This is a genomic window from Mycobacterium avium subsp. avium (assembly GCF_009741445.1).
GTDB lineage: Bacteria > Actinomycetota > Actinomycetes > Mycobacteriales > Mycobacteriaceae > Mycobacterium > Mycobacterium avium.
In genome coordinates this window covers 3,887,167-3,944,837 of record NZ_CP046507.1, presented here as the reverse complement: position 1 = coordinate 3,944,837, position 57,671 = coordinate 3,887,167, and the positions used below count along the sequence as shown (strand labels likewise).

The 57,671-nt window shown below is 70.5% G+C and carries 52 protein-coding genes and 1 pseudogene (2 of these 53 only partly in view); 38 read left to right on the top strand and 15 right to left on the bottom strand.

Annotated elements, in window-relative coordinates; all coding sequences use genetic code 11:
- Window positions 1–58, bottom strand: the 5' end (the start) of a protein-coding gene (locus MAA44156_RS18360; protein WP_003874529.1) for a GtrA family protein. 608 nt of this gene lie to the left of the window's left edge; 58 of the gene's 666 nt are visible here — the first part of the coding sequence; its start codon is at window positions 56–58; its stop codon lies off the left edge, out of view.
- A gap of 120 nt (window positions 59–178) precedes the next feature.
- Here MAA44156_RS18360 and MAA44156_RS18355 point away from each other — a divergent pair, with 120 nt between their 5' ends.
- The 4 genes and pseudogenes from MAA44156_RS18355 to MAA44156_RS18340 all read left to right on the top strand — a co-directional run bounded on the left by MAA44156_RS18355 (window position 179) and on the right by MAA44156_RS18340 (window position 4,584).
- Entirely contained in the window at window positions 179–1,462 is a 1,284-nt protein-coding gene (locus tag MAA44156_RS18355) for a 5-(carboxyamino)imidazole ribonucleotide synthase (RefSeq protein WP_023879513.1), read from the top strand.
- Window positions 1,459–1,980, top strand: coding sequence for a 5-(carboxyamino)imidazole ribonucleotide mutase (purE, locus tag MAA44156_RS18350; protein WP_029248586.1), 522 nt, complete (start codon window positions 1,459–1,461; stop codon window positions 1,978–1,980). Before MAA44156_RS18355 ends, purE begins: the two co-directional genes overlap by 4 nt.
- An 18-nt stretch (window positions 1,981–1,998) precedes the next feature.
- Window positions 1,999–3,168, top strand: coding sequence for an acyl-CoA dehydrogenase (locus MAA44156_RS18345; RefSeq protein WP_003878960.1), 1,170 nt, complete (start codon window positions 1,999–2,001; stop codon window positions 3,166–3,168).
- Window positions 3,169–3,422: 254 nt separating this feature from the next.
- Window positions 3,423–4,584, top strand: a pseudogene (locus MAA44156_RS18340) (PP2C family protein-serine/threonine phosphatase).
- 18 nt (window positions 4,585–4,602) lie between these two features.
- Here the strand turns inward: MAA44156_RS18340 and MAA44156_RS18335 are convergent.
- Window positions 4,603–5,808 (bottom strand): IS110-like element IS901 family transposase, encoded by a 1,206-nt coding sequence (locus MAA44156_RS18335; protein WP_009974923.1) that lies wholly within the window; start codon window positions 5,806–5,808, stop codon window positions 4,603–4,605.
- 229 nt (window positions 5,809–6,037) lie between these two features.
- Between MAA44156_RS18335 and MAA44156_RS18330 the strand changes: the two genes are divergently transcribed.
- The 4 genes from MAA44156_RS18330 (at window position 6,038) to MAA44156_RS18315 (ending at window position 11,339) form a co-directional block, all read left to right on the top strand.
- Complete coding sequence (locus MAA44156_RS18330) at window positions 6,038–7,645, top strand: sensor histidine kinase (protein ID WP_009978773.1); 1,608 nt, start codon at window positions 6,038–6,040, stop codon at window positions 7,643–7,645.
- The gene (locus MAA44156_RS18325; RefSeq protein WP_003874535.1) at window positions 7,642–8,082 is read left to right on the top strand and encodes a response regulator; all 441 of its coding nucleotides are present in this window, start codon (window positions 7,642–7,644) and stop codon (window positions 8,080–8,082) included. Before MAA44156_RS18330 ends, MAA44156_RS18325 begins: the two co-directional genes overlap by 4 nt.
- A gap of 134 nt (window positions 8,083–8,216) precedes the next feature.
- Window positions 8,217–9,317, top strand: coding sequence for a phosphate ABC transporter substrate-binding protein PstS (gene pstS, locus MAA44156_RS18320; RefSeq protein WP_003874536.1), 1,101 nt, complete (start codon window positions 8,217–8,219; stop codon window positions 9,315–9,317).
- A gap of 51 nt (window positions 9,318–9,368) precedes the next feature.
- Window positions 9,369–11,339, top strand: a complete 1,971-nt coding sequence (locus MAA44156_RS18315; RefSeq protein WP_009978771.1) for a serine/threonine-protein kinase PknD — start codon at window positions 9,369–9,371, stop codon at window positions 11,337–11,339.
- 3 nt (window positions 11,340–11,342) lie between these two features.
- Here the strand turns inward: MAA44156_RS18315 and MAA44156_RS18310 are convergent, their stop codons facing one another.
- The 6 genes from MAA44156_RS18310 to MAA44156_RS18285 all read right to left on the bottom strand — a co-directional run bounded on the left by MAA44156_RS18310 (window position 11,343) and on the right by MAA44156_RS18285 (window position 18,372).
- Window positions 11,343–12,563 carry a CaiB/BaiF CoA transferase family protein gene (locus tag MAA44156_RS18310; protein WP_011725962.1) on the bottom strand — a complete coding sequence of 407 codons (1,221 nt, stop codon included), beginning with the start codon at window positions 12,561–12,563 and terminating at the stop codon, window positions 11,343–11,345.
- 11 nt (window positions 12,564–12,574) lie between these two features.
- The gene (locus MAA44156_RS18305; protein WP_009978767.1) at window positions 12,575–13,489 is read right to left on the bottom strand and encodes a class I SAM-dependent methyltransferase; all 915 of its coding nucleotides are present in this window, start codon (window positions 13,487–13,489) and stop codon (window positions 12,575–12,577) included.
- A gap of 157 nt (window positions 13,490–13,646) precedes the next feature.
- On the bottom strand, window positions 13,647–15,785 hold the full coding sequence (ctpC, locus tag MAA44156_RS18300) for a manganese-exporting P-type ATPase CtpC (protein ID WP_023879518.1): 2,139 nt from the start codon (window positions 15,783–15,785) through the stop codon (window positions 13,647–13,649).
- A gap of 10 nt (window positions 15,786–15,795) precedes the next feature.
- Window positions 15,796–16,077: a DUF1490 family protein gene (locus MAA44156_RS18295; protein WP_009978763.1), complete on the bottom strand. Its 282-nt coding sequence runs from the start codon at window positions 16,075–16,077 to the stop codon at window positions 15,796–15,798.
- A gap of 103 nt (window positions 16,078–16,180) precedes the next feature.
- Window positions 16,181–16,894: a TIGR03089 family protein gene (locus MAA44156_RS18290; protein WP_023879519.1), complete on the bottom strand. Its 714-nt coding sequence runs from the start codon at window positions 16,892–16,894 to the stop codon at window positions 16,181–16,183.
- 5 nt (window positions 16,895–16,899) lie between these two features.
- A complete protein-coding gene (locus tag MAA44156_RS18285) occupies window positions 16,900–18,372 on the bottom strand; it encodes an LCP family protein (RefSeq protein WP_003874544.1) in 1,473 nt (490 codons plus the stop codon).
- Between the two features lie 98 nt (window positions 18,373–18,470).
- Here MAA44156_RS18285 and rfbD point away from each other — a divergent pair, with 98 nt between their 5' ends.
- From rfbD to manB, 3 genes are read left to right on the top strand one after another with little or no spacing between them, the layout of a single operon-like run.
- Entirely contained in the window at window positions 18,471–19,394 is a 924-nt protein-coding gene (gene rfbD, locus MAA44156_RS18280; RefSeq protein ID WP_029248585.1) for a dTDP-4-dehydrorhamnose reductase, read from the top strand.
- A gap of 10 nt (window positions 19,395–19,404) precedes the next feature.
- Window positions 19,405–20,271 (top strand): glycosyltransferase family 2 protein, encoded by an 867-nt coding sequence (locus tag MAA44156_RS18275; protein WP_085988272.1) that lies wholly within the window; start codon window positions 19,405–19,407, stop codon window positions 20,269–20,271.
- A gap of 1 nt (window position 20,272) precedes the next feature.
- Window positions 20,273–21,349: a mannose-1-phosphate guanylyltransferase gene (gene manB, locus MAA44156_RS18270; protein ID WP_009978755.1), complete on the top strand. Its 1,077-nt coding sequence runs from the start codon at window positions 20,273–20,275 to the stop codon at window positions 21,347–21,349.
- An 81-nt stretch (window positions 21,350–21,430) separates the two neighbouring features.
- Here the strand turns inward: manB and MAA44156_RS18265 are convergent, their stop codons facing one another.
- Genes MAA44156_RS18265 through cofD form a run of 4 tightly spaced genes read right to left on the bottom strand, consistent with a single transcriptional unit; the run spans window position 21,431 to window position 25,920 of the window.
- Complete coding sequence (locus MAA44156_RS18265; protein ID WP_009978754.1) at window positions 21,431–21,973, bottom strand: NUDIX hydrolase; 543 nt, start codon at window positions 21,971–21,973, stop codon at window positions 21,431–21,433.
- Complete coding sequence (locus MAA44156_RS18260; RefSeq protein ID WP_009978753.1) at window positions 21,970–23,550, bottom strand: Eco57I restriction-modification methylase domain-containing protein; 1,581 nt, start codon at window positions 23,548–23,550, stop codon at window positions 21,970–21,972. Before MAA44156_RS18260 ends, MAA44156_RS18265 begins: the two co-directional genes overlap by 4 nt.
- A gap of 10 nt (window positions 23,551–23,560) precedes the next feature.
- Window positions 23,561–24,910, bottom strand: coding sequence for a coenzyme F420-0:L-glutamate ligase (locus tag MAA44156_RS18255; protein WP_009978752.1), 1,350 nt, complete (start codon window positions 24,908–24,910; stop codon window positions 23,561–23,563).
- Entirely contained in the window at window positions 24,907–25,920 is a 1,014-nt protein-coding gene (cofD, locus tag MAA44156_RS18250; RefSeq protein ID WP_009978751.1) for a 2-phospho-L-lactate transferase, read from the bottom strand. Before cofD ends, MAA44156_RS18255 begins: the two co-directional genes overlap by 4 nt.
- 397 nt (window positions 25,921–26,317) lie before the next feature.
- Between cofD and MAA44156_RS18245 the strand changes: the two genes are divergently transcribed.
- Window positions 26,318–26,656, top strand: a complete 339-nt coding sequence (locus MAA44156_RS18245; protein WP_011725952.1) for a WhiB family transcriptional regulator — start codon at window positions 26,318–26,320, stop codon at window positions 26,654–26,656.
- 23 nt (window positions 26,657–26,679) lie between these two features.
- Here the strand turns inward: MAA44156_RS18245 and MAA44156_RS18240 are convergent, their stop codons facing one another.
- A complete protein-coding gene (locus MAA44156_RS18240) occupies window positions 26,680–27,102 on the bottom strand; it encodes a metallopeptidase family protein (RefSeq protein ID WP_009978749.1) in 423 nt (140 codons plus the stop codon).
- A 186-nt stretch (window positions 27,103–27,288) separates the two neighbouring features.
- On the opposite strand from MAA44156_RS18240, the gene MAA44156_RS18235 reads away from it, so the two are divergent.
- The 4 genes from MAA44156_RS18235 to manA all read left to right on the top strand — a co-directional run bounded on the left by MAA44156_RS18235 (window position 27,289) and on the right by manA (window position 31,595).
- Window positions 27,289–27,735, top strand: coding sequence for a DUF3499 domain-containing protein (locus tag MAA44156_RS18235; RefSeq protein WP_080555763.1), 447 nt, complete (start codon window positions 27,289–27,291; stop codon window positions 27,733–27,735).
- Between the two features lie 112 nt (window positions 27,736–27,847).
- The gene (locus MAA44156_RS18230; protein ID WP_009978747.1) at window positions 27,848–29,263 is read left to right on the top strand and encodes a phosphomannomutase/phosphoglucomutase; all 1,416 of its coding nucleotides are present in this window, start codon (window positions 27,848–27,850) and stop codon (window positions 29,261–29,263) included.
- A complete protein-coding gene (locus MAA44156_RS18225; RefSeq protein WP_003878948.1) occupies window positions 29,260–30,360 on the top strand; it encodes a hypothetical protein in 1,101 nt (366 codons plus the stop codon). The genes MAA44156_RS18230 and MAA44156_RS18225 overlap by 4 nt, the downstream gene beginning before the upstream one ends.
- 8 nt (window positions 30,361–30,368) lie before the next feature.
- Entirely contained in the window at window positions 30,369–31,595 is a 1,227-nt protein-coding gene (gene manA / locus MAA44156_RS18220; protein ID WP_009978746.1) for a mannose-6-phosphate isomerase, class I, read from the top strand.
- On the opposite strand, the gene MAA44156_RS18215 is transcribed toward manA, so the two are convergent.
- On the bottom strand, window positions 31,573–32,982 hold the full coding sequence (locus tag MAA44156_RS18215) for an FAD-dependent oxidoreductase (RefSeq protein ID WP_009978745.1): 1,410 nt from the start codon (window positions 32,980–32,982) through the stop codon (window positions 31,573–31,575). The two genes, manA and MAA44156_RS18215, sit on opposite strands and share 23 nt — an antisense overlap.
- A 63-nt stretch (window positions 32,983–33,045) precedes the next feature.
- Here MAA44156_RS18215 and MAA44156_RS18210 point away from each other — a divergent pair, with 63 nt between their 5' ends.
- The 18 genes from MAA44156_RS18210 to MAA44156_RS18125 all read left to right on the top strand — a co-directional run bounded on the left by MAA44156_RS18210 (window position 33,046) and on the right by MAA44156_RS18125 (window position 53,353).
- Window positions 33,046–34,563 carry an amino acid permease gene (locus MAA44156_RS18210; protein ID WP_029248583.1) on the top strand — a complete coding sequence of 506 codons (1,518 nt, stop codon included), beginning with the start codon at window positions 33,046–33,048 and terminating at the stop codon, window positions 34,561–34,563.
- 101 nt (window positions 34,564–34,664) lie between these two features.
- Complete coding sequence (locus MAA44156_RS18205; protein WP_003874560.1) at window positions 34,665–35,912, top strand: alkane 1-monooxygenase; 1,248 nt, start codon at window positions 34,665–34,667, stop codon at window positions 35,910–35,912.
- On the top strand, window positions 35,909–36,082 hold the full coding sequence (locus MAA44156_RS18200; RefSeq protein ID WP_009978743.1) for a rubredoxin: 174 nt from the start codon (window positions 35,909–35,911) through the stop codon (window positions 36,080–36,082). Before MAA44156_RS18205 ends, MAA44156_RS18200 begins: the two co-directional genes overlap by 4 nt.
- A gap of 4 nt (window positions 36,083–36,086) precedes the next feature.
- Window positions 36,087–36,269 (top strand): rubredoxin, encoded by a 183-nt coding sequence (locus MAA44156_RS18195; RefSeq protein WP_009978741.1) that lies wholly within the window; start codon window positions 36,087–36,089, stop codon window positions 36,267–36,269.
- A gap of 15 nt (window positions 36,270–36,284) precedes the next feature.
- Window positions 36,285–36,917, top strand: a complete 633-nt coding sequence (gene alkX / locus MAA44156_RS18190) for a TetR family transcriptional regulator AlkX (protein WP_029248582.1) — start codon at window positions 36,285–36,287, stop codon at window positions 36,915–36,917.
- A gap of 108 nt (window positions 36,918–37,025) precedes the next feature.
- Complete coding sequence (gene ahcY / locus MAA44156_RS18185) at window positions 37,026–38,516, top strand: adenosylhomocysteinase (protein WP_003874564.1); 1,491 nt, start codon at window positions 37,026–37,028, stop codon at window positions 38,514–38,516.
- A gap of 116 nt (window positions 38,517–38,632) precedes the next feature.
- The gene (locus MAA44156_RS18180) at window positions 38,633–39,265 is read left to right on the top strand and encodes a dTMP kinase (protein ID WP_009978739.1); all 633 of its coding nucleotides are present in this window, start codon (window positions 38,633–38,635) and stop codon (window positions 39,263–39,265) included.
- Window positions 39,266–39,345: 80 nt separating this feature from the next.
- Complete coding sequence (gene mtrA / locus MAA44156_RS18175) at window positions 39,346–40,032, top strand: two-component system response regulator MtrA (RefSeq protein ID WP_007168097.1); 687 nt, start codon at window positions 39,346–39,348, stop codon at window positions 40,030–40,032.
- Window positions 40,033–40,090: 58 nt separating this feature from the next.
- On the top strand, window positions 40,091–41,788 hold the full coding sequence (mtrB, locus tag MAA44156_RS18170) for an MtrAB system histidine kinase MtrB (protein WP_003878943.1): 1,698 nt from the start codon (window positions 40,091–40,093) through the stop codon (window positions 41,786–41,788).
- Complete coding sequence (lpqB, locus tag MAA44156_RS18165; RefSeq protein WP_009978734.1) at window positions 41,788–43,545, top strand: MtrAB system accessory lipoprotein LpqB; 1,758 nt, start codon at window positions 41,788–41,790, stop codon at window positions 43,543–43,545. The genes mtrB and lpqB overlap by 1 nt, the downstream gene beginning before the upstream one ends.
- 66 nt (window positions 43,546–43,611) lie before the next feature.
- Window positions 43,612–44,253 carry a ComF family protein gene (locus MAA44156_RS18160; RefSeq protein WP_009978733.1) on the top strand — a complete coding sequence of 214 codons (642 nt, stop codon included), beginning with the start codon at window positions 43,612–43,614 and terminating at the stop codon, window positions 44,251–44,253.
- A gap of 295 nt (window positions 44,254–44,548) precedes the next feature.
- The gene (gene hpf, locus MAA44156_RS18155) at window positions 44,549–45,229 is read left to right on the top strand and encodes a ribosome hibernation-promoting factor, HPF/YfiA family (protein ID WP_009978732.1); all 681 of its coding nucleotides are present in this window, start codon (window positions 44,549–44,551) and stop codon (window positions 45,227–45,229) included.
- A gap of 198 nt (window positions 45,230–45,427) precedes the next feature.
- A complete protein-coding gene (secA, locus tag MAA44156_RS18150) occupies window positions 45,428–48,250 on the top strand; it encodes a preprotein translocase subunit SecA (RefSeq protein ID WP_009978731.1) in 2,823 nt (940 codons plus the stop codon).
- A gap of 270 nt (window positions 48,251–48,520) precedes the next feature.
- On the top strand, window positions 48,521–49,267 hold the full coding sequence (locus MAA44156_RS18145; RefSeq protein WP_065370802.1) for a hypothetical protein: 747 nt from the start codon (window positions 48,521–48,523) through the stop codon (window positions 49,265–49,267).
- Between the two features lie 24 nt (window positions 49,268–49,291).
- Window positions 49,292–50,863 (top strand): HD domain-containing phosphohydrolase, encoded by a 1,572-nt coding sequence (locus MAA44156_RS18140; RefSeq protein ID WP_009978728.1) that lies wholly within the window; start codon window positions 49,292–49,294, stop codon window positions 50,861–50,863.
- A 48-nt stretch (window positions 50,864–50,911) separates the two neighbouring features.
- Window positions 50,912–51,676, top strand: a complete 765-nt coding sequence (gene mddA / locus MAA44156_RS18135) for a methanethiol S-methyltransferase (protein WP_029248581.1) — start codon at window positions 50,912–50,914, stop codon at window positions 51,674–51,676.
- A gap of 41 nt (window positions 51,677–51,717) precedes the next feature.
- Window positions 51,718–52,200, top strand: a complete 483-nt coding sequence (locus MAA44156_RS18130; protein ID WP_003874575.1) for a cation:proton antiporter regulatory subunit — start codon at window positions 51,718–51,720, stop codon at window positions 52,198–52,200.
- Between the two features lie 4 nt (window positions 52,201–52,204).
- A complete protein-coding gene (locus MAA44156_RS18125) occupies window positions 52,205–53,353 on the top strand; it encodes a cation:proton antiporter (protein WP_009978726.1) in 1,149 nt (382 codons plus the stop codon).
- Between the two features lie 13 nt (window positions 53,354–53,366).
- On the opposite strand, the gene MAA44156_RS18120 is transcribed toward MAA44156_RS18125, so the two are convergent.
- On the bottom strand, window positions 53,367–53,927 hold the full coding sequence (locus tag MAA44156_RS18120) for an Rv3235 family protein (RefSeq protein WP_011725941.1): 561 nt from the start codon (window positions 53,925–53,927) through the stop codon (window positions 53,367–53,369).
- Between the two features lie 211 nt (window positions 53,928–54,138).
- On the opposite strand from MAA44156_RS18120, the gene MAA44156_RS18115 reads away from it, so the two are divergent.
- The 4 genes from MAA44156_RS18115 to MAA44156_RS18100 form a co-directional block, all read left to right on the top strand.
- On the top strand, window positions 54,139–55,560 hold the full coding sequence (locus tag MAA44156_RS18115) for a WS/DGAT/MGAT family O-acyltransferase (RefSeq protein ID WP_009978720.1): 1,422 nt from the start codon (window positions 54,139–54,141) through the stop codon (window positions 55,558–55,560).
- 51 nt (window positions 55,561–55,611) lie between these two features.
- Window positions 55,612–56,469, top strand: a complete 858-nt coding sequence (gene ppk2 / locus MAA44156_RS18110) for a polyphosphate kinase 2 (protein ID WP_011725940.1) — start codon at window positions 55,612–55,614, stop codon at window positions 56,467–56,469.
- A 2-nt stretch (window positions 56,470–56,471) separates the two neighbouring features.
- Window positions 56,472–56,984 (top strand): DUF6912 family protein, encoded by a 513-nt coding sequence (locus MAA44156_RS18105; RefSeq protein WP_009978715.1) that lies wholly within the window; start codon window positions 56,472–56,474, stop codon window positions 56,982–56,984.
- 121 nt (window positions 56,985–57,105) lie between these two features.
- Window positions 57,106–57,671 carry the start of a ferredoxin reductase gene (locus tag MAA44156_RS18100; RefSeq protein WP_009978714.1) on the top strand. The gene runs 577 nt beyond the window's last position, so only the first 566 of its 1,143 coding nucleotides appear in the window; its start codon is at window positions 57,106–57,108; the stop codon falls past the right edge of the window.

The window sequence follows — 57,671 nt, the reverse complement described above, 5'->3', positions numbered from 1 at the left end:
GCAAATAAGGCTGCAAAAGCCTGGGCAAACGCGCGATCGTGGCTTCGGCGAAGGACACAACACGTCAGTCTACGGACGGACACAAAATCGACGCAAAATCGTACATAACAATTCTGTGTCAGCCCCGCTCAACACGGCGGCCGCCGGCATTTAGCACCCGGTTGTTCGCCGTGACACCATGATGGCCGTGCCGAGTACCCGCCCGCCGGGCGCCGCCTCCGCGAAAGCGGCGCCCCGAGCCGTTCCCCGCGCCGTCCCCGTCGTCGCCATGGTCGGCGGCGGCCAGCTCGCCCGGATGACCCACCAGGCCGCGATCGCGCTGGGCCAGTCGCTGCGGGTGCTGGCCACCGCCGCCGACGAGTCGGCCGCGCTGGTCGCGTCCGACGTGGTGATCGGCTCGCACACCGACCTGGAGGACCTGCGCCGGGTGGCCGCGGGCGCCGACGTGTTGACCTTCGATCACGAGCACGTGCCGGGCGAACTGCTGGACAAACTGGTCGCCGAGGGCGTCAACGTGGCGCCGCCGCCGCAGGCCCTGGTGCACGCGCAGGACAAGCTGGTGATGCGGCGGCGGCTGGAATCCCTGGGTGTGCCGGTGCCGCGGTACGCCGAGATCAACAGCCTCGACGAGCTCGACGCCTTCGCCCGGCGGGTCGGTGGCCCGGTGGTGGTCAAGGCGGTCCGCGGCGGCTACGACGGGCGCGGCGTGCGGATGGCCCGCGACCCGGTGCACGCCCGGGAGATCGCGGCCGCCTTCCTGGCCGACGGCGTGCCGGTGCTGGCCGAGGAACAGGTGAGCCTGCGCCGGGAGCTGTCCGCGCTGGTGGCCCGGTCGCCGTTCGGGCAGGGCGCGGCGTGGCCGGTGGTCGAGACGGTGCAACGCGACGGCATCTGCGTGCAGGTGATCGCGCCCGCCCCCGGCCTGGGCGAGGACCTGGCCGCCGACGCGCAACGGCTGGCGCTGCGGCTGGCCGGCGAGCTCGGCGTGGTCGGCGTGCTGGCCGTGGAACTGTTCGAAACCACCGACGGCGCGCTGCTGGTCAACGAGCTGGCGATGCGCCCGCACAACTCCGGGCACTGGACCATGGACGGGTCGCGGACCGGCCAGTTCGAGCAGCACCTGCGCGCGGTGCTGGACTATCCGCTCGGCGACACCGACGCGCTGGCGCCGGTCACCGTGATGGCCAACGTGCTGGGCGCCCGGGAGCGGCCGCGGATGAGCGTCAACGAGCGGCTGCACCACCTGTTCGCGCGCATGCCCGACGCCCGGGTGCACCTGTACGGCAAGGCGGAACGCCCCGGCCGCAAGGTCGGTCACATCAACTTCCTCGGCGACTTCCCCGCCGCCGATACGGCCGGGCTGGCCGCGCTGCGGCGGCGCGCCGAGCTGGCGGCGCACTGGCTGTCCCACGGGCAGTGGACGGACGGATGGGACCCACACGAACAGGAGCGGCATCAATGAGCGTGACCGAAGCTCCTCGCGTCGCGGTGATCATGGGCAGCGACAGCGACTGGTCGGTGATGGCCGACGCCGCGGCCGCGCTGGCCGAGTTCGACGTGCCCGCCGAGGTGCGGGTGGTCTCGGCGCACCGCACGCCGGGGGTGATGTTCGACTACGCGCGCAACGCCGCCGGGCGGGGCATCGAGGTGATCATCGCCGGCGCCGGAGGCGCCGCCCACCTGCCCGGCATGGTCGCCTCGGCGACACCGCTGCCGGTGATCGGGGTCCCGGTGCCGCTGGGCCGGCTGGACGGGCTGGACTCGCTGCTGTCGATCGTGCAGATGCCCGCGGGGGTGCCGGTGGCCACCGTCTCCATCGGCGGCGCCCGCAACGCCGGCCTGCTGGCGGTGCGCATCCTCGGCGCCTCCGACCCGGGCCTGCGGGCCCGCATCGTCGAGTTCCAGACCCAGCTGGCCGACAGCGTGCGAGCCAAGGATGAGGCGCTGCAAAGGCTGCACGGTAAAGTTACCGGTCAGTAGCACTAGGAGGCGTTAGAGATGGCTGGATGGGCCGGAAACCCCGACTTCGATCTGTTCCAACTGCCCGAGGAGCACCAGGAGCTGCGTGCCGCGATCCGGGCGCTGGCGGAAAAGGAGATCGCTCCGCACGCCGCCGACGTGGACGAGAACTCCCGGTTCCCGCAGGAGGCGCTGGAGGCGTTGAACGCGGCGGGGTTCAACGCCGTGCACGTGCCGGAGGAGTACGGCGGGCAGGGCGCCGACTCGGTGGCGGCCTGCATCGTCATCGAGGAGGTCGCCCGCGTCGACACCTCGGCGTCGCTGATCCCCGCGGTCAACAAGCTGGGCACCATGGGGCTGATCCTGCGCGGCTCCGACGAGCTGAAGAAGCAGGTTCTGCCGTCGATCGCGGACGGCTCGGCGATGGCGTCCTACGCGCTCTCCGAGCGCGAGGCCGGCAGCGACGCGGCGTCGATGCGCACCCGGGCCCGCGCCGATGGGGACGACTGGATCCTCAACGGCGCCAAGTGCTGGATCACCAACGGCGGCAAGTCGAGCTGGTACACGGTGATGGCCGTGACCGATCCGGACAAGGGCGCCAACGGCATCTCGTCGTTCATGGTGCACAAGGACGACGAGGGTTTCACCGTCGGGCCCAAGGAGAAGAAGCTCGGCATCAAGGGCTCGCCGACCACCGAGCTGTACTTCGAGAACTGCCGCATCCCGGGCGACCGGATCATCGGCGAGCCGGGCACCGGCTTCAAGACCGCGCTGGCGACGCTGGACCACACCCGGCCCACCATCGGCGCCCAGGCCGTCGGGATCGCGCAGGGCGCGCTGGATGCCGCCATCGCATACACCAAGGAGCGCAAGCAGTTCGGCCGACCGGTCAGCGACAACCAGGGTGTGCAGTTCATGCTCGCCGACATGGCGATGAAGGTGGAGTCGGCCCGGCTGATGGTGTACCACGCCGCCGCCCGCGCCGAGCGCGGCGAATCGCACCTGGGGTTCATCTCCGCGGCGTCGAAGTGCCTGGCGTCCGACGTCGCGATGGAGGTGACAACGGACGCGGTGCAGCTGTTCGGCGGCTACGGGTACACGCAGGACTTCCCGGTCGAGCGGATGATGCGCGACGCCAAGATCACCCAGATCTACGAGGGCACCAATCAGATTCAGCGGGTGGTGATGTCGCGGGCGCTGTTGCGCTGAGCGTTGCGCGTGGCTGTTGGGAAAAGCCTAGCGGTACCGCATAGGATTTCCCCGGTGGGTGAAGTCCAGACCGACGGCCGGTAAACAGGCACCGGCCACCCGTCCACGCACCGCCACACAGCAATGGGTCTCATCGCGGCCAGGGGGTCTGCAGTGCAGAACGTGACTTCCCATGCCCGTCCACAGATGGCCGGGAATTGATACCAGCGCAGGCCGCGGTCACGCCGGCCGCGCAGCGGCAGTCGCTGAAGCCGTTGTCGGTGTTGTTGGTCGAGGACGACCGCGGCGACGCGGTGCTGGTGGAGGAACTCGTCACCGACGCGGTCACCGACATCCGGGTGGTGTGGGCGCAGTCGATGGCGCACGCCGAACGCGAGCTGGAATCCACCCGGCCCGATTGCGTGCTGCTGGATCTGCACCTGCCCGACGCGAGCGGGATCGACGCGTTGAACCGCATCGCCAAGCTCGACGCCACCGTCCCGATCGTGGTGCTGACCGGGCTGAACGACGAGTACTTCGGGGCCTCCGCGGTGGCCGCCGGCGCCCAGGACTACCTGGTCAAGGGCCGGGTGGAGCCGGAGATGCTGCGCCGCGCGCTGCTGTATGCGATCGAGCGCAAACGCGCCGAGCTGATCGCCGCCGACCTGCACGCCACCCAGCTGCGGGCCCGGGAGAACGCGCTGCTGGAACGCGGGCTGCTGCCCTCCCCGCTGCTGCTGGACGACCCGGGCGTGGACATCGTCGCCCGGTACCGGCCCAGCCGCGAGGACGCTCTGCTGTGCGGTGACTTCTACGACGTGGTCCAGACACCGGATCGGGTGGTGCACGTGCTGATCGGCGACGTCGCCGGGCACGGCCCGCACGAGGCGGCCCTGGGGGGCGGCGCTGCGGATCGCGTTCCGGGCGCTCACCCTGGCCGGCGTGCACGGCGTCGAACTGATGCGCCAGCTGGAGCGGGTGCTGCACTCCGAACGCACCGGCACCGGGATCTTCGCGACCGTGCTCAGCCTGGAGATCTCGCCGCAGCGGCCCGAGGTCAGCGTCATCCGCGCCGGCCATCCGGGGATGCTGCTGCAGGGCGGCGGCACCGTGGAATGGGTCGAACCGCCGGGCGGGCCGGCGCTCGGGCTGCGCGCCGACGACTGGCCGCGCCACCAGCTGCGGCTGCCCGCGGGGCACGGCCTGCTGTTGCTCACCGACGGGCTCTACGAGGGGTATTCGGGGCGCGGGACCCAACGGCTCGGCGAGGACGGCCTGCTCGCCCTGGCCCGCTCGCAGGTCGATCGCCCCGGCCCGGCGTTCGTCGACGCCCTGATCGACGGCGCCCAGCGACTGGCCCGGCCGCGCGGCGGCCTCACCGATGACATCGCCGTGCTCCGCGTCGAGAGGAATCTCCATGAGCGTGTCAAGCGGTGAGGACGCCCGGTGAGTGCGTCAGGCAGCTGCCACGGTTGGTTGCTGGGGTTGCCAGGTTCTGTTGTCGCGCAGCAGTGCCCACAGGACGTCGACGTGGCGGCGTGCCAGGGCAAGCAGGGCCTGGGTGTGGATATGGTTCTCGGATCGTTTGCGGTCGTAGAAAGCCCGCGAGGGACCTTCGATCTTGAGGCTGGACAGGGCGGCGAGGTAGAACACGCGGCGCAGGCGCCGGTTGTAGCGCTTGGGCCGATGCAGATTGCCGGTGATACGGCCGGAATCGCGTGGGACGGGTACCAATCCGGCGAACGATGCCAGTCGGCCGGGGTTGGTGAAGGCGGCCATGTTGCCGCCGGTGATTACGAGGAACTCAGCGCCCAGGTGTGGCCCCATGCCGGGCATCGACTCGATGATGGCGGCGCTGGGATGCTCACGAAATTTGTTGGTGATTTGCTTATCGATGTCCTTGATCTGCCGATCCAAGTCCAGCAGCCGTGCTGCGAGTTGCTTGATGAGCGCGGCGGTTCCGGCTTCGCCGGGAAGGGTGATTATCTGGCCTGCTGCCGCGGCGAGCGCCTTGTCGGCGATCGTGTCGATGTTGTTGGGCCATGCCCGGTTTTTCCGAAGGTGCTTGATCACGCCAGCTCTTTTTGCCGACCGGATTTCGCCCGGAGTGCACATAGCGGATACCAGGATCAACGGCGCGCGGGTGGAGTAGTCGAACGCAGCTTCCAGAGCAGGGAAGATGGCGGTGAGCATCGAGCGCAGCCGGTTCACGCCTCGCACCCAGTCAGCCATCAGATCCGACCGGTATGCGGTCAGCGACCGCAATTCGGCAACCAGGTCTTCGCCGGGTACGACCGGGGACAGATCTCGTCGGTGCCGAGCGGTTTCGGCGATTACCCGCGCGTCTTTGGCGTCGGTCTTGCCTTCGCCGCGGAACGCATGACTCATCGTGTTAACCGTGCGGCCCGGCACATACACCACCTCGGCTTTCGCGCTCAGCAGTACGGCGATCAGCAGCGCCGCCGGCGGCGAGGTCAAATCGATCGCCCACACCACGTGGTTAGCAATCCGGCCGCCCTGGGCGATCAGGTCTTCGATCGCGGCCTGTTCGTTCGGGATTTTCTTCGACCACACCACCTTTCCGGTGTCATCGATCGCGCACGCATGATGAGTGGACTTACCGACGTCGATACCCACCCACACTCGGTCGGGTTCGGCCATACCGCTACTCCTGTCGTCGCAGTCCCCGCGGACAACCCCGCCAACAGGTCCTTAGAGCAGCGTCATCGAGTACGCGTCAGATCTCAATCAGTGGCCAGGACCGTCCAAAACGGCAGGGCGGCCATTCCTTTCAAGCAACAACCGTTGCAACAACACATTAGCCACACCCCACCGTCCTGGGCATCCAGGACATCCAATCCCAGACCCCTTCAACCCTAAGGACCATCACGTGACCGCGCCGCGTCCGCTCCGGCTCACGCAGCTGACCGTGCGGGGATGGCTGGCCCTGGTGCTGTGGATCATGGGCACGACGGTGCTGATCGGGGCGCTGGTCGGGGCGGTGCTGCTGCACCGCACCGACCAGGTGTCGCGGCAGGTGGCCGACGGTGTCGGGCCGGCGCGGGTCGCGGCGGCCCGGCTGCAGGCGGCGCTGCGGGACCAGGAAACCGGCCTGCGCGGCTACCTGATCGCCGCGGACCGGCAGTTCCTGGCGCCCTACTACGACGGGCAGCGCACCGAGCAGGCGGCCGCCGACGAGATTCGCCGGCTGGTGGGCGGCAACGCCGGCAACACCGAGCTGATCGCCGACCTGGACGCGGTGGAGTCGGCCGCCGCCGACTGGCGGACCAACTACGCCGAACCCGTCATCGCCAGCGTCACCCCCAGGGCCCCCGCCGTCGTCAGCGCCCCGACCGCCGACCTCGGCAAGGCCAAATTCGACCATCTGCGAGCGCTTTTCGAGACCCAGAACACGCACCTGGCGCAGGCGGCGGCGAGTGCGACCGCCGAGCTGCACGAGATCAACGGCTGGCGCGACTGGGTGCTGGGTGCCATGGTGCTGGCCATTTTGGGGACGGGTCTGTTCCTGGGCTTGTTCAGCCGCGCCGCCATCACCCGCCCGATCGCGCAGCTGGCCGCGTCCTGCCGGCGCATCACCGAGGGCAACTTCGCTGAAACGATCGTTGCGCCCAAGCGGCCCAAGGACATTCGCGACATGGCCATCGACGTGGAGAACATGCGCAGGCGCATGGTCGAAGAACTCGACGTGTCGCGCTCGGCCCAGGAGCAGCTGGACGAGCAGGCCGCCGAATTGCGGCGCTCCAACACCGAACTCGAGCAGTTCGCCTACGTCGCCTCCCACGACCTGCAGGAGCCGCTGCGCAAGGTGGCGTCGTTCTGCCAGCTACTGGAGCGGCGCTACGGCGACCAGCTCGACGAGCGCGGCCTGGAGTACATCGGGTTCGCGGTCGACGGCGCCAAACGGATGCAGGCGCTGATCAACGACCTGCTCACCTTCTCCCGGGTGGGCCGGCTGGGCACCACCGAAGCCGAGGTGCAGCTGGATGCCACGCTGGACGCCGGCCTGGCCAACCTGGCCGCCGCCGTCGAGGAAACCGGCGCCGAGATCGTGCGCCCCGCCGAACTACCGCGGATCGTCGGGGACCCGATGCTGCTGACCATGTTGTGGCAGAACCTGATCGGCAACGCGATCAAGTTCCGGCACAAGGATCGCCGGCCCCGCGTCGTCATCGAATGCGCCCCCGGCGAAGGCACCCACGACGGCGAGTGGCTGCTGAGCGTGTCGGACAACGGCATCGGCATCCCGGAGGAGTTCTCCGACAAGGTCTTCGTCATCTTCCAGCGGCTGCACGGCCGGGAGGTGTACGCCGGTACCGGGGTCGGCCTGGCGTTGGTGAAGAAGATCGTCGAGCACCACGGCGGCACCGTCCGGATCGACACGTCCTACACCGACGGGACCCGATTCGAATTCAGTTTGCCCGTGCCCGGACCCGTCGACGAAACGGACGCAGTCGCTTTGGAAGGAGCGCAGCAATGACAACGGCCGGTAGAGCCATCGACATCCTGCTCGTCGAGGACGACCCGGGAGACGAGCTGATCACGCGAGAAGCCTTCGAGCACAACAAACTCAACAACAGGCTGCACGTGGCGCACGACGGCGAGGAGGGCCTCAACTACCTGTACCGGCGCGGTGAGTTCGCCGACGCGCCGCGGCCCGACCTGATCCTGCTGGACCTGAACCTGCCCAAATACGACGGCCGCCAGCTGCTGGAGAAGATCAAGTCCGACCCCGACCTGGCCCAGATCCCGGTCGTGGTGCTCACCACCTCCTCGGCCGAGGAGGACATCCTGAAGAGCTACAAGCTGCACGCCAACGCCTACGTCACCAAACCGGTCGACCTGGACCAGTTCATGAAGGCGGTCCGGCAGATCGACGAGTTCTTCGTTCAGGTGGTGCGGCTGCCCAGCGCCTGAGCGCCGGCCGGTCCCGGGCGTGTGCCCGGCACTCATTCACCCCTTATTCACCTCTCAGCCTTTGTCAAGGGTTTGTATATTCACGATTGATTAACTTTTGGTGGCCCCGGGCCGTCGGGGGCGGGAGGAGTTGCGTGAGTTTCGCTCGATCTGGCGCTGTACTGAGCCTGCTGGCCGCCGCCGCGTTGACGCTGACGGGGTGCGGCGGCGACTCCAAGTCGTCGTCGGGGTCGGGCGCGCACGTGGACTGCGGCGGCAAGAAGGTGCTCAAGGACAGCGGGTCCACCGCCCAGCAGAACGCGATCGAGCAATTCGTCTACGCCTACGTCCGGGCCTGCCCGGGCTACACGCTGGACTACAACGCGAACGGCTCCGGCGCCGGTGTCACGCAGTTCCTCAACAATCAGACCGACCTCGCGGGTTCGGATATCCCGCTGGACCCCACCACCGGCCAGACCGACCGGGCGGCGGCGCGGTGCAATTCGCCCGCCTGGGACCTGCCGACCGTGTTCGGGCCGATCGCGGTGACCTACCACCTCACCGGGGTGAGCGGGCTCAAACTGGACGGGCCGACCGTCGCGAAGATCTTCAACGGCGCCATCACCAAGTGGGACGACCCGGCGCTCAAGGCGGTCAATCCGGGCCTCAACCTGCCGTCGACGCCCATCGCGGTGATCTTCCGCAGCGACAAGTCCGGCACCACCGCCAACTTTCAGAAGTACCTGGACGGGGCGTCCAACGGCGCCTGGGGCAAGGGCACCAGCGAGATGTTCACCGGCGGCGTCGGACAGGGGGCCAGCGGCAACAACGGCACCTCGGCGCTGCTGCAGAACACCGAGGGGTCGATCACCTACAACGAGTGGTCGTTCGCGGTCGGCAAGCAGCTGAGCATGGCGTCGATCATCACCTCGGCGGGGCCGGACGCGGTGCCCATCACCAAGGAGTCCGTCGAGAAGACCATCGCCGGGGCCACCTTTCAGGGGCAGGGCAACGACCTGGTGCTGGACACCTCGTCGTTCTACCGGCCCACCCAGCAGGGCGCGTACCCGATCGTGCTGGCGACCTACGAAATCGTCTGCTCGAAATATCCGGACGCGGCGACGGGGTCCGCGGTGAAGGCGTTCATGCAGGCCGCGATCGGTCCCGGTCAGGACGGTCTGGACCAGTACGGTTCCATCCCGCTGCCGGGTTCGTTCACGGCGAAGCTGTCGAGCGCGGTCAATGCGATTTCCTGACGACGTGACTGAACGTGACGGGTGTGACGGACGAGCGAAGGAGGCTCGACGGTGAGCGATAACGGGCCGGCCGCGCAGGTCGGGTCGTGGTTCGGCCCGTACCGCCTGGTGCGGCTGCTGCGCCAGGGCGGCATGGGCGAGGTGTACGAGGCCGAGGACACCCGCAAGCACCGGCTGGTGGCCCTGAAGCTGATCTCGCAGCAGTTCTCCGGGAACCCCGAGTTCAGCGCGCGGCTGCAGCGCGAGGCCGACATCGCCGGACGGCTGACCGAACCGCACGTGGTGCCGATCCACGACTACGGCGAGATCGACGGGCGGTTCTTCGTGGAGATGCGCCTGGTCGACGGCATCGATCTGGGCTCGCTGCTGCACCGGGAGGGGCCGCTGGCCCCTCCCCGGGCGATCGCCATCATCCGCCAGGTCGCCGCCGCGCTGGACGCCGCGCATGCCGCCGGGGTGACGCACCGCGACGTCACGCCGGGGAACATCCTGGTCACCCCCAGCGACTTCGCCTACCTGGCGGACTTCGGGATCGCGCGGGCCGCCTCCGACCCGGGGCTGACCCAGGTCGGGACGGCGATCGGAACGTACTACTACATGGCTCCGGAGCGGTTCACCGACGACGAGGTCACCAACAGCGTCGACATCTATTCGCTGGCCTGCGTGTTGACCGAGTGCCTGACCGGGGTGCCGCCGTATCGGGCCGACACGGTCGAGCGGCTGGTCGCCGCGCACCTGACGAAGACGGCCCCGCCGCTGAGCCAGCTGCGCCCGGGTGGGTTCCCGCCCGCCCTGGACCGGGTGATCGCCAAGGGCATGGCCAAACGCCCCGAGGATCGCTACCGCACCGCGGGCGAATTCGCCGCCGCCGCGCACGAGGCGCTCACCACGTCCGAGCAGCGCAAGGCCGCCACGATCCTGCGCGACGGCCAGATCGCGGCGCTGGGCGCGGGCGCGGCCGAGCAGCGCTCGACGCACTGGCCGGAGTCGTTCGCCCCGTCGCCGAGCGCGGAGACCGTCGTCGGCCCGTCGCCCGCCCGGGCGGGCGCCCCCAGCTCGGGGCTGATCCGCGCCGCCCCAACGGGTTCCGGCCGCGTGTATGCGCCCGGCCCGGACTTCGGGCGTCCCGTGGCGCCGACCGACAACAAGCGCAAACAGTGGATCATCGTCGGCGCCGTCGCCCTGGTCGCGCTGGTCGCCTTCGTGGTGGCGTTCGTCGGCTACCTGTCCACCGCATCCTCGGGACCCGCGAAGCAGGCCGGCGGCCAAAGTGTGTTGCCCTTCAACGGCATTGACTTCCGCCTCTCCCCGGGCGGCGTGACGCTGGACGGCGCCGGCAACGTCTACGTCACCAGCGAGGGCATGTACGGCCGGGTGGTGAAGCTGGCGGCCGGCTCGGGCGCCACGACGGTACTGCCGTTCAACGGGCTCTACCAGCCGCAGGGGCTGGCCGTCGACGGCGCCGGCACGGTCTACGTCGCCGACTTCAACAACCGGGTGCTCAGCATGGCCGCCGGCTCCAACTCTCAAAAGGAGCTGCCCTTCAGCGGTTTGAACTACCCGGAGGGGGTGGCCGTCGACAGCCAGGGCGGCGTGTACGTCGCCGACCGCGGCAACAGCCGGGTGCTGAAACTGGCGGCGGGATCGCAGAACCAGACGGTGCTGCCGTTCACCGGGCTGAACAACCCGGACGGGGTGGCCGTCGACCCGGCGGGCAACGTCTACGTCGCCGACACCGACAACAACCGGGTGGTGAAGCTCGACGCCGCGTCGAACACCCAGTCGGAGTTGCCCTTTCACGACCTGTCGGTGCCGTGGGGCATCGCGGTGGACAACGGCGGCACCGTCTACGTCACCGAGCACGACAAGAACGACGTCGTGAAGTACCCGCCGGGCGCCACCAGCGGCACCGTGCTGCCGTTCACCGCGCTCAACACGCCGTTGGCGGTGGCGGTGGACAGGGACCAGAGCGTCTACGTCGCCGACCGCGGCGACGACCGGGTGGTCAAGCTGGCGCAGTGATGCTCACGACGCTGTCTGCGGTGCGCCCAGATACTCCTCGGTGTGCTGACCCAGCGCCGGGGGAGGGTCGGTGGCCCAGCCGGCCGACGCGGCCTCGAAGCTGGAATACCTTGCCGGAGTCCGGATTACCGTGACGGCGTCGGCGCCCTCGCCGACCTGCAGGGCGAGCTCGTTCTCGGCGAACAGCGGGGTGCCCACCACCTGCTTCCAGGTGTAGGCGTGGCAGGCCATCAGCCCGGCGGCCTGCAGCAGCCGGACCCATTCGTCGGCGGTCTTGGCGGCCAGCGCCTTCTCCAGCTCCTCGGTCAGCTCGGGGTAGTTCAGCGCGCGGGAGCGCTGGTCGGCGAACCGTTCGTCGTCGCGCAGGTCGGGCCGGCCGATGACCTCGCACAGCTTGTCCCAGTGCTTGGGCACGTACGCGCTGATCACCAGGTAGCCGTCGGCGGCCTTGAACGCGTCCGACGGCTGGGTGGCGAAACCAACACCCTTGCGCCGCTTGGGTTTTGACGCCGAGTCGCTCGGCTTGTGGTCGGCGTTCGGCTTGTTGAGGTGGATGGTCAGCTGGCTGGCCTGCAGGCTGACCGCCACGTCGTACATGGCGACCCGCACCACGTCGGCCACCCCGTGCCGCTCCCGGTTGAGCAGCGCGGCCAGCACCGCCTGGGCCAGCACGTGCCCGCTGGCGGCGTCGACCAGCTGGAACGGGATGATCTGGGGTTTGCCGGTAGGGGTGGGCATCCCGGTGGTCATGCCCGACTCGGCGGCCACCATCAGGTCCACCCCCGGCCGGCTGCCCTCCGGGCCGTTGCCGCCGTAGGCGGACAGCCGGGCGTAGACGAGTCTGGGATTGCGGCCCTGCAGCTCCTCGGGGCCCAGGCCCATGCGTTCCATCACCCCGGGCCGAAACCCTTCCAGCACAACGTCGGCGGTGTCGACCAGCCGCAGGATCCGCTGCTTGGCCTCGTCGTCGCGCAGGTCGGCCAGCACCGACTTCTTGCCCCGGTTGTGCGGCAGGAACAGGGTGGCCAGCGGCGGACGGCCGGGCAGCACGGCGGTGATGTGCCGGGCCGCCTCGCCGATCGGCGCCTCGATCTTGATGACCTCGGCGCCCAGGTCGGCCAGCACCTGACCGGCCATCGGCCCGGCGATGTTCTGGGTGAAGTCGAGCACCCGGAATCCGTCAAGGGGCTTGGGGGGCTTGCCGTTCGGCGTCTCGTGTGGCATGCGTTGGGTTCCTAACCTGCCTTGTTCAGCACCGCGGTGCAGTAGTAATTCTGGGCGAACGGCGCGCCGGGCTCGGTCGACTGCAGCGGCAGCCCGTTGTTGGCCAGCATCTGGTTCAGCGGTGTGCGCACCGGCTGCCAGCCCAGCTGCTGCAGGTAGCTGGCCGGGTCGTTGCGCTCGCCGGGGAAGCCCAGGTCGTCCAGGGCGACGTCCAGGCCGTGCCGCCGCCACTTTTCGCCGGCCGCATTCAGGGCGTCCCCGCTGGCGCCGGTGTTGGCGAAGACCTCGGCCACCAACTGGCTGCCGTCGGCGGACAGCGCGGTGACGTTGTCCAGCAACCGATCCTGGGCCTGCGGCGGCAGGAAGCCGAGGAGCCCCTCGGCGGCCCAGGCGGCGGGGCGCCCGACGTCGAAGCCCGCCTGCCGCAGCGCCGACGGCCAGTCGTGGCGCAGGTCGACCGCGACGGCGCGCACCGGCGCGGTGGGCTCGGCGCCGAGCTGGGCGATGGTGGCGGCCTTGAACTCGAGCACCCGCGGTTGGTCGATCTCGAACACCGTGGTGCCGGCCGGCCAGGGCAGCCGGTAGGCGCGGGCATCCAGGCCGGAGGCCAGGATCACCACCTGTCGGATTCCCGCGGCGCCCGCCTCGGCGAAGAACGCGTCGATGTAGCGGGTGCGGGCGGTGATCATGTCGGTCATGCGCTGCATGCCCCACGCCGCCCCGGGCACGTCGACGTCGGCGGCGTCCAGTTCGCCGGCGGCCCACCGGGTGAAGAAGTCGACGCCCACGGCGCGCACCAGCGGCTCGGCGAACGGGTCGTCGATCAGGCCGTCCCGGGTGGCCCGGGCCCGTCCGGCGGCCACCATGGTGGCGGTCGCGCCCACGCTGGTGGCCAGGTCCCAGGTGTCGTCGTCGGTGCGCGCCATCGAGGAATCCCCTTCCGCTCTACCGTTAGCCACAATAACTACCGGCGGCCGGGCGCATCCCGGCGCCCGGCCCCCCGCCCTCGCTGCCGCGCACAGGGCGGACTGGCGGCGCCGTGTGGCAGGGCGTGCGGGCCTGGCGGGGCGGGGAGTGCGGCTGTCAGTTCAGCCGGTAGCGGATCAGCCGGGAGCTGTTGGCCACCACCGCCACCGACGACGCGTTGTGCAGGATGGCGGCCAGCACCGGGGACAGCGCGCCGCCGGCGCCGATGATCAGCCCCGCGGCGTTGACGGCGATAGACATGCCGTAGTTCTCCCGGATGACGTCGACGGCGCGCGAGCCCAGGTCCCGCACGTCGAGCAGCCGGTGCAGGTCGTCGTTGGACAGCGCCACGTCGGCGGTCTCCACGGCGACGTCGGTGCCGGCCAGGCCCATCGCGATGCCGATGTCGGCGGCGGCCAGCGCCGGCGCGTCGTTGATGCCGTCGCCCACCATGCCGACGACGAAGCCCTCCTCCTGCAGATCGCGCACCGCGGCGAGCTTGTCCTCCGGCATCACCTCGGCGCGCCACTCGTCGATGCCGAGCTCGTCGGCCACCACCGCGGCGATGTCGGGGTGATCGCCGGTGAGCATCACGATTCGGCGAATACCGTTGGCGCGCAACTTCTTCAATACCGCGGCGGCCTCGGGACGGACCTCGTCGCGCAGGCTGATCAGCCCGACCAGGGTGCCGTCCACGGCGAGCAGCAGCGGGGTCTCGGCCTGGCGGCGCAGCTTGTCCACCCACTCCTTGGCCTTCTTGGACACCTTGACCTTCTCGGCCTGCAGCAGCGACGGGCTGCCCAGCAGCAGGGTCCGGCCGTCGGCCCAGGTGCGCATGCCCAGCCCGACCAGCACCTCGCACTCCTCGTGCGGAGGAATGGTGATGTGGCGTTCCTCGGTGGAGCGGATCACCGCCTCGGCCAGCGGGTGCCGGGAGTGGATCTCGGAGCTGGCGGCATACGCCAGCACCTGCTCAGGCTCCCAATCCTTGTGCATGGCAACGATATTGGTGACCACCGGCCGGCCGACGGTGAGCGTGCCGGTTTTGTCGAAGACGATCGCGTCGACCTGGCCGGCCTGCTCGAGGTGTGAGCCGCCCTTGATCAGAATGCCGCGCCGGGCGCCGTTGCCGATCGCCGCGCTGATCGCCGTCGGGGTGGCCAGCCCGACCGCGCACGGGCAGGCGATCAGCAGCATCGTCATGGCCCGGCGGACGTCGCCGGTGACCGCCAGGGTGATGGCCGACACGATGAACGAGGTGGGAACGAAACGGCGCGAGAAGTTTTCGCCGACGGTCTGGATCGGCGCCCGGTCGTGCTGCGCCTCTTCGACCCGGGTGATGATGCGCCCGATGGTGGTCTGGTTGCCGACGGCGCGGGCGCGCACCACCAGGCGGCCGCGCACCACCACCGAGCCGGCGTGCACCGGCATTCCGACCACCACGCTGACCGGCAGGTTCTCCCCGGTGATCGCGGACTGGTCGACGATCGCCTCGCCGTCGATCACCTCGCCGTCCACCGGGATGGCGACGTGGTCGTGCACCACCACCTCGTCGCCGATCTGCAGGGTGTCGGTGGTCACCTGAATCTCGTTGTGCTCCAGGCGAATCCACGCCGTATCCTGGCTGCCGCGCAGCAGCTCGGAGATGGCGCGCCGGGTCCGGCGCAGCGTCAGGTCCTGCAGGTACTCGCCGATGTTGAGCAGCCACAGCACGGTCAGCGCGACCACGTTCTCGCGCAACACCAGGCTGGCCACGGTCGCCGCCGAGACCAGCGCGTCGGTGCCGGCCCGCCCCGACCGCAGCGAGCGCAGCGCGCCGCGCAGGAAGGGGTAGCCGGTGAACACGGTGACGCCGGTGGCGAACAGCCGGCCGCTGGGGCCCAGCAGCGGCGGGCGGGCGAACACGTAGCGGCGCACGCCGAGCAGGGCCAGCGCCGCGCCGCCGATCACCATGCGCAGCACGTCGGCGTTGCGGATCTCCGAGGAGTGCGGCGCGCGGGCCGGGATCAGCTCGGCGGCGACGTGGGCGGCCTCGCCGATGGCGGCCAGCACCGCGGACCGGTCGCAGCGCCGCGGTGAATACCAGATGACCACCGAGCCGGTGCGCGGGTAGGCGTGCACCACCCGCACGCCGTCGCACTTGGCCACGGCCTCTTCGACCGCCACGGCGCGCCGCGAGTCGGCGCGCACCCACCCGACCGACACCCGCATCCGTCCGGCTGCATCCGAAATGACTTGCAGCGCAGGGTCTTCCATAGCGGAAGGGTCAGTGCTCGTGGTCGTGGGTGTCGGCGATCGAGGGCGTGGGCGCCTCCTCGCCGATGCGCTCGCGGGCCTCGGCCATCACGTCGGCCAGCTTGAGCCGCGCCGACTCGGCGGCCTCCTCGGCCTTGCGGGTGCCGCGCAGGCCCAGTTCGGCCCCCTTGACGGCCGTCTCGTGCAGGGGCGCCTTGGCCACGGCCTTGCGCACCACCTCGTAGGCCGTCACGCCGACCAACCCGGTGACCACCGTCCCTGCCGCCTTCGCCAACAGCCCGTAGACCGCCATTGCCGCAACCTTCCTGTCGTGTGCGCGTTCAGCCCATGCTCGCACGACGTTAACATCGAAATATAGCGATATCAATATGTATCGGGCGCCCGAAGGCAGGCGCTCACAGCACCCGGGTGACCTTCTCGGATTCGATTCGGCGCTGCTGCACCGCCGGGTCGGCATTGGCCACCTGAACCAGCGAGCCGCCGACGGCCAGGATCGCCAGCAGCCCGTCCACCAGCGCGTCGGGATCCGGCCACGACGCGCTGGAAAGCACCCGGTCGGCCGCCGTCAAACCCCGTGCCGCCGCGGAACTTCGGCACTGCTGCAGCACCTGGTCGACCGAGCGGCCGTTTAGCGCCGGGCCCGGTCGCGGCTCGGGCACGATCTGGTCGCCGTGCACCCGCACCGCGGTGGCGTAGTCGGTCACCCCGATCGGCAGGTCGCTCACCGGGCGGCCGAACGGATCCAGCGACAGCACCGCCACCTCGCCGGCGCCGGTGGCGTCGGCGTCGTCCAGCCGCGGCGGCGTGCACAGGGCCAGATCGGCCGGGCCGGCGAGCACCGCCTCGGCGCCGATCCACCACACCCCGAACAGCACCGCCGCCGTCTGCCAGTGCGCGGGCAACAGGATCGCGACCCGGCTGGCCGGTCCGGCGCCGAGTTCGTCGCGCAGCAGGTTGCCGGTCTTGGCGGCCCAGTTGGCCAGCGTCACACCGGAGAGCTCGATGCGCTCGGCGGTCGCGTCGTCGTAGTAGGTGATGCGCGGACCGACCGGGTCGGCCCGCAGCATGGGATCCAGGATCGCCGCGGACAGCGTGCTCGATTGGCGCACCGGCGCTAGTTTATGCACTCCGGCTTGTCGGAGCCGGCGGTCAGGATCGGCGACGGCGCGGGCGCCTTGTCGTTGGTGCTCACCGCGCCGGCGGTGGACACCTTGGCGGGCATGATCGATTCGGTGCCCGACAGGCCCGAGCCGGGACCGCTGTAGTCGTTGGCCAGCACCACCCGCACCGCGCCCGGCGCCAGCGAGCTGTCGGCCACCACCGGCAACCCGCCCAGTTCCTTGGACACCTCTTTGGCGCCCAGGTCGTCGCTCTTGGCGGCGCGCACCTGGCTGGTCTTGACGTGCCCCCCGTCGTTGTTGCCCACCGTGCCGGTGGCAAAGCCCTTGGCGCTCAACACATCCGAGACGGCCGCGGCCAGACCGTTGATGTCGGTGTCGTTGACGACGCTGGCGGTGGTCTTGGCCGGGGTGTAGGCGATCTCCTCGGTCTTGCCCTGCTCCTGGTCGTGCAGCAGGCTGCCCACCCAGTCGGCGACCTGGTGCGGGTCCACCCGCACCACGCTCTGCATGCCGTCGTCGCTCCAGCCGGCGCCGTCCAGCACCGGGATGGTGGCGAACGCGACGTTGCCGCCGGCCAGCTTCTGCATCTGCTGCACGAAGTCCATCACGTCCCAGCCTGCGGAGATCACCACCGAGCGCTGCACGGCGGCCTCCAGCCGCTTGACCGTGGCGGGGCTGGACAGCGTCTGCCCGGAGATGACCCGGTGCGCCAGCGAGGCCATCACCACCTGCTGGCGCACCACCCGGTCCAGGTCGCCGCGCGGCAGTTCGTGGCGCTGGCGCACGAAGCTGAGCGCCTCCGGGCCGCTGAGCCGCTGCGGGCCGGCCGGGAAGTCGGCACCCGAAAGCGGTTCGAACACCGGCTCTTTGAGGCACACGTCGACGCCGCCGAGCGCGTCGGTGATCAGCGCGAAGCCGAGCAGGCCGATCTCGGCGTAGTGGTCGACGGTGACGCCGGTGAGGTCGGCGACGGTCTTGATCAGCGCCTCACGACCGGCCTCGGTGCCCTGGGCCGCGGCGTCCTCGGCCGAATCGCCGGCCTTGACCAGGCTGGCGCGCTTGGCCTCCCGGGTCTGACCGTAGACGCCGTTGATCTTGGTCTTGCCCAGCCCCGGGGCGGCGACGTAGGAGTCGCGCGGGATCGAGATCGCGGTCGCCGACTTCCCGTTGTTGGGGATGCGGATCAGGATGATGGTGTCGGTGTTGGTGGCCTCCTCGTCGCCGGCCCGCAGCGTCTCCAGCTCCTGCTGCGACAGCGGGTTGCCGTGCGCGTCGGTCCGGCTGTCCAGGCCCACCAGCAGGATGTCGATCGCGCCGTCGTCGCCGCCCTTGCCCAGCGACGGCGCCGACATGTGAAAGATGCCGTCTTCGAAGGACCGGACGTTGCTCCACGCGATCCCGGTGCCGAGCACGACCGCGAGCGTCAGCGCGGTGGCAATCACACGAACCACACGTTGCACAGGCATCCCACTACATTACTTGCGACACACTGGCTTCACGGGTAGCCGGCGCCCGCGTGCCCCGGCCGTCCCGGCGGCCCGAGGCCTCATGCCAAACTCGAACCATGTCAGGCAGGATCGTGATCGCCGGCGCCGGTGGGCAGCTGGGCGGCTATGTGAGCGCGCTGGCGGCTGGTCAGGGCCGTGACGTGGTGGCGCTGACGTCCGCGCAGTGGGACATCACCGACCCGGCGGCGGCCGAACGCATCGTGCGGCCCGGCGACGTGGTGATCAATTGCGCGGCCTACACCGACGTCGACGGCGCCGAGAGCGACGAGGCGGGCGCCTTCGCGGTCAACGAGGCCGGCCCCGGGCATATCGCGCGGGCCTGCGCGCGCGCCGGCGCCCGGCTGCTCCACGTTTCCACCGACTACGTGTTCGGCGGCGAGTCCCCAGCCGGCGCCCCGGACCGGCCGCGCCCCTACGAGCCCGGCGACCCCGTCGCGCCGCAGGGCGTGTACGCCCGCAGCAAGGTCGCGGGGGAGCGGGCCGTGCTGGCGGCACTGCCGGATCCCGCGCAGGGCGTCGTGGTGCGCACCGCCTGGGTCTACACCGGCGGCACCGGCAAGGACTTCGTCGCCGTCATGCGCCGGCTGGCCGCGGGGGAGGGCCCGGTGCAGGTGGTCGACGACCAGATCGGGTCACCGACCTACGTCGGCGACCTGGCGGCCGCGCTGCTGCAGATCGTCGACGACCGGGTGCCCGGGCCGGTCCTGCACGCCGCCAACGAGGGCGCGGTGTCCCGCTTCGAGCAGGCCCGCGCGGTCTTCGAGGAATGCGGCGCCGACCCGGCGCGGGTGCGGCCGGTGGGCACCGAGCACTTTCCCCGGCCGGCGCCGCGGCCGACCTACTCGGCGCTGGGCAGCCGCGAGTCCGCCGCGGCCGGGCTGCGGCCGCTAAGGCCCTGGCGCCCTGCGCTTGTCGCCGCGCTCACCAACGCTGGTAGCCCGGCCGCGGCGGATCGACCGTTACCCTCTACGCGTGACTGACGTGCTGCCGGTGGTGACGGTGACCTATTCACCGGGCCCGCACCTGGAGCGCTTCCTGGCGTCGCTGTCGCTGGCCACCGACCGCGAGGTGTGCGTGCTGCTGGCCGACAACGGCTCCACCGACGGGACGCCGCAGGCCGCCGTCGAGCGCTACCCCAACGTGCGGCTGTTTCACACCGGCGCCAACCTCGGCTACGGCACCGCGGTGAATCGTGCTGTGGCACAGCTGGATCGCGGCGGCGAGTGGGTGATCGTCGCCAACCCGGACGTGCAGTGGGGCCCGGGCAGCATCGACGCGCTGCTGGACGCCGCGGCGCGCTGGCCGCGGGCCGGCGCGCTGGGCCCGCTGGTGCGCGACCCCGACGGCTCGGTGTACCCGTCGGCGCGGCACCTGCCCAGCTTGGTGCGCGGCGGCATGCACGCGGTCGTCGGGCCGTTCTGGAAGAACAACCCGTGGTCGACGGCCTACCGCCAGGAGCGGCTGGAGCCCAGCGAGCGGCCGGTGGGCTGGCTGTCGGGTTCGTGCCTGCTGGTGCGCCGCTCGGCATTCGAGCGGGTCGGCGGGTTCGACGAGCGCTACTTCATGTACATGGAGGACGTCGACCTCGGCGACCGGCTGGGCAAGGCCGGCTGGCTGTCGGTCTACGTGCCGTCGGCCGAGGTGCTGCACCACAAGGGCCACTCCACCGGGGCCGACCCGGCCAGCCACCTGGCCGCCCACCACCGCAGCACCTATATGTTTCTGGCCGACCGGTATTCCGGTTGGATGCGCGCGCCGCTGCGCTGGGCGCTGCGCGCGTCGCTGGCGGTGCGCGCCCGGCTGATGGTGCGCAGCGCGCTGCGCGAGTCCGGGCGGCGGGTAGAAGGGCGGCACTGAGGTGGGAACTCCCGAAGTCGACGTGGTGATCCTGGTGGGCGGCAAGGGCACCCGGCTGCGGCCGCTGACCCTGTCGGCGCCCAAGCCGATGCTGCCCACCGCCGGGCTGCCGTTCCTCACCCATCTGCTGTCCCGGATCGCCGCGGCCGGCATCGAGCACGTCATCCTGAGCACGTCGTATCAGGCCGCGGTGTTCGAGGCGGAGTTCGGCGACGGCTCCAAGCTGGGTCTGCAGATCGAGTACGTGACCGAGGAGCGGCCGCTGGGCACCGGCGGCGGCATCGCCAACGTCGCCGGCCAGCTGCGGCACGACACCGTGATGGTGTTCAACGGCGACGTGCTCTCCGGCTCCGACCTGGGCCAGATGCTCGACTTCCACGCCGCGCAGCAGGCCGACGTCACCTTGCACCTGGTACGGGTGAGCGATCCGCGCGCGTTCGGCTGCGTGACCACCGAGGACGGCCGGGTCACCGCGTTCCTGGAGAAGACCCAGGACCCGCCGACCGACCAGATCAACGCCGGCTGCTACGTCTTCGCCCGCCGCGTCATCGACCGGATCCCGCGCGGCCGCGAGGTGTCGGTGGAGCGCGAGGTGTTCCCCGCGCTGCTGTCCGATCCCGACGTCAAGGTGTGCGGCTACGTCGACGCCACCTATTGGCGCGACATGGGCACGCCCGAGGACTTCGTGCGCGGCTCGGCGGATCTGGTGCGCGGCATCGCGCCGTCGCCGGCCCTGCACGGCCACCGCGGCGAGCAGCTGGTGCACGACGGTGCGGCGGTGTCGCCGGGCGCCGTGCTGATCGGCGGCACCGTCGTCGGCCGGGGCGCCGAGATCGGCCCCGGCGTCCGGCTGGACGGCGCGGTGATCTTCGACGGCGTCAAGGTGGAGGCCGGCAGCGTGATCGAGCGCTCGATCGTCGGGTTCGGCGCGCGCATCGGCCCGCGGGCGCTGATCCGCGACGGGGTGATCGGCGATGGCGCCGACATCGGGGCGCGCTGCGAGCTGCTGCGCGGCGCCCGGGTGTGGCCCGGCGTGTCGATCCCCGACGGCGGGATTCGCTACTCCTCCGACGTCTGAGGCTCGCTTTCGCTTTCGCGTTCCCTTTCCCGTTCGCTTTCGGGCGTCACGCCAGCGTGACGCCCGGCGCCGGCGGCCACGCTAGCGTGACGCTCGCGTGGCCTGGGCGACCAGATAGGCCAGCGCGTGATCGGTGTCCGCGGGTAGCGCGTCGACGGGCCACCAGCGCAGGTCCTCGGACTCGTCGCTGATCGCGATCCGGGCGCCGGCCGGCGCGTGCGCGACGAATTGCAGATCCAGATGCCGGGTGGGCAGCCCCAGCGAGCAGGTCACCGGATGCACGTGCACCGCGGCCAACCCGGGCGCCATCCGCAGCCCATCGATCCCGGACTCCTCGGTGGCCTCGCGCAACGCCGCCGCGACGATGCCGGCGTCGTCGTCGTCGCAGTGCCCGCCCAACTGCACCCACCGGCCCAGCCGGCGGTGCAGGGTCAGCAGCACCCGGTCGCCGGTGTGGTCGAGCACCAGCGTCGACGCGGTGACATGCCCGGGCTCGCACTCCCGCCGGCACGCGTCGGGGCGGGCGTGCACGAACGCCAACACCGCGTGCCGCAACGAATCCTGGGCCGCATCGGGCGGATCCCACTGCGTCAGCAGCGCCAGCACCGAGTCGCGCACGCTCACCGGGATGCCCGCCGTTTCCGGCGATCCCGCAGACACGCCCAGGCCGCGCGGCAGTCCGCCACCGCCCGGGGCGGGACGCCCAGCGCGTCGATCAGCACCCGGCGGTCCACGACGTCCAGCGCCTTGTCCAGCTCGCCGGCCTTCAGCAACAGGTCGACATCGCCGACCAGATCGGCGTCCGCGCACTCCGGCCGGGGGAGCGGCAGCTGCTCCGCCTCGCGCGGCTCCAGCTCCAGCACGCCCCCGCCGTAGCTGCGGCCCATGATCTCGGCGAACGCGAACGTGACGCTGTTGTGGAACACCGCGGCCAGCGCCGCCGGGACGACGCCCGGCCCAACCCGCACCCGGTGCACGGTGTCGATGCTGGTGGCCCCCGCGGCGTTGACCGTCAGCCGGGGCGCGGCGTGGATCTGGCGCAGCAGGAACAGGTCGGGCTGCCACAGCGACGGCGTGCTCCACCACGGCGTGCGGATCGAGCACTTGTAGCCGCGGTGCACCCCGGCGGCCTCCCCGGCGCGGATGTGCGCGGTCAACGCGGGATCGGCCGGCTCGCGCGGCGCGTTGAGCAGCCAGCCGCGCTGCCCGGCGGCGAGATCGCTTGCCCGGCAATCGGTGTCGTAGATCAGCCCGGACAGCTGGGCGCTGCGCGAGACGAGGGGCACGCAGTGCCGGCGCAGCCCCAACGCGGTCACCTGCTCGTCGGTGAAGGTGAAAAAGGCATTGCGGCCGGTCACGATGCCCACGTCCACCTCGGCGAGCGCGCCCAGCCGGGTCAGCGTCGCCGAGGCCTTGAGCGCGCGCAGCAGCTCGATCGCGGCCGGGTCCAGAAAGTACTTGGTCCACTTCTCGTGCTCGTGCAGCAGCGCCGGGGCGGACGCCAGGCGCTCGACGTCGATGTCGGCCAGGGCGTCCGCGCCGGCCAGGGTCACGGTGCGGATGCGCGCCGGGCCGGTCCCGACGACGCCGCAGAACAACACCACCTCCTGCAGGACGCCGTCGAACACCAGCCGCTCGAAGGTCAGCAGCGTGATGTCGCGGAATCGGCTCAGCAGGAACTCGCGCAGCTGCGCGGCGTAGCCGACCTGCAGCAGCTCGGCCGAAAGCACCAGCCCCACCCGGCCGCCGTCGCGCACCAGCACGGTGCCGGCCACCACGAACGGCACCCAGGCGTTGGTCAGCCGGGTCGGCCGCAAACCCTCGCGCCGCAGCAACGCCAGCGCCGGATCGCGTTGCGGCGACGCCCAATTCCCGAACCGGATGTAGGGCGGATTGCCGGCGACGCCGTCCCAGCCGCCGTCCTCGGCGGTGGCGAGCCAGCTGAACAGGCTCTCGGCGGACACGGGTGCGAACCGCCGGGCCTTGGCCGCCTCGTGCGGGATCAGCTCGACGCCGTGCACCCGGTCGCTGAGCCGGGCCAGCTCGCGCAGGATCGCGCCGTCGCCGCAGGAGGGTTCGACGATCCTCGGCCCGGCCCGGCGCACCCAGCGGGCCAGGAACCGCGCCACCGGCGCCGGCGTGTAGTAGCCGCCGCGGACCTTGTCGGCCGAGGCCGCCGCCTTGCCCGCGAACGTCGTCACGCGCTCAGTATCACTTGCGGATCAGCAGATCCCCAGGGCCCGCCGGATCCCGCGGCCCGGCGGGTTCGGCGGCATAGCCGATGGCGATGGCCCCCAACGGCTCCCAGTCGGCGGGCAACCCGAGCTCGGCGCGCACCAGGTCGGCGGCGAAGATCGTGGAGCCGATCCAGCAGCTGCCCAGCCCGCGCACCGCCAACCCGACCAGCAGGGCCTGCACGGCCGCGCCGACCGCCACGGTGAACATGGTGTGCTCGGCGTCGGTGCGGGCGGCGTCGGGATAGCTGTGCGCGCCGTCGGGGACCAGCATCGGGATGACGACTTCGGGCGCGTCGTAGAGGATCTGGCCGCGCGCCACCCGGCGTTCGATCGACTCGGCGGGCCGGCCGTCGCCGGCCAGGTCGGCGCGCCACTTGTCCTTCATCGCGTCCAGCAGCTGGGTCCGCACCGCCGGGGTCTGCAGCCAGACGAACCGCACCGGGCGGGTGTGGTGCGGGGCCGGCGCGGTCAGGGCCTCGGCGACGGCCTCGCGCACCAGCTCCGCGGGCACCGGCTCGGCGCTGAACCGGCGCACCGAACGGCGCAGCAGCTGCGCCTGGCGGCGGCCCAACTCGATGGCCTCGGCGGTGCCCAGCCAGAACAGGTCCTCGGTGCCCGGCCGCAACAACTGCCGGGCGGTCGACCCGTCGTCGGTCACCGACAGCCCGCGCACCACCGCCACCGGCATCGCGGTCAGTTTGCCCTTCACCAGATCGGCGGCCGCGGCGATCTCGTCGGCGATCGCCACCTCGGTGACCAGCAGCTCGTTGCCGTGCTGATCCACCGCACCCGAATAGCCGTGCAGCACAGCCAGTCCTGCCGCCCCCACCGCGGCGTCGGTCTGGCCGTTGCGCCAGGCGCGGCCCATGGTGTCGGTGACCAGCACGGCGACCTCGACGCCCAGTAGCTCGCGCAGCCGCGCGCGCAGCGCCGCGGCGCTGGCGTCGGGGTCCAGCGGCAGCAGCGCCAGCTCGTCGCGGCCGACGTTGGATCCGTCCACCCCGGCGGCGGCCTGCACCAGCCCGTGCCGGTTCTCGGTGATCAGGGTGCGGCCCTTGCGGGCCAGCACCCGGACGGCTTCCTCGTCGACCAGCTTGCGCCGCAGCCGATCGCGTTCCTCGGGATCGGCCGGCGCCGGCACCAGCCGGCCCTCGCACTTGGAGACGGCCTTGCTGGTGACGACGACGACGTCGCCGTCGCGCAGCCACGGCGCGGCCTTGGCGACGGCCGCCCCCAGATCGTCGCCGGGGCGGAATTCGGGCAGCCCGGCCACCGGCAGGATCTCGATCGGGGCGGCGGTGCCGTGCTCGCCGGCGGGACTCACGGCGTCACGCCCGCCAGCTGCAGCCCCGCGCTGACCATCTCGGCGGTCGCCGCGGGGTCGGTCATCATCAGCGGCACCGCGCGCACCGCCACCCCCTCGATGTCGGCGTGGTCGTCCTGGCTCACCAGCCAGCAATCCAGGATCCCGGTGCCCCGCCGCGCGCCGTAGTGGCGGCCGACGGCCTCGGCGGTGGATTCCACCCCGATCACCGACAGGCAGGCATCGGCCATGCCGCGCAACGGCTTTCCGCCGATGATCGGGGAGTAGCCGACGATCGGCGCGCCGGCCGCCCGCAACGCGCCGCGGACGCCGGGTACGGCCAGGATGGCCCCGACGCTCACCACCGGGTTGGACGGGGCGATCAGGATGACGTCGGCGTCGGCGATGGCGGCGATGGTTTCCGTTGTCGCGGCTGCCTTTTCGGCGCCGACGAACGCGAAGCTGTGGGTGGGCACCTGGGCGCGGTAGCGCACCCACCACTCCTGGAAGTGGATGGCCCGCCGGCTGCCGTCGTCGGGATCGGTTATCACCACGTGTGTCTCGCACCGGTCGTCGCTGACCGGCAGCAGCCGCGCGCCGGGTTGCCAGCGGTCGCACAGCGCGGCGGTGATCTGTGTCAGCGGGTAGCCGGCGTTGAGCATCTGGGTGCGCACCAGGTGGGTGCCGATGTCGCGGTCGCCCAGACCGAACCAGTCCGGCTGCACCCCGTAGCGCGCCAATTCCTCTTTGGCGTGCCAGGTTTCGTCGCGGTGCCCCCACCCTCGCGCCGGGTCCACACCTCCACCTAAGGTGTACATGCAGGTGTCCAAATCGGGGCAGACGCGCAGTCCGTGGATCCAGGCGTCATCGCCAATGTTGACGATCGCCGTCAGCTCGTGGCTGCCCGCCGCCGTGTCCGGGCGCCCGTGCGTATGCCGTTGCGCACGAAACTGACCCAGCCCGAACAACTGTTGAACACCCAGCAGGAAGCGGGCGCCGCCAACCCCACCGACCAGAACGGTGACCTTCACTTGAGCCTCACAGAGCACGACAGTACTGCCCGGCGACGCTGCGGTGTCGGGCCCGTCGCGGGCGCCTCAAAGTTGAGGTTGCACACCGCTTGTCGGGAAGCTGGTGGGGAAATTGTGAACGGTGTGATCGACACGCCGAAGGCGCAAAACAACAGAAACGCCGAAATTTGATCACGAGATGGTATGGAAATGCGCCAAAGTGCTTGACCCGGCAGGTCAACCCGTGTCTAATCACATCAGTGTCATTTCCCGGTTGGCCGGCCGACTCCGGTGTCGCAGACCGAGATTCGATCACTTGTTCGAATTGTCTGTACATCAGAACAGTGGGAACCAATCACACTCCAATCAAGCTGAGGAGGCGGACGACCGTATGTCTTACGAAAATCTTCGAGGCGCCATGGCGGGCACGCCGCACACCCCGATCGACTCGGCGCCGGCCCGTCCCGTCCGGCCGCACTTGACCGTGGTTCCTGATGCGCCAGTCGCATTCGAGCCCGAGCCGCTGCCGGCGCCCGTCGCCGACCAGTGGCAGGACCGGGCGCTGTGCGCGCAAACCGACCCGGAGGCCTTCTTCCCGGAGAAGGGCGGCTCCACCCGCGAGGCCAAGAAGATCTGCCTGGGCTGCGAGGTGCGCCACGAGTGCCTGGAGTACGCACTCGAGCACGACGAGCGCTTCGGCATCTGGGGCGGTCTGTCCGAACGCGAACGCCGCCGCCTCAAGCGCGGCATCATCTGACCCGCTCTCGCAACGATCGGGGGTCAGTCGTCGTCGATCGTCGGGTCGATGACCGAGGGTTCCACGTCGAGGTAGATGGCGACCTGGGCCACCAGGATTTCGTGCAGTAATTCCCCGAGTTCCACGGTGTCCTTGGCCCGTCGCTCAATTGGCTTGCGGAACAACACAATTCGCGCTCGCGTGGCGTTGCCGCGGATGTCGACACCGGCGGGGATCAACCGGGCCAGCGGAATCGGGCCGTCGGCGATCACCTCCGTCGGCCACTGCACGCTGTCGGGATCCTTGGCCGAGATGCGCGGGATCTCGTCGACCGCCACGTCCAGGTCGGCCAGCCGGTCCTGCCAGTCCCGCTCGATGGGTTCGTAGGCCTCCAGCACCGCCATGTCGAAGCGTTCGGCGCGGCTGCGCCATCCCGGCACGGTGGGCGGCAGCAGCGGGCCGCGCATGTCGCGGCCCCTGCGCGAGAGCCGGCGCGGAGCCGATCGTCGCGAAAACCGGCTGCTTCGGCCGGAGCTGCGCGAATCGCCACGGGATTCACTCATCGGGCCGATGGTAACGGTTGCACATCGGGGGCCGCGGCGTTGCGCGTGTCCGGCGCTTCGGCGGCGTTTGCGCACGATAGCCTTTCGAGCGTGAACGTTCCCCGTCGCTGTTGCCGGCCCGGGTGCCCGCACTACGCCGTGGCGACCCTGACGTTCGTCTACTCGGACTCGACGGCAGTCGTCGGCCCGCTGGCGACCGCACGGGAACCGCATTCCTGGGATTTGTGCGTCAACCACGCCGGCCGGATCACCGCCCCGCGCGGGTGGGACCTGGTGCGCCACGCCGGGCCGCTGCCCACGCACCCCGACGAGGACGACCTGGTCGCCCTCGCCGACGCGGTCCGCGAAGGCGGTTCGGCCGAACGCACGCTGCCCTACGCCGGTGCGGCGGTGCCCCGAAACGGCTTCGGCGATCCGCATCTTCACCCCGGCGGCACCCAGGCCACCGCGCCGAGCAGCAGCCTGATCGCCCCGCCCGAGCAACGTTCCGGACGGCGCCGCGGGCATCTGCGGGTGCTGCCCGACCCCAGCGACTGACCCGGGCCGCACCCGATGGGGGCGCACCCGAATCCGCGCGCACCGCGGCGGCCGGTGTTCTCCCCGGCCCGATAGGCTGGCGGCCAAGAGTTCACGTCGTCAGGAGTCCCGCATGTCCCGGCCCGCCGCGACTGTCCACCGTGTCGTCAAGGCGTACGACGTGCGTGGGCTGGTCGGCGAAGAGCTCGACCAGCCGCTGGTCGCCGACCTCGGCGCGGCCTTCGCCAAGCTGATGCGCGCCGAGGGCGCCGGCCAGGTCGTCATCGGCCACGACATGCGCGACAGCTCACCCACCCTGGCCGCCGCGTTCGCCGCCGGGGTGACCGGGCAGGGTCTGGACGTAGTGCGCATCGGGCTGGCGTCCACCGATCAGCTCTACTTCGCGTCCGGCCTGCTGGACTGCCCCGGCGCGATGTTCACCGCGAGCCACAACCCGGCGGCCTACAACGGGATCAAGCTGTGCCGTGCCGGCGCCCGGCCGGTCGGCGCCGACAGCGGGTTGCGCACCATCGCCGACGACGTGATCGCCGGCGTCGAGGACTACGACGGGCCACCGGGATCGGTCGGCGACCGCGACGTGCTGGCCGACTACGGGCGGTTCCTGCGCTCGCTGGTGGACACCTCCGGGCTGCGCCCGCTGCGGGTGGCCGTCGACGCCGGCAACGGCATGGCCGGCCTCACCACACCCGCGGTGCTCGGCCCGATCGAGTCGATCACGTTGGCGCCGTTGTACTTCGAGCTCGACGGCTCCTTCCCGCACCACGAGGCCAACCCGCTGGACCCGGCCAACCTGGTCGACCTGCAGGCCTACGTGCGCGAGACCGGCGCCGACATCGGCCTGGCCTTCGACGGCGACGCCGATCGCTGCTTCGTGGTCGACGAGCGCGGCAACCCGGTGTCGCCGTCGACCGTGACCAGCCTGGTGGCCGCCCGCGAACTCGGCCGCGAGATCGGCGCGACGATCATCCACAACGTGATCACCTCGCGCGCGGTGCCCGAGCTGGTCAGCGAGCGCGGCGGCACCCCGCTGCGCTCGCGGGTGGGGCACTCCTACATCAAGGCGCTGATGGCCGACACCGGCGCGATCTTCGGCGGCGAGCACTCGGCGCACTACTACTTCCGCGACTTCTGGGGCGCCGACTCCGGGATGCTGGCCGCGCTGTACGTGCTGGCCGCCCTCGGCGAACAGGACCGCCCGCTGTCCGAGCTGACCGCGGACTACCAGCGCTACGAGTCGTCCGGCGAGATCAACTTCACCGTCGCCGACGCCGGGCAGTGCACCGAAGCGGTGCTGAGGTCGTTCGGCACCCGGATCCACTCCCTGGACCACGTGGACGGGGTGACCGTGGACCTGGGCGACGGCAGCTGGTTCAACCTGCGCAGCTCCAACACCGAACCGCTGCTGCGGCTCAACGTGGAGGGCCGCACGGCAGAGGACGTCGCCGCGGCGGTCGCCCAGATCAGCGCCGAGATCGCCGCGATCACCGCGGGAACGACGACCGAGGCGGACGCGGGGGCGGCGCCGTGAACGCCACCCGCGCAATCGATCTGGAGGACACCGAGGGCCTGCTGAGCGCCGACCGCGACGGCCTGCTGCGGGCCGCGTCGTCGGCCGGCGCGCAGGTGCGGGCCATCGCCACCGCGGTCGAGGAGGGCGCGCTGGAGCCGCTGCGGGTCGAGGACCGGCCGCGCAGCGTGATCTGGGTGGCCGGCCGCGGAACCGCCGAGACCGCCGGGGTGATGCTGTCGGCGACGCTCGGGGGAGTGGCCTCGCAGCCGTTCGCGCTGGCCGGCGAGGCGCCGCCGTGGGTGGGCCCGCTCGACGTGCTGGTCGTCGCCGGCGACGACCCCGGCGACCCGGCGCTCGTCGCCGCCGCCGCGACCGGGGTGCGCCGCGGCGCGCGGGTGGTGGTCGTCGCGCCGTACGAGGGACCGCTGCGCGATTCCACCGCGGGCCGCGCCGCCGTGCTGGCGCCCCGACTGTGGGTGCCCGACGAGTTCGGCCTGTGCCGGTATTTGGCCGCCGGGCTGGCGGTGGTCCACGCCGTGGACCCGCGGCCCAGCGTCGACCTGGGGCTGCTCGCCGACGAGCTGGACGCCGAGGCGCTGCGCAACAGCGCCGGGCGCGAGCTGTTCACCAACCCGGCCAAGCTGCTGGCCGCGCGGATCGCCGATCGCCAGGTCGCGCTGGCCGGCGACAGCGCGGCGACCCTGGCGCTGGCCCGGCACGGCAGCTCAGTGCTGTTGCGGGTGGCCAACCAGGTGACCCCGGCCACCGGGCTGGCCGACGCGGTGGTCGCCATGCGCGCGGCGGTGCCGCGCGCCCTGGAGGATCCGGACGCCGCGCTGTTCCACGACGAGCAGATCGACGGGCCGCTGCCGCCCCGGCTGCGGGTGCTGGCGGTGGTGCTGGCCGCCGAGCAGACGGTGGTGGCCGCCCGCACGGCCGGGCTCGACGACGTGTACCTGCTGGCCGCCGAGGATGTGCCCGACGGCCCCGGCGGCTCGGCCGGCTCCGGCGTGTCACCCGCACTCGGCGGGCCCGGGCGGACCGAGCAGCAGCTGGCGGTGCTGGCCGTCCGGCTGGAGATGGCCGCCGTTTACATGCGACTGGTGCGGGGATAGATAGAACAGTGGAGCTGCTTCGCGGGGCTTTGAGAACATACGCATGGGGTTCGCGTACCGCCATCGCCGAATTCACCGAACGACCGGTGCCGGCGGCGCATCCGGAGGCCGAACTCTGGTTCGGCGCCCACCCGGGCGACCCGGCCTGGCTGGAGACCGACAACGGCGAGATCACGTTGCTCGACGCGCTGCGCGCCGACCCGGAGGGACAGCTCGGTCCGGGGTCGCGGGCCCGGTTCGGTGACGTGCTGCCGTTTTTGGTCAAGGTGCTGGCCGCCGACGAGCCACTGTCGCTGCAGGCACATCCGAGCGCCGAGCAGGCGGCCGAGGGCTACCTGCGCGAGGAGCGGCTCGGCATCCCGCTGAACTCGCCGGTGCGCAACTACCGCGACACCTCGCACAAGCCGGAGTTGCTGGTCGCGCTGTATCCGTTCGAGGCGCTGGCCGGGTTCCGCCCGGCGTCGCGCACCGTCGAGCTGCTGCGGGCGCTGGCCGTCTCCGATCTCGATCCCTTCATCGAGTTGCTGGGCGACCAGTCCGACGCCGACGGCCTGCGCGCGCTGTTCACCACCTGGATCACCGCCCCGCAGCCCGACATCGACGTGGTGGTGCCCGCCGTGCTGGACGGCGCAATCGCCTATCTCAGTTCGGGCGCAACGGAATTCGCGGCCGAGGCCAAGACCGTGCTCGAGCTGGGCGAGCGCTATCCCGGCGACGCCGGGGTGCTGGCGGCGTTGCTGCTCAACCGGGTCAGCCTGGCACCGGGCGAGGCTATCTTCGTCTCGGCCGGCAACCTGCACACCTATCTGCGGGGCTTCGCCGTGGAGGTGATGGCCAACTCCGACAACGTGTTACGCGGCGGCCTGACCCCCAAGCACGTCGACGTGCCCGAGCTGCTGCGGGTGCTCGACTTCGCGCCCACCACCGAGGACCAGCTGCGCCCGCGCGTGCGGCGCGAGGGCTTCGGGCGGATCTATGAGACCCCGACCGACGAGTTCGCCGTCGCGCTGTTGGAGCTCGAGGACGAGTACGTCGGCCACGAGGTGGACGCCACCTGCAGCCACGACGGCCCGCAGATCCTGCTGTGCATCCAGGGCTGCACGACCGTGCACGGCAAATCCGGCTCGCTGCGGCTCAAGCGCGGCATGGCCGCCTGGGTGGCCGCCGACGATGCCCCGATCCGGCTGGTCGCCCACGAACCCACCAAGCTGTTCAGGGCGACGGTCGGGCTGTAGCGGTCCCCGGCCGGCCCGCACGGCGGCGCTGCCCCAGCCACAGCCGCATGTTGTGCCCGACGGCGCGCCCGACGATGCGGGGCGGCGGGATCAGGTAGAGGCTGTCCAGCAGCGAGAACCGGCGCAGAAACCATTCCGCCAGAACGGGTTCGGTCTCGGCGGCGCCCAGGAACTGGTCGAACAGCGCGCCCGACGGTCGCCACCACCACGGGGCGGGTCGTTTGGTGGTGGCGTGGTGGAAGGTGACGTCGCCGATGGCGTTCATCGTCCACACCGGGAAGGTGGTCTTGGCGGTGGCCCGGTACAGCGCCGCGGCCAGCCGGTCGTCGGGGCATCGCAGCGCGCGGCGCAGATGACCGGCCTGCAGCGCGGTCATCGTCATCCCCTGGCCGAAGGTGGGGTTGAAGCTGGCCACCGCGTCGCCGAGGGCGACGATGCCGGCCGGGACGCGGTCCAGCTTGTCGTAGCGGCGCCACCGGCTGGCCGGAAAGGCGTGAAACGCGGGATCGCCCAGCGGCTCGGCCCGGGCCAGCGCGTCGCCGAAGTGGGCGGGCAGCAAGCGGCGCGCCAGCGTCAGCATTTCGGGGAACGTGCGGGGCGGTTTGGCGTCGGCCACCCCGAACGTGGTCAACACCCAGACCCGGTCCTCGTAGCACAGCATGCCCAGCCCCAGCGGCTCGTCGTGCGAGGCGCCGGCCACCACCACCTTCTGGGCGATCAGCCCGTCGGGGATGTGGAAGTGCTGGGTGGCGTAGTTGATGCCGATGTCGATCACCTCTTCGGGTGGGCGCTGAAAACCCCACTGCGACAACCACACCGGCAATCGGGTGCCGCGCCCCGCCGCGTCGACCACCAGATCGGCGGCGACGAACTCCGCGGACCCGCCGGCGACCGGGTCCAGCCACACCCCGGTCACCCGCGCTCGCGCCGGGTCGAACCGCGGCTGGGCCACCGAGCGGCGCAGCACCGTCACGTTGCCGATGGCGTGCACCCGTTTGCGCAGCTGCCATTCCAGCTGCGGACGGCTGGGCACGTAGGCGGTGAACTCGTCGCGCAGGGTTTGCCCGGTGCCCAGCACGTGGCCGGTGGCGCCCAGATGGATGCACTCGGGCCGGTTGTGCAGCCTGGGCACGCCGGCGGCCGTCATGTCGTCGAGCAGGCCGGGAAACAGCTTCTCGAATTCGATCGCCCCGCGCGCCATCAGCAGGTGCAGGTGCCGGTCCTGCGGGACGGTCGCCCGGCTGGCCGGCGCGGCCGGCAACTCGTCGCGCTCGCAGACCGTCACCGCCGAATACGACTCCGACAGCACCCGCGCCGCGCACAGGCCGGCGATGCTTCCCCCGATGACCAGCGCGTGCTCCCGCGCGTTTGCTTTGCCGTCCGGCATCTGCGGAGACTACCCAGTACTGTGACGGACCAATGGCTCCCAGCGTTGGGAAAGGGCGGTTGAATGGCCAGTCGATGGCGGACGAAGTCGGTGGAACAGTCGATCGCCGACACCGACGAGCCGGACACCCGGCTGCGCAAGGACCTGACCTGGTGGGACCTGGTCGTGTTCGGCGTCGCGGTGGTGATCGGCGCCGGCATCTTCACCGTCACCGCGTCGACGACCGGCGACATCACCGGCCCGGCCATCTGGGTGTCGTTCGTGATCGCGGCGGGCACCTGCGCGCTGGCGGCGCTGTGCTACGCCGAGTTCGCCTCCACCCTGCCGGTGGCCGGCAGCGCCTACACCTTCTCCTACGCCACCTTCGGGGAGTTCCTGGCCTGGATCATCGGCTGGAATCTGCTGCTGGAGTTGGCAATCGGCGCCGCGGTGGTGGCCAAGGGCTGGTCCAGCTATCTGGGCACGGTGTTCGGATTCTCCGGCGGCACAGTCAAATTCGGGGCCGTCCAGCTCGACTGGGGTGCGCTGGTGATCGTCGGTGGGGTGGCCACCCTGATCGCGCTGGGCACCAAGCTGTCGTCGAGGTTCTCCGCGGTGATCACCGGGATCAAGGTGTCGGTGGTGGTGTTCGTCGTGGTGGTCGGCGTCTTCTACATCAAGCGCGCCAACTACTCGCCGTTCATCCCCAAGCCGGAGGCCGGCGGCCAGGCCAAGGTCATCGACCAGTCGGTGCTGTCGCTGCTGACCGGGGCGCACACCAGCCACTACGGCTGGTACGGCGTGCTGGCCGGGGCGTCCATCGTGTTCTTCGCGTTCATCGGGTTCGACATCGTGGCCACCATGGCCGAGGAGACCAAGCATCCGCAGCGCGACGTCCCCCGGGGCATCCTGGCGTCGCTGGGCATCGTCACGCTGCTCTACGTGGCCGTCGCCGTCGTGTTGTCCGGCATGGTGTCCTACACCCAACTCAAGACGATGCCGGGCCGCGGGCAGGCCAACCTGGCCACCGCCTTCACCGCCAACGGCATCCACTGGGCGAGCAAGATCATCTCCATCGGCGCACTGGCCGGGCTAACTACGGTCGTGATGGTGCTGATGCTCGGCCAGTGCCGGGTGCTGTTCGCGATGGCGCGCGACGGGCTGTTGCCGCGGGCGCTGGCCAAGACCGGGTCGCGGGGCACGCCGGTGCGCATCACCGTGCTGGTCGCCCTGGTGGTGGCGGTGACAGCCTCGGTGTTCCCGATCACCAAGCTCGAGGAGATGGTCAACGTCGGAACGCTGTTCGCCTTCGTCCTGGTCTCCGCCGGGGTGATGGTGCTGCGCCGCACCCGGCCGGATCTGGAGCGGGGCTTCAAGGCGCCGTGGGTGCCGGTGCTGCCGATCGCCTCGATCGGCGCCTGCGTGTGGCTGATGCTCAACCTCACCGCGCTTACCTGGGTCCGGTTCGGCATCTGGCTGGTGGTGGGTACGGCGATCTACGCCGGCTACGGCTACTGGCACTCGGTGCAGGGCCGTCGCGACGCGGGCGAACCCGACCGCAGCGACGCGCTGGCGGCCGACCCCAACAGCCCGGTGCCGTAAAGCCACCTGGCTTTACAAACAGACCCTTTTGTCTAGACAGGAGACGTAGACGCCGGTATTGTCAACCTCCAACGTGGTGTGACTCACAAGGAGGTTTCCAAATGACCACCGTTGACCTGCAACAACCCTCGGATCCGGCCGCCTGGCGGGACAAGAAGCGCCGGCTGTGGCTGATGGGGCTGATCGCGCCGACGGCGCTGTTCGTGATGCTGCCGCTGGTCTGGGCCCTGAACCGGCTGGGCTGGCACGCCGCCGCCCAGGTGCCGCTGTGGATCGGGCCGATCCTGCTCTACGTCCTGTTGCCGATCCTCGACCTGCGCTTCGGCCCCGACGGCCAGAACCCGCCCGACGAGGTGATGGAGCGGCTGGAGAACGACAAGTACTACCGCTACTGCACCTACGTCTACATCCCGTTCCAGTACCTGAGCGTGATCCTGGGCGCCTACCTGTTCACCGCCACCGACCTGAGCTGGCTGGGCTTCCACGGCGGCCTCGGCTGGGCGGGCAAGCTGGGGCTGGCGCTGTCGGTCGGCGTGCTCGGCGGCGTCGGCATCAACACCGCGCACGAGATGGGCCACAAGAAGGACTCGCTGGAGCGCTGGCTGTCCAAGATCACCCTGGCCCAGACCTGCTACGGCCACTTCTACATCGAGCACAACCGCGGCCACCACGTGCGGGTGGCCACGCCGGAGGATCCGGCGTCGGCCCGGTTCGGGGAGACCTTCTGGGAGTTCTTGCCGCGCAGCGTGTTCGGCAGCCTGCGTTCCGCGCTGCGGCTGGAAGCCCAACGGCTGCGCCGGCTCGGCAAGAACCCGTGGAACCCGCTCACCTACCCGTCCAACGACGTGCTCAACGCCTGGGCGATGTCAATCGTGTTGTGGGGCGTGCTGATCGCGGTCTTCGGCCCGGGGCTCATCCCATTCGTGGTCATCCAGGCGGTGTTCGGCTTCAGCCTGCTCGAGGCGGTCAACTACCTGGAGCACTACGGGCTGCTGCGGCGCAAGATCGACTCGCCTTCGGGGAAAGCGCGCTACGAGCGGTGCACGCCCGAGCACAGCTGGAACTCCGACCACGTCGTCACCAACCTGTTCCTCTACCACCTGCAGCGGCACAGCGATCACCACGCCAACCCGACCCGGCGCTACCAGACGCTGCGCAGCCTGGACGGCTCGCCCAACCTGCCCAGCGGGTACGCGTCGATGATCTCGCTCACCTACTTCCCGCCGCTGTGGCGCAAGGTGATGGACCATCGGGTGCTGGCCCACTACGGCGGCGACATCACCCGGGTCAACGTGTCGCCGCGGCGGCGCGCCAAGCTGCTGGCCCGCTACCCGGCGGTGACGGCATGACCCGCTACCGCTGCCCCGGCTGCGACTACATCTACGACGAGGCCAAAGGTGCTCCGCGGGAAGGCTTTCCGGCCGGGACTCCGTTCGCCGACATCTCCGACGACTGGTGCTGCCCCGATTGCGCGGTGCGCGAGAAGGTCGATTTCGAAAACCTGATTGGACAGGAGTGAACCGATGAGCGACTACAAGCTGTTCGTCTGCGTGCAGTGCGGATTCGAGTACGACGAGGCCAAGGGCTGGCCGGAGGACGGCATCGCCCCGGGCACCCGCTGGGACGACATCCCGGAGGACTGGAGCTGCCCGGACTGCGGCGCGGCGAAAAGCGACTTCGAGATGGTGGAAGTGGCGCGGCCCTGATCGGGCTGAAACCCGATGCCCAAACCCGATATTGTCGCGGCTGTGAAGCGGATGCCGTACGCCGAGGCGTCGCGCGCCCTGCTGCGCGACTCGGTGCTGGATGCGATGCGGGATCTGCTGGTGACCCGGGACTGGTCGGCCATCACGCTGTCCGACGTGGCCGGGGCCGCCGGCATCAGCCGTCAGACCATCTACAACGAGTTCGGCTCCCGGCAAGGCCTGGCGCAGGGGTACGCGCTGCGCCTGGCCGACCGCCTGGTCGACACCATCCACGAGGCCCTGGACGCCCACGTCGGCAACATCTACGAGTCGTTCCTGGACGCCTTCCGCAGGTTCTTCGCCGACGCGGCGGCCGACCCGCTGGTGACCTCGCTGCGCACCGGCGTCGCCAAGCCCGACCTGTTGCAGCTGATCACCACCGACAGCGCGGTCATCATCACCCGCGCGTCGGCCCGGCTGGCCTCGGCGCTGACGCACACCTGGGTGTCCACCACCGACGAGGACGCCGGGGTGCTGGCCCGCGCCATCGTGCGGCTGGCGCTGAGCTACGTGTCGATGCCGCCGGAGGCCGACCACGACGTGGCCGCCGATCTGGCCCGGTTGATGACGCCGTTCGCCGAGCGGCACGGCGTCGTCAACGTCGGGTGAGCGTTCCCTGGCCGCGGCGGGGCGCCGACCCGCGACTACAGTGGCGCAAGAACATACCTAAGCTAATTACCCAGTGATCCCCGGACGGCAGGAACAGGAAGAGAACCCATGACGACGACCGAAAACGCGCTCACCCCCGACGTTCGCAACGGCATCGAGTTCAAGGTCGCCGATCTGTCGCTGGCCGACTACGGGCGCCGCGACATCGAGCTCTCGGAGCAGGAGATGCCCGGTCTGATGTCGCTGCGCCGGGAGTACCACGACGTGCAGCCGCTCAAGGGCGCGCGCATCTCCGGCTCGCTGCACATGACCGTGCAGACCGCGGTGCTGATCGAGACGCTGGTGGCGCTGGGCGCCGAGGTGCGCTGGGCGTCCTGCAACATCTTCTCCACCCAGGACCACGCCGCCGCGGCGGTCGTCGTCGGCCCGCACGGCACCCCCGAGGAGCCCCGGGGCGTGCCGGTGTTCGCGTGGAAGGGCGAGACGCTCGAGGAGTACTGGTGGGCCGCGGAGCAGGCGCTGACCTGGCCTCCGCTCGCGGACGGGACAGAGGCGCCGGCCAACATGATCCTCGACGACGGCGGCGACGCCACCATGCTGGTGCTGCGCGGCGCCCAGTACGAGAAGGCCGGCGTGGTGCCGCCCGACGACGAGGACGACTCCGCCGAGCACCGGGTGTTCCTCAACCTGCTGCGCGAGCGCTTCGAGACCGACAAGACCAAGTGGACCAAGATCTCCGAGTCGATCAAGGGCGTCACCGAGGAGACCACCACCGGGGTGCTGCGGCTGTACCAGTTCGCCGCGGCCGGTGATCTGGCGTTCCCGGCGATCAACGTCAACGACTCGGTCACCAAGAGCAAGTTCGACAACAAGTACGGCTGCCGGCACTCGCTGATCGACGGCATCAACCGCGGCACCGACGTGCTGATCGGCGGCAAGAACGTGCTGGTCTGCGGCTACGGCGACGTCGGCAAGGGCAGTGTGGAGTCGCTGGCCGGGCAGGGCGCCCGGGTGACCGTCACCGAGATCGACCCGATCAACGCGCTGCAGGCGCTGATGGAGGGCTACAACGTCAAGCGGGTGGAGGACGTCATCGGCGAGGCCGACATCGTCATCACCGCCACCGGCAACAAGGACATCATCACCCTCGAGCACATGAAGGCGATGAAGGACAAGGCCATCCTGGGCAACATCGGCCACTTCGACAACGAGATCCAGATCGCCCGGCTGGAGAAGTCCGGCGCCATCAAGACCAACATCCGCCCGCAGGTGGACCTGTGGACCTTCCCGGACACCGGCAAGTCGATCATCGTGCTCTCCGAGGGCCGGCTGCTGAACCTGGGCAACGCCACCGGGCACCCGTCGTTCGTGATGAGCAACAGCTTCTCCAACCAGGTGATCGCCCAGATCGAGCTGTGGACCAAGAACGACGAGTACGACAACGAGGTGTACCGGCTGCCCAAGCACCTCGACGAGAAGGTGGCCCGCATCCACGTGGAGGCCCTGGGCGGCGAGCTGACCAAGCTGACCAAGGAGCAGGCCGAGTACATCGGCGTCGACGTCGACGGCCCGTACAAGGCCGACCACTACCGCTACTGAGCGCGCTGCCGGGCGCCGGCGGCCACAGCGCCGGCGGCCCGAGCGTGAACTTAGGTTCACGTTCGGCGCCGAGCGTGAAGATAACTTCACGCTCGGCGGCCCGATAGGCTCGCGCCGTGCTGATCGCGATCGAGGGCGTCGACGGCGCCGGCAAGCGGACACTGGCCGAGGGTCTGCGCAAGGCCTTCGAGGCGGCGGGACAGTCGGTGGCCACGCTGGCCTTCCCGCGGTACGGGCGCTCGGTGACCGCCGACATCGCGGCCGAGGCGCTGCACGGCGAGCACGGCGACCTGGCGTCGTCGGTGTACGCGATGGCGATGCTCTTCGCGCTGGACCGGGCCGCGGCCGTCGGCGACATCGAGGGCCTGCGCCGCGACCACGACGTGGTGATCATGGACCGCTACGTCGCCTCCAACGCGGCCTACACCGCCGCGCGCCTGCACCAGGACGCCGACGGGCCCGCGGTCGCCTGGGTGCACACCCTGGAGTACGGGCGGCTGAAACTGCCCGCACCCGACCGGCAGGTGCTGCTGGCGGTCTCGGCCGAGCTGGCCGCCGAGCGCGCGCGCAGCCGGGCCGAGTCCGATCCGGGCCGCGCGCGGGACAGCTACGAACGCGACGACGGGCTGCAGCAACGCACCGGCGCGGTGTACGCGCAGCTGGCCGCCGCGGGCTGGGGCGGTGCCTGGCGGGTCGTCGACGCGGACGTCGACCCGGCCCGGCTGGCCGCCGATTTGGCGGCCGAATAGCACAGATTTGTCACGATTCGGCCGTATCCGAGAAGAAACGCCCGTGTGGCGCCCCAATTTTGTCCCGATCTGGTGACACCATGGACTCCATGAGGCAAAGGATTCTCGTCGTCGATGACGACGCTTCGCTCGCCGAGATGCTCACCATCGTGCTGCGTGGGGAGGGTTTCGACACTGCGGTCATCGGTGACGGCACCCAGGCCCTGACCGCGGTGCGCGAGCTGCGCCCCGACCTGGTCCTGTTGGACCTGATGCTGCCGGGCATGAACGGCATCGACGTGTGCCGGGTGCTGCGCGCCGACTCCGGCGTGCCGATCGTGATGCTGACCGCCAAGACCGACACCGTCGACGTGGTCCTGGGCCTCGAGTCGGGCGCCGACGACTACATCATGAAGCCGTTCAAGCCCAAGGAGCTGGTGGCCCGGGTGCGGGCGCGGCTGCGCCGCAACGACGACGAACCCGCCGAGATGCTGTCCATCGCCGACGTGGAGATCGACGTGCCGGCGCACAAGGTCACCCGCAACGGCGAGCAGATCTCGTTGACCCCGCTGGAATTCGACCTGCTGGTGGCGTTGGCGCGCAAACCGCGGCAGGTGTTTACTCGTGATGTGCTGCTCGAACAGGTGTGGGGCTATCGGCACCCGGCGGACACCCGCCTGGTGAACGTGCACGTCCAGCGTCTGCGGGCCAAGGTCGAGAAAGACCCTGAGAACCCGACCGTGGTGTTGACCGTTCGAGGAGTGGGTTACAAGGCCGGACCTCCGTGATCGCCGGCTGCGCCGGCGAAGATGCAGAACGGAGTGATGCTGAGGAGCGGCGTCATTGATGATGTGGGGCTCCCGGCGACGTACGCGGAGCCGCTGGGGGCGCTCCGGTCCGATGACTCGCGGCATGGGCGCGGTGAGCCGGGCGGTGGGCACGGCCTGGCGGCGCTCGCTGCAGCTGCGTGTGGTGGCGCTGACCCTGGGGCTGTCCCTGGCGGTCATCCTGGCGCTGGGCTTCGTGCTGACGTCCCAGGTCACCAATCGCGTGCTCGACGTCAAGGTGAAGGCCGCCATCGAGCAGATCGAGCGGGCCCGCACCACGGTCGGCGGGATCGTCAACGGCGAAGAGGCGCGCTCGCTGGACAGCAGCCTGCAGCTGGCCCGCAACACGCTGACATCTAAGACCGATTCAGCCTCGGGGGCGGGGACGGCCGGCACCTTCGACGCCGTGCTGATGGTGCCCGGCGACGGCCCACGCGCGGCCACCACGGCCGGCCCCGTCGATCAGGTGCCCGCTTCGCTGCGGGGCTTCGTCAAGGCCGGGCAGGCGTCCTACCAGTACGCCACCGTGCACACCGACGGGTTCTCCGGGCCGGCGCTGATCGTCGGCAGCCCGGCCTCTTCCCAAGTGGCCAACCTGGAGCTGTACCTGATCTTCCCGCTGAAGAACGAACAGGCCACCATCCAGCTGGTGCGCGGCACTATGATCACCGGGGGCGCCGTGCTGCTGGTGCTGCTGGCCGGGATCGCGCTGCTGGTGTCGCGGCAGGTGGTGGTGCCGGTGCGTTCGGCATCGCGCATCGCCGAACGGTTCGCCGAGGGGCATCTGTCCGAGCGGATGCCGGTGCGCGGCGAGGACGACATGGCCCGGCTGGCGATGTCGTTCAACGACATGGCCGAGAGCCTGTCGCGGCAGATCACCCAACTGGAGGAGTTCGGAAACCTGCAGCGCCGCTTCACTTCCGACGTGAGCCACGAGCTGCGCACCCCGCTGACCACGGTGCGCATGGCCGCCGACCTGATCTACGACCACAGCGCCGACCTCGATCCGACGCTGGCGCGCTCCACCGAGCTGATGGTCAACGAGCTGGACCGGTTCGAGTCGCTGCTCAACGACCTGCTGGAGATCTCCCGGCATGACGCCGGGGTCGCCGAGCTGTCCGTCGAGGCCGTCGACCTGCGCAGCACGGTGCAGAGCGCGCTGAGCAACGTGGGGCATCTGGCCGAGGATGCCGGCATCGAACTACAGGTGGAGCTGCCGGCCGAGGAGGTCATCGCCGAGGTCGACACCCGCCGGGTGGAGCGGATCTTGCGCAACCTGATCGCCAACGCCATCGACCACGCCGAGCACAAGCCGGTCAAGATCCGGATGGCCGCCGACGAGGACACCGTCGCGGTCACCGTCCGCGACTACGGGGTGGGGTTGCGACCCGGCGAGGAGAAGCTGGTGTTCAGCCGGTTCTGGCGGGCGGACCCGTCGCGGGTGCGCCGCTCCGGCGGCACCGGCCTGGGCCTGGCGATCAGCATCGAGGACGCCCGGCTGCACCAGGGCCGGCTGGAGGCGTGGGGCGAACCGGGCGTCGGCTCGTGCTTCCGGCTCACCCTGCCGCTGGTCCGCGGCCACAAGGTGACCACCAGCCCGCTGCCGATGAAGCCGATCCCGCAGCCGTCCCCGTCCGGTGGGCAGTCCCCGTCGACCGGCCCGCAACACGCGAAAGACCGTGCGCGCCAACGCGAGCACGCCGAAAGGTCGCTGTGATGGGGCGTAAGCTCCTGGGCCTGCTGATGCTGGCCGTGCTGCTCGCCGGCTGCGCCGGGGTGCCCAGTTCGTCGGCGCCGCAAGCCATCGGCACCGTCGAGCGGCCGGCGCCGTCGAACCTGCCCAAGCCCACCCCGGGCATGGACCCCGACGTGTTGCTGCGCGAATTCCTCAAGGCCACAGCCGATCCCGCGAACCGGCATCTGGCGGCGCGCCAGTTCCTCACCCAGTCGGCGTCCAACGCCTGGGACGACGCCGGCAGCGCGCTGCTGATTGACCACGTCGTGTTCGTGGAAACCCGTGCGGCCGAACGTGTTTCGGCGACCATGCGGGCCGACATTCTGGGTTCGCTGTCGGACATGGGGGTGTTCGAGACCGCCGAGGGGGTGCTGCCCGACCCGGGGCCGATCGAGTTGGTCAAGACCTCCGGCGGCTGGCGGATCGACCGCCTGCCCAACGGGGTCTTCCTGGACTGGCAGCAGTTCCAGGCCACCTACAAGCGCAACACGCTGTATTTCGCCGACCCGACCGGCAAGACCGTGGTGCCCGATCCGCGCTACGTCGCGGTGCCCGACCACGATCAGCTGGCCACCGAGCTGGTCTCCAAGCTGATCGCCGGGCCGCGGCCCGAGATGGCGCACACGGTGCGCAATCTGCTGGCCCCGCCGCTGCGGTTGCGCGGGCCGGTGACCCGGGCCGACGGCGGCAAGAGCGGGATCGGACGGGGCTACGGCGGCGCGCGCATCGACCTGGAGAAGCTGTCCACCACCGATCCGCACAGCAGGCAATTGGTTGCGGCACAGATCATTTGGACCCTGGCCCGGGCCGACATCCGGGGCCCGTACGTGATAAACGCCGACGGCGCGCCGCTGGACGACCGGTTCCGCGACGGCTGGACCACCTCCGACGTGGCCGCCACCGACCCCGGCGTCGCCGACGGAGCGGGTGCCGGGCTGCATGCCCTGGTGAACGGGTCACTGGTGTCGCTGGACGGGCAGCACACCGTCGTGGTGCCCGGGGCGTTCGGGCGGATGGGCGATCAGACCGGCGCCGCGCTGTCGCGCAACGGCCGCCAGGTGGCGTCGGTGGTGACGCTGCACCGCGGCGCCCCGGACATGGCGGCCTCGTTGTGGATCGGTGATCTGGGCGCCGAGGCGGTGCAGTCCGCCGACGGGCACAGCCTGTCGCGGCCCACCTGGTCGCTGGACGACGTGGTCTGGGTGGTGGTCGACGGCAACAACGTGCTGCGGGCAATTCAGGAGCCGGCGTCCGGGCAGCCCGCCCGGCTGCCGGTGGACTCGGTGGCGGTGGCCACCCGGTTCCCGGGGCCGATCACCGACCTGCAGCTGTCCCGGGACAGCACCCGCGCCGCGATGGTGATCGGCGGCCAGGTGATCCTGGCCAGCGTCGAGCAGACCCAGGCCGGCCAGTACGCCCTGACGTATCCGCGCCGGCTCGGTTTCGGGCTGGGCAATTCGGTGGTGTCGCTGTCCTGGCGCACCGGCGACGACATCGTGGTGACCCGCACCGACCCCAGCCACCCGGTCTCCTACGTCAACCTCGACGGGGTCAACTCCGACGCCCCGCCGCACGGTGTGCAGATGCCGGTGACGACGGTGGTGGCCAACCCGTCCACCGCCTATGTCGCGGGTCCCCAAGGGGTGCTGCAGTATTCGCCGTCGGCGGACGGCCAGCAGGGCTGGTCGGAGGTGCCCGGGCTGACGGTGCCCGGCGCCGCGCCGGTGCTGCCGGGCTAGCGGCGATCGCCAGCGCGGCCGCAAGGCCGGGCGCCACCTGTCACCCCCGCCCGCCACACTGGCGGCATGCTCGACCTGTTCTTGCCGGCCGAATGCGGCGGCTGCGCGGCGCCCGCGACCCGCTGGTGCCCGGCCTGCGCGGCCGAGCTGGTCGTCAAACCCGACGAACCGCACGTGGTGAACCCGCGCGTCGACCCAGGCGTCCCGGTGTTCGCGCTCGGCCGCTATGCCAACACCCGGCGGCGCGCCCTCCTGGCGCTCAAGGAACACGGCCGCGCCGACCTCGTCGCGCCGCTGGCGGGCGCCCTGGCCGTCGCGGTGCATCGGCTGCTGTGCTGGGGCATCGTCGCCACCCCGCTGATCGTCGTGCCCGCCCCCACACGACGGTCGGCCGCGCGCCGCCGCGGCGGCGATCCCATCACCCGGCTGGCGCGCGCCGCGGTGGCCCGCCATCCCGACATCGCCGTCGCCCCGATGTTGCGGATCCGGGCGCTCACCCGCGACTCGGTGGGGCTGGGCACCGCCGAGCGGGAACGCAACATCGCCGGCCGGGTGGTGCTGCGCGGCCGGCCCGCGCCGCTGCCGGGCGCCGACGTCCTCGTCGTCGACGACGTCGTCACCACCGGGGCGACGGCGCGCGAGTCGGTGCGCGTCCTGCACGCGGCGGGGGCCCGGGTCGCCGCCGTGCTGGCGATCGCGGCGGCGTGAATCGCGATGTGAAGAACACGCAACAGCTCGACGAAATTAGTGGCATCGGAAGCCGAACACGAGCTAACGTCGAGGACAACATCATCGACTCTGGTTCGACTCACTGGTCGCGATATTTCCAGGTTGAGACCCACGCGGAAGGGGTGAGTAATCGACACCTTGCTCCGGCGGGCAGCCTGCGGCGGTAGCCAGTCTCGAACCGCTCTCACCTCGTCGGCGCATCACATCAGCCGGGCACGCAGGGCGCGTGCGACGTGAAAAGAGAAACGAGTTGTCACGTATGTCAAGGCTATCCGTGGATTCCGGTCAGATTCTGGACCAGTCGTCGCCCAGCACCGACGGGCAAGGCCAACCGACGGCCACCGCCGAAGTCGTGTTCAAGGGCCGCAACGTAGAAATCCCCGATCACTACCGTCTGTACGTCTCGCAAAAACTCGCCCGCCTCGAGCGGTTCGACCGCTCGATCTATCTCTTCGACGTCGAACTCAAGCACGCGCCCAACCGGCGGCAGCGCAAGTCCTGTCAACGGGTGGAGATCACCGCCCGCGGCCGCGGCCCCGTCAGCCGGGCGGAGGCCTGCGCCGACAGCTTCTACGCCGCCTTCGAGTCCGCGGTCGACAAGCTGGAGAACCGGCTGCGCCGCGTCAAGGATCGCCGCAAGGTGCACTACGGCGACAAGACCCCGGTCTCGCTGGCCGCCGCCACCGCGGTGCCCCCGCGCGCGCCGCTGCCCAGCGAGCCGCAGCCGGCGGCCGACCATGACGGCGTGGAGCCCGACACCGAGCTCGACCGGGAGCCCGGGCGCATCGTGCGCACCAAGGAGCACCCGGCCATCCCGATGACGGTCGACGACGCGCTCTACGAAATGGAACTCGTCGGGCACGACTTCTTTCTCTTTCAGGACAAGCAGACCGAACGGCCCTGTGTGGTCTACCGCCGGCACGCCTACGACTATGGCCTGATCCGGCTGGCCTGACTGATCCCGTCGTCCGCCGAACGTCGACTTTATTGCGCGATTTCGGGCGAATCCGCACCACGAGTCGACGTTCGGCGTCCAAAGAGCGACGTCACCTAGGATGGGTGTCGCCAAAGACCCCGATCCGGCCCGACGACGACGCAGAGCGCGCAGCGCGATGCGCAGGAGCCGGGCAATCAGACCGTAGAGGACAACACCGTGCTGTCGAAGTTGCTGCGCCTCGGCGAAGGTCGCATGCTCAAGCGTCTCAAGCGGGTGGCTGACTACGTCAACACCTTGTCCGACGAGGTCGAAAAGCTCACCGACGCCGAGTTGCGGGCCAAGACCGACGAGTTCAAGAAGCGGCACGCCGACGGCGAGAGCCTCGACGACCTGCTGCCCGAGGCGTTCGCGGTGGCCCGGGAGGCGGCCTGGCGGGTGCTCGACCAGCGCCCGTTCGACGTGCAGGTGATGGGCGCGGCGGCGCTGCACTTCGGCAACGTCGCCGAGATGAAGACCGGTGAGGGCAAGACGCTGACCTCGGTGCTGCCCGCCTACCTCAACGGCATCGGCGGCAAGGGCGTGCACGTCGTCACCGTCAACGACTACCTGGCCAAACGCGACAGCGAGTGGATGGGCCGGGTGCACCGCTTCCTGGGCCTGGACGTCGGGGTGATTCTCGCCCAGATGACGCCCGACGAGCGCCGGGTCGCCTACAACGCCGACATCACCTACGGCACCAACAACGAGTTCGGCTTCGACTACCTGCGCGACAACATGGCGCACTCGCTCGACGACCTGGTGCAGCGCGGGCACAACTTCGCGATCGTCGACGAGGTCGACTCGATCCTGATCGACGAGGCCCGCACCCCGCTGATCATCTCCGGGCCGGCCGACGGCGCCTCCAACTGGTACCTCGAGTTCGCCCGGCTCGCCCCGCTGATGGAAAAGGACGTCCACTACGAGGTGGATCTGCGCAAGCGCACCGTCGGCGTGCACGAGCTGGGGGTGGAGTTCGTCGAGGACCAGCTCGGCATCGACAACCTCTACGAGGCGGCCAACTCGCCGCTGGTCAGCTACCTCAACAACGCGCTGAAGGCCAAGGAGCTGTTCCACCGCGACAAGGACTACATCGTGCGCGACGGCGAGGTGCTCATCGTCGACGAGTTCACCGGTCGCGTCCTGTACGGCCGCCGCTACAACGAGGGCATGCACCAGGCCATCGAGGCCAAGGAGCACGTCGAGATCAAGGCCGAGAACCAGACGCTGGCCACCATCACGCTGCAGAACTACTTCCGGCTCTACGACAAGCTGTCCGGCATGACCGGCACCGCCCAGACCGAGGCGGCCGAGCTGCACGAGATCTACAAGCTCGGCGTGGTGCCGATCCCGACCAACAAGCCGATGATCCGCACCGACCAGTCCGACCTGATCTACAAGACCGAGGAAGCCAAGTACATCGCGGTGGTCGACGACGTGGTCGAGCGCTACCAGAAGGGCCAGCCGGTGCTGATCGGCACCACCAGCGTCGAGCGCTCGGAGTACCTGTCGCGCCAGTTCCAGAAGCGGCGCATCCCGCACAACGTGCTCAACGCCAAGTACCACGAGCAGGAGGCCGGAATCGTCGCGGTGGCCGGCCGGCGCGGCGGCGTCACGGTGGCCACCAACATGGCCGGCCGCGGCACCGACATCGTGCTGGGCGGCAACGTCGACTTCCTCACCGACCAGCGGTTGCGCGAGCGCGGCCTGGACCCGGTCGAGACGCCCGACGAGTACGAGGCGGCCTGGCACGAGGAACTGCCCAAGGTCAAGGCCGAGGCCGCCGCCGAGGCCAAGGAAGTGATCGAGGCCGGCGGCCTGTACGTGCTGGGCACCGAGCGGCACGAGTCGCGCCGCATCGACAACCAGCTGCGCGGCCGCTCCGGGCGTCAGGGCGACCCGGGCGAGTCGCGGTTCTACCTGTCGCTGGGCGACGAGCTGATGCGCCGGTTCAACGGCGCCGCGCTGGAGGTGATGCTCAACCGGCTCAACCTGCCCGACGACGTCCCCATCGAGGCCAAGATGGTGACCCGGGCGATCAAGAGCGCCCAGACCCAGGTCGAGCAGCAGAACTTCGAGGTCAGAAAGAACGTCCTCAAGTACGACGAGGTGATGAACCAGCAGCGCAAGGTGATCTACGCCGAGCGCCGCCGCATCCTGGAAGGCGAGAACCTCAAGGAGCAGGCCCTCGAGATGGTCCGCGACGTGGTCACCGCCTATGTCAACGGCGCGACGGCCGAGGGCTACGCCGAGGATTGGGACCTGGACGCGTTGTGGACGGCGTTGAAGACGCTGTATCCGGTCGGCATCGACCATGCCACGCTCACCCGCCGGGACGCCGACGGCGGCTTCGACGACCTCACCCGCGAGGAGCTGCTGGAGGCGCTGCTCAAAGACGCCGAACGTGCTTATGCCGCAAGGGAAGCCGAGCTGGAGGAGATCGCGGGCGAGGGCGCGATGCGCCAGCTGGAGCGCAACGTGCTGCTCAACGTCATCGACCGCAAGTGGCGCGAGCACCTCTACGAGATGGACTACCTCAAGGAGGGCATCGGCCTGCGCGCCATGGCGCAGCGCGACCCGCTGGTGGAGTACCAGCGCGAGGGCTACGACATGTTCATGGCCATGCTCGACGGCATGAAGGAGGAGTCGGTCGGCTTCCTGTTCAATGTCACCGTCGAGGCGGTGCCCGCCCCGCAAGTGGCGCCGGTGCAGACGCCCGAGGGGCTGGCCGAGCTGGGGGCGCCGGCCGAACAGGGCGGCACCGCGACGGCCGCACGTGACGAAGCCCCAACGCAGTTGCGCGCCAAGGGAATTGACAACGAAGCGCCGGCGATGACCTACTCCGGCCCGTCCGAGGACGGCTCGGCGCAGGTGCAGCGCAACGGCGGCGACGCCAAGACGCCGGCCGGGGTGCCCGCCGGCGCCAGCCGTCGTGAGCGGCGCGCCGCCGCGCGCCAGCAGGGCCGCGGCGCCAAGCCCCCCAAATCGGTGAAGCGCCGCTAGCCTTTCGTCCGGATTTAGCCGCCTCCGCGCGGCCAGTCGCGACCCCCTCCGCTCGAGCGTGAAGTTAACTTCACGCTCGGCGCCGAGCGTGCACCTAACTTCACGCTCGGCGGGCGTGGGCCGGGGAGGCGGACGCGGGCCGGGGCAGGCGAGCGTGGGCCGGGGAGGCGGGCGCGCCGGGCCGCCGCGGGCGCTGCCACCGCACGCCCTGTGCCGAGTTGAGGCATTCGCCCCATGCGCGGCGGCGGTGTCGGCGCCCACCATGCATGCATGACCACGACACGCACCCCTCTCGACGCCGCGACGGCCGTCCTGGATGACCCGGCCCTGCCCGCCGGAGACGACGAACGGTTCGTCGGTTTCGGCGTGATGGGGCTGCCCTTCGGCAGCGGGCATTACCTGGCGCTGCGGCAGTTTCCGGCGACCTCGTTCTCGCCCGGCTACCGCTCGGTGTGGCACCGCGACCGCGACGGGGTGTGGACCTTCTACGCCACCACCCCCGGCCCGCAGAGCTGTGCCCGCTACTTCGGCGCGGCGACCGCCCGCGACGCGGTCCAATGCGACATCGACGTCGCCTGGGTCACCCCGTGGTCGCTGCTCGTCGAGATCCCGGGACTGCTCGCCTGGCGCATCGACCTGCGGGCCACCGTCGCCACCCGGCTGATGAGTGCGCTCGGCGCGCGGCTGCCGCAGCGGGCGTGGACCAGCCGGGCCGTGCTGGCCGTGCTCGGTCGCGCGGCCGGCCCGCTGCTGCGGGCCGGCCGGGTCCGGCTCTGCGGAACGGTGCCCAACGGTCAGCGCTTCATGCTCGCGCCCGCGCGGGTGTGGGCGGTGCACCACTCCCGGGCGGTGCTGGACGGCGCGGACCTGGGACCGGTCGGGCCGCTGCGACGCCAGGCCCGGCTGGCCGGTTTCCGGCCCCCGCAGCGCGGGGTGTTCGCGGTCGGCGGCGGGCATTTCGAGAACTTCGACCCGGGCCGTCATCACGCCGCGCCGCGCACCGTCGCAATCGGGTGACCCCGCGCCGATCGGCTGGGCACAATGATGCTCATGGCGCAGGCCGTTCTCCCGACGCGGGCGGAGCTGCTGGCGGCGCTGTCGGTGGCGATCGACCTCGGCCTCGGCCAGCCCGCCGAGCACATGTTGCGGGCGGCGCTCATCGCGACCCGACTCTGCGACCGGCTCGGGCTCAGCCGGCAGCAGCGCGACTGTGTGTACTACACCACCCTGGTCATGTGGATCGGCTGCCACGCGGATTCGCACGAGTACGCCCGGTGGTTCGGCGACGACATCGCCGTGCGCCACGACTCGTATCTGGTGGACTGGTCCGGCATTCCGTACCTGCGGTTCCTGGCCAGCAACGTCGGCCGCGGCCAGCCGTTGGCGCACCGGCTGAGCGTGATGGCCACGCTGTTCGCCAACGCGCGCGGTCACATCTCCCGGTTGATCCACTCGCACTGCGCGTCGGCGGCCCTGCTGGCCGATCGAATCGGCTTGGGCCCCAACGTACAAGCCGCGCTCGCCTACACCTTCGAGCGCTACGACGGCGGCGGGCTGCCCACCGGTGCCCGCGGTGAGGACATCCCGATCCAGATGCGCATCGCGCAGCTGGCCGACATGGTCGAGGTGCACCACCGCAGCTACGGCGTGGCCGGGGCGGTGGCCATGGTCGGCGCCCGGCGCGGCGGCCAGTTCGACCCCGGGATCGCGGACGTCTTTCTGCGGGACGCCGACGCGATCCTGGCCGGCCCGCAGACCGGCGACGCGTGGGCGGCCGCGTTGCGCGAGGCGCCCGACCGCCACCGGGTGGACGAACAGTCGCTGGACGCGGCACTCGTCGCGCTGGGCGACTTCGTCGACCTGAAATGCCCGTTCACACTTGGGCATTCGCGCGCGGTGGCCCGGCTCGCGGGGCAAGCCGCGCGGGCCGCCGGGTTGGACGCCGACGCGGTGGCGCTGACCCGGCGCGCCGGCCATGTCCACGACCTGGGCCGCATCGGGGTGTCGAACCAAATCTGGTCGCGGCCGGGGCCGTTGAGCGGATCGCAGTTCGAGCGGGTCCGGCTGCATCCGTATCTGACGGTGCGCATCCTCGACCAGGTTCCCGGGCTGCGGCGGCTGGCCGAGGTGGCCGGCAATCATCACGAATGCCTCGACGGCTCGGGCTATCCCCGCGGCCTGGCCGGCTCGGCGCTGGGCATGCCGGACCGCATCCTGGCCGCCGCCGTGTGTTACCAGTCGGGCCGCGAGCCGCGGCCGTACCGGGAGCAGCTGTCGGAGGCGGAGGCCGCCCGACGGCTGCGCGGGCGGGTGCGCTGCGGCGAGCTCGACCCGGTCGCCGCCGAAGCGGTGCTGCACGCCGCCGGTCAGCCCGTCGGGCCGCGGCCCAACCCGCGCCCCGACGGGCTGACCCCCAGGGAGATCGAGGTGCTGGGGCACGTCGCGCGCGGCGCCTCCAACAAGGAGATCGCCGCCGCGCTGGTGATCAGCGAGAAAACCGCCCGCAACCATGTCGAGCGGACCTACGCCAAGATCGGCGTGTCGAACCGGATCGGCGCCAGCATGTATGCGCTGCAGCACGGGCTGGTGCCGGCCGCTCCGCCGCACAGTTGAGGCAATCGCCCCATGTTCCCGGCGGCCGATCGGGTGCACAATCAGCTAATGAAACGCTATCTGGTCGTCGGCTATGGAGCCGCCGCTTATCTGCTCTTTCTCGGCGCATTTCTGTATCTCGTCGCTTTCCTGGGAAACTTTTGGGTGCCACGTACCGTCGATCACGGACTGTCGTCGCCGATCGGCGAGGCGGTGGCGGTCAACCTGGTGTTGCTCGGCCTGTTCGGCGTCCAGCACAGCGTGATGGCCCGGCCCGGTTTCAAGGCGTGGTGGACGCGGCTGGTCCCGGCCACGATCGAACGCAGCACCTACGTGGTGCTGTCCAGCGCCGTGCTGGTGCTGCTGTACTGGCAGTGGCGGACGATGCCGGCCGTGATCTGGGAGGTGACAGCACCAGCCGGCCGGCTGGTGCTGTGGACGTTGTTCTGGCTCGGCTGGGTGATCGCGCTGGCCGCCACCTTCATGGTCAGCCACTTCGACCTGTTCGGACTCCGCCAGGTGTATCTCGCGTGGCGCGGAAAACCCTACAGCCACATAGGTTTTCACGCGCGCATGCTCTACCGGATGGTACGCCACCCGCTGATGCTCGGCTTCGTCATCGCCTTCTGGGCGGCGCCCACCATGACCGCCGGGCACCTGCTGTTCTCGATCGCCATGACCGGCTACATCCTGCTGGCCGTGCACCTGGAGGAGCACGACCTGGTGCAGGCGCTCGGCGACCAGTACCGCGATTACCGGCACCGGGTGCCGATGCTGGTTCCCCTGGGGCACCGGCCGCGCCGGCACCCGACCCAACCCGCCGGTCTGCCCTAGCGGGGTCGGCGCCGGCGACAGCGACCTGTCAGGATTGACGTATGGACGTCAAGGAGGTGCTGCTGCCCGGGGTCGGCCTTCGCTACGAGTTCACCGACCACAAGGGCGACCGCGTCGGCATCATCGCGCGGCGCAGCGGCGACTTCGACGTCGTCGTCTACGCCCGCGAGGATCCCGACGAGGCCCGGCCGGTGCTGCACCTGTCCAACGAGGAGGCCGAGGCGGTGGCCCAGATCCTGGGCGCGCCGCGCATCGCCGAACGGTTCACCGAGCTGGCCAAGGAAGTGCCCGGGCTGGAGACGGGCCAGGTGCACATCCTGGCCGGCAGCCCGTTCGTCGACCACCCGCTGGGCGACACCCGGGCCCGCACCCGCACCGGGGCGTCCATCGTCGCCATCGTGCGCGACGACGAAGTGCTGGCCTCACCGGGTCCCTCCGAGATGTTGCATGCCCGCGACGTTCTGATCGTGATCGGCACCGAAGACGGTATCGCCGGCGTCGAGAAGATCATCGACAAGGGCTGAGCCGGTGCAGATTTCGGGGACGCTGCTACTGCAACTCGGCGCCCTCCTGGCCACTCTGGCCGTATTGGGCGCCGCCGCGCGCCGATTCGCGTTGTCGCCCATCCCCGTCTACCTGCTGGCGGGCCTGGCGCTGGGCAAGGGCGGGCTGCTGCCGCTGGCCACCGGCGGGCAGTTCATCACCACCAGCGCGCCCATCGGCGTGGTGTTGCTGCTGCTGACCCTGGGCTGCGAGTTCTCCGTCGCCGAATTCTCCAGCAGCATGCGGCACCACTTGCCGTCCGCGGCGGTCGACGTCGTGCTGAACGCCGCGCCCGGCGCGATCGCCGGCTGGCTGCTGGGACTGGACGGGGTGGCCATCCTGTGCCTGGCCGGCGTCACCTACATCTCCTCGTCGGGCGTCGTCGCCCGGCTGCTGGAGGACCTGCGCCGGCTCGGTAACCGGGAGACCCCGGCGGTGCTGTCGGTGCTGGTGCTCGAGGACTTCGCGATGGCCGCCTACCTGCCGCTGTTCGCGGTGCTGGCGTCCGGCGGCGGCTGGCTGCACGCCGTCGTCGGCATGGTGGTGGCGGTGAGCGCGCTGGTGGCGGCGTTCGCCGCGTCCTACCGCTGGGGTCACCACGTGCAGCGGCTGGTCGAACATCCCGACTCCGAACAGTTGATGCTGCGGGTGCTCGGCATCACCCTGATCGTGGCGGCCATGGCCGAATCCCTGCACGCCTCGGCCGCGGTGGGCGCGTTCCTGGTGGGCCTGACGCTGACCGGGGAGACCGCGACCCGGACCCGTCAGGTGCTGGCGCCGCTGCGGGATCTGTTCGCCGCCATCTTCTTTCTGGCGATCGGCTACTCGGTGGATCCGCACGAGCTGATCCCGATGCTGCCCGCGGCGCTGATCCTGGCCGCCGCGACCGCGGCGACCAAGGTGGCCACCGGGATCTTCGCCGCCCGGCACGACGGGGTGGCGCGGCGCGGGCAGTTGCGGGCGGGCACCGCGCTGATCGCCCGCGGCGAATTCTCGTTGATCATCATCGGATTGGCCGGCAGCTCGCTGCCCGCGGTCGCGGCGCTGGCGACGTCCTACGTTTTCATCATGGCGATCGCGGGGCCGGTGCTCGCCCGCTACACCGGCCCGCGGCCGGCCGCACCGGCGACCTGAGGGCGCGCCCGGTTCACCCGATGTGCAGGGCCACCACCATCCACCGGGTCCCGCCGGCGCCGGGCACCTGCTCGACCCGGCAGGCGATGGCGTGCATCCGATTGCCCCGGCTGTAGCAACCGAAGACTTCGGCCGCCGTCTGCGGGTCGCCGTGACCGGCCGGCTGCAACCGCATCCGGCGCAGCACCGCGGCACCCGGCTCCGGTCCGGTCAGCGAACGCCCAACCGCCACAACAGAATCCACCAGACTGGGGGCCAGCAGCGGGTTGAGCTGGGCGGCCGGACGGCGGCGGTCGATGACCTCGAGCACCCGGCGCAGCGCCGCGTCGGCGAACACCGCCGCCTCGCGCAGCTGGGCGGACATGACCGCGCCGGCTTGCGGCGCGGCCGCTCGGCCGGGTGGCCCGCCGCAGGCGCGGGGCGACGCGTGGCCGCCGCCGCGGCGCAACGGCGCACGCGCGGACGGCCGGCACTGCGCCAGCGCGCGCGGCACGTCCTGGGTTTGCGGCTCGTAGTCGACGACTGGTACCACGGTGAAAGCGTCGGACGGGTTGGCGACGGGACCGGTGTTCAACGCGCACTCTCCAACTGTTGGGGCGGACTCTTGCGGCGGACCGCAAGCCTGCTGGAGAGAGGGCAGACGGTGGTTGGTCAGTGGTCATCATGGCACAACTGGCTCGCGGGCGTACCCGCGCTGACGGGTGCGCCGGCCGGACCACTACGGTGGGCGAGAAATACGGTCGCTGCGCGCACGGACGGCCCACTGACCAGGAGGACAGCGCTGCATGGTTAGCCGGTTGTCCCCGGCGGATGCGTCGTTCTACCGGCTGGAGAACACCGCCACCCCCATGTACGTCGGATCGCTGGCGATCCTGCGCCGCCCGCGTGCCGGGCTGAGCTACGAGACGCTGCTGCACACCATCGAGCAGCGGCTGCCGCAGATACCGCGCTACCGGCAGAAGGTGCGGGAGGTGCCGGTCGGCACCGCCCGGCCGGTGTGGATCGACGACGGCGACTTCGACATCACCTATCACGTGCGCCGCTCGGCGCTGCCCTCGCCGGGCAGTGACGAGCAGCTGCACGAGCTGATCGCCCGGCTGGCCGCCCGGCCGCTGGACAAGACGCGGCCGCTGTGGGAGATGTATCTGGTCGAGGGCCTGTCCAAGAACCGGCTGGCGCTCTACACCAAGTCCCATCAAGCGCTGATCAACGGGATGACGGCGCTGGAGATCAACCACGTCATCGCCGACCGGACCAAACGCCCGCCGGCCTTCCCCGAAGACATCTGGGTCCCGGAACGCGACCCGGGCAACACCCGGCTGGTCCTGGGCGCGATCGGGGAGTGGCTGGTGGGCCCCAGCGCGCAGCTGCAGGCCGTCGGGTCGGCGATCGGCGGGCTGGTGACCAACTACGGCGAGCTGGTCGACGCCGGCCGGCGGGTCTTCGATTTCGTGCGCAACGTGGCCCGCGGCACCGCGCCCAGCAGCCCGCTCAACGCCACCGTGTCGCGCCACCGGCGGTTCACCGTGGCCAGCGGCAGCCTGGAGGACTACCGCACCGTGCGGGCCCGCTACGACTGCGACGTCAACGACGTGGTGCTGGCGGTGATCGCCGGCGCCCTGGGCAGCTGGCTGATGTCCCGCGGGGCGGCGGTGTCGCCCACCGCGACGGTGCGGGCGATGGCGCCGCTGTCGGTGTACGCCGACGGTGACCTGGACGTCAGCGGCCCCGGTCAGGCGATCAGCCAGGTGATGCCGTTTCTGGTCGACCTGCCGGTGGGGGAGCCGAACGCGGTGGTGCGGCTCTCCCAGATCGCGCACGCCACCGAATCCAACCCGACGGCCGCGCATCTGGTCGACGCCAGGACCATCGTCACGCTGTCGGGTTTCGCCCCGCCCACCCTGCACGCCATGGGCATCCGGGTCGCGACCAGCTTCCCGAGCTTCTCCAAGCGCACCTTCAACCTGTTGATCACCAACGCGCCCGGGGCGCAGTCGCAGATGTACGTCGCCGGCACCAAGCTGCTGGAGACCTACTCGGTGCCGCCGCTGCTGCACAACCAGGCGCTGGCCATCGGCGTGACGTCCTACAACGGCATGCTCTACTACGGCATCAACGCCGACCGCGAAGCGATGAGCGACGTCGACCTGCTGCCCGCATTGCTGAACCAGGCGCTCGAGGAACTGGTGGAGGCCGCCCGGTCTTAGGCAGCGCTAGACGGCGCTGAAAATCCCTGCGTGGGGCTATCATTCGTGGCTGTGAGCAGCGCGAAAAACGACGGCGTTCCCCTCAAGGCCGGCAAGAAGAAATCGGCCCGGGCCGCGGTGAAGATTCCCGACGCCGTCTACGAAGCCGAATTGTTCCGGCTGCAAACGGAATTGGTGAAACTGCAGGAGTGGGTGCGCCATTCCGGGGCGCGACTGGTGGTGGTCTTCGAGGGCCGCGACGCGGCCGGCAAGGGCGGCGCGATCAAACGGATCACCGAATATCTCAGCCCGCGGGTCGCCCGCGTCGCCGCGCTGCCGGTGCCCACCGATCGCGAACGCGGCCAATGGTATTACCAGCGCTACATCGCGCACTTGCCCAGCAAGGGTGAGATCGTGCTGTTCGACCGATCGTGGTACAACCGGGCCGGCATCGAGAAGGTCATGGGATTCTGCACGCCGCAGGAGTATGTGCTGTTTTTGCGGCAGACTCCGATCTTCGAGCAGATGCTGATCGATGACGGGATATTGCTGCGCAAATATTGGTTCTCGGTTTCTGAGGCCGAACAGCTGCGCCGGTTCAAGGCGCGGCTGAAAGACCCGGTCCGGCGCTGGAAACTGTCTCCGATCGATCTGGAATCGGTATACCGGTGGGAGGACTATTCACGCGCGAAGGACGAGATGATGGTGCACACCGATACCCCGGAGAGTCCGTGGTACGTCGTGGAATCCGACATCAAGAAGCACGCGCGACTGAACATGATGGCCCATCTGTTGTCCACGATCCCCTACCACGCCGTCGAGGCGCCCCCCGTCAAGCTGCCGCGGCGTCCCGTCGTGACCGGCAACTACCAGCGCCCGCCGCGTGAGCTGTCGAGGTATGTCGACGACTACGCGGCCACGCTGATCTAGCCGTGGCCACTGTCTACATCCCCGCCACGCTGGCCATGCTGCAGCGGCTGGTCGCCGACGGCTCGTTGGCTGCGGTCAACGGGACGGCGTTCGCGCTGACGCCGGTGTTGCGCGAGGCCTACGCCGAGGGCGACGACGACGAGCTCGCCGAGGTGGCGCTGCGCGAGGCGGCGCTGGCGTCGCTGCGGCTGCTGGCCGGCGCCGAGCACGAAGCCGAACACGGCGCCCTGCCGCCGCGCCGCGCGGTGCTGGCGGCCGACGTCGACGACCTCACCTACCGCCCCGACCTGGACGACGCCGTGGTCAGGCTGGCCGGGCCGGTCCGGATCGAGGACGTGATCGCCGCCTACGTCGACAACGCCGCCGCCGAACCGGCGGTGGCCAAGGCGATCGAGGCCGTCGACGCCGCCGACCTGGGGGACGAGGATGCCGACCTGATCGTCGGCGACGCCCAGGACCATGACCTGGCCTGGTACGCCAGCCAGGAGCTGCCGTTTCTGCTGGAGCTGTTGTAACCGCACGCCTGGCCGCGACGCCGAGGGTACGGTACCGTAGGTTACGGTACCGTAGCTTTTGGCTCTGGCGTTGACCGCACGCCGCAATCGCGAGGCAGGAGCTTCCAACATGAGCAACACCATGAGCAAGACGACATCGCCCATCACCGCCAACCTCGGCGACACCAAGCGACCCGTGGTCGCGGGGGCAGAGCGGCACCCCGGCTGGCACGCGCTGCGCAAACTCGCCGCGCGCATCACCACGCCGCTGCTGCCCGACGACTACCTGCACCTGGCCAATCCACTCTGGTCGGCGCGGGAACTGCGCGGCCGCGTCGTCGACGTGCGCCGGGAGACCGAGGATTCCGCGACCCTGGTGATCAAACCGGGCTGGGGCTTCAACTTCGACTACCAGCCCGGCCAATACATCGGCATCGGACTGTTGATCGACGGGCGCTGGCGGTGGCGGTCGTACTCGCTGACCTCGAGCCCGGCGACGTCGGCGTCGGCGCGGACCGTGACCATCACCGTCAAGGCGATGCCCGAGGGCTTCCTGTCGAGTCACCTGGTGGCCGGCGTCGAGCCGGGCACCGTGGTCCGGCTGGCGGCGCCGCAGGGCAACTTCGTGCTGCCCGACCCGGCGCCCGCCTCGATCCTGTTCCTCACCGCCGGCTCCGGGATCACGCCGGTGATGTCGATGCTGCGAAC

Excerpts from the sequence above, each read along its gene's own strand:
- MAA44156_RS18355 (WP_023879513.1), top strand. The coding sequence starts at position 179 with ATGATGGCCGTGCCGAGTACCCGCCCGCCGGGCGCCGCCTCCGCGAAA.
- purE (WP_029248586.1), top strand. The coding sequence starts at position 1,459 with ATGAGCGTGACCGAAGCTCCTCGCGTCGCGGTGATCATGGGCAGCGAC.
- MAA44156_RS18345 (WP_003878960.1), top strand. The coding sequence starts at position 1,999 with ATGGCTGGATGGGCCGGAAACCCCGACTTCGATCTGTTCCAACTGCCC.
- MAA44156_RS18335 (WP_009974923.1), bottom strand. The coding sequence starts at position 5,808 with ATGGCCGAACCCGACCGAGTGTGGGTGGGTATCGACGTCGGTAAGTCC.
- MAA44156_RS18325 (WP_003874535.1), top strand. The coding sequence starts at position 7,642 with ATGACAACGGCCGGTAGAGCCATCGACATCCTGCTCGTCGAGGACGAC.
- MAA44156_RS18310 (WP_011725962.1), bottom strand. The coding sequence starts at position 12,563 with ATGCCACACGAGACGCCGAACGGCAAGCCCCCCAAGCCCCTTGACGGA.
- MAA44156_RS18305 (WP_009978767.1), bottom strand. The coding sequence starts at position 13,489 with ATGGCGCGCACCGACGACGACACCTGGGACCTGGCCACCAGCGTGGGC.
- ctpC (WP_023879518.1), bottom strand. The coding sequence starts at position 15,785 with ATGGAAGACCCTGCGCTGCAAGTCATTTCGGATGCAGCCGGACGGATG.
- MAA44156_RS18295 (WP_009978763.1), bottom strand. The coding sequence starts at position 16,077 with ATGGCGGTCTACGGGCTGTTGGCGAAGGCGGCAGGGACGGTGGTCACC.
- MAA44156_RS18285 (WP_003874544.1), bottom strand. The coding sequence starts at position 18,372 with ATGCCTGTGCAACGTGTGGTTCGTGTGATTGCCACCGCGCTGACGCTC.
- rfbD (WP_029248585.1), top strand. The coding sequence starts at position 18,471 with ATGTCAGGCAGGATCGTGATCGCCGGCGCCGGTGGGCAGCTGGGCGGC.
- MAA44156_RS18245 (WP_011725952.1), top strand. The coding sequence starts at position 26,318 with ATGGCGGGCACGCCGCACACCCCGATCGACTCGGCGCCGGCCCGTCCC.
- MAA44156_RS18240 (WP_009978749.1), bottom strand. The coding sequence starts at position 27,102 with ATGCGCGGCCCGCTGCTGCCGCCCACCGTGCCGGGATGGCGCAGCCGC.
- MAA44156_RS18230 (WP_009978747.1), top strand. The coding sequence starts at position 27,848 with ATGTCCCGGCCCGCCGCGACTGTCCACCGTGTCGTCAAGGCGTACGAC.
- MAA44156_RS18215 (WP_009978745.1), bottom strand. The coding sequence starts at position 32,982 with ATGCCGGACGGCAAAGCAAACGCGCGGGAGCACGCGCTGGTCATCGGG.
- MAA44156_RS18210 (WP_029248583.1), top strand. The coding sequence starts at position 33,046 with ATGGCCAGTCGATGGCGGACGAAGTCGGTGGAACAGTCGATCGCCGAC.
- MAA44156_RS18205 (WP_003874560.1), top strand. The coding sequence starts at position 34,665 with ATGACCACCGTTGACCTGCAACAACCCTCGGATCCGGCCGCCTGGCGG.
- MAA44156_RS18200 (WP_009978743.1), top strand. The coding sequence starts at position 35,909 with ATGACCCGCTACCGCTGCCCCGGCTGCGACTACATCTACGACGAGGCC.
- MAA44156_RS18195 (WP_009978741.1), top strand. The coding sequence starts at position 36,087 with ATGAGCGACTACAAGCTGTTCGTCTGCGTGCAGTGCGGATTCGAGTAC.
- alkX (WP_029248582.1), top strand. The coding sequence starts at position 36,285 with ATGCCCAAACCCGATATTGTCGCGGCTGTGAAGCGGATGCCGTACGCC.
- ahcY (WP_003874564.1), top strand. The coding sequence starts at position 37,026 with ATGACGACGACCGAAAACGCGCTCACCCCCGACGTTCGCAACGGCATC.
- mtrA (WP_007168097.1), top strand. The coding sequence starts at position 39,346 with ATGGACTCCATGAGGCAAAGGATTCTCGTCGTCGATGACGACGCTTCG.
- mtrB (WP_003878943.1), top strand. The coding sequence starts at position 40,091 with ATGATGTGGGGCTCCCGGCGACGTACGCGGAGCCGCTGGGGGCGCTCC.
- lpqB (WP_009978734.1), top strand. The coding sequence starts at position 41,788 with ATGGGGCGTAAGCTCCTGGGCCTGCTGATGCTGGCCGTGCTGCTCGCC.
- MAA44156_RS18160 (WP_009978733.1), top strand. The coding sequence starts at position 43,612 with ATGCTCGACCTGTTCTTGCCGGCCGAATGCGGCGGCTGCGCGGCGCCC.
- MAA44156_RS18145 (WP_065370802.1), top strand. The coding sequence starts at position 48,521 with ATGACCACGACACGCACCCCTCTCGACGCCGCGACGGCCGTCCTGGAT.
- MAA44156_RS18140 (WP_009978728.1), top strand. The coding sequence starts at position 49,292 with ATGATGCTCATGGCGCAGGCCGTTCTCCCGACGCGGGCGGAGCTGCTG.
- mddA (WP_029248581.1), top strand. The coding sequence starts at position 50,912 with ATGAAACGCTATCTGGTCGTCGGCTATGGAGCCGCCGCTTATCTGCTC.
- MAA44156_RS18130 (WP_003874575.1), top strand. The coding sequence starts at position 51,718 with ATGGACGTCAAGGAGGTGCTGCTGCCCGGGGTCGGCCTTCGCTACGAG.
- MAA44156_RS18115 (WP_009978720.1), top strand. The coding sequence starts at position 54,139 with ATGGTTAGCCGGTTGTCCCCGGCGGATGCGTCGTTCTACCGGCTGGAG.